Source organism: Pseudomonas sp. RtIB026 (genome assembly GCF_016861355.2).
GTDB lineage: Bacteria > Pseudomonadota > Gammaproteobacteria > Pseudomonadales > Pseudomonadaceae > Aquipseudomonas > Aquipseudomonas peradeniyensis.
Genome location: NZ_AP023348.2, coordinates 4,980,409 through 5,038,079, shown reverse-complemented (window position 1 = coordinate 5,038,079; position 57,671 = coordinate 4,980,409). Strand labels below are relative to the sequence as shown.

Here is a 57,671-nt window from a genome sequence, read left to right as displayed (position 1 = left end):
TCCTGCTGGCCAATGCCATGTTCTGGCAGCCGCTGTGGGCGCAGGCCGCCGAAGGCGTGGTGGTCAGCGGGCCGGGCACCAGCCTCGGCCAGGCGGGCAACGGCGTGCCGATCGTCAACATCGCCGCGCCCAACGGCAGCGGGCTGTCGCACAACCAGTTCAGCGACTACAACGTCGGCCAGCAGGGGCTGATCCTCAACAACGCCACCGAGCGTACCCAGGCCACCCAGCTGGGCGGGATCATCCTTGGCAACCCCAACCTCCACGGCCAGGCGGCCAATGTCATCCTCAACGAGGTCAATGGCGCCAACGCCAGCCAGCTGCGTGGCTATACCGAGGTGGCCGGGCATGCGGCGCATGTCATCGTCGCCAACCCCCACGGCATCACCTGCGATGGCTGCGGTTTCATCAATACGCCACAGGCCACGCTGAGCACCGGCAAGCCGGTGATCGAGAACGGCCAACTGACCCGTTACCAGGTCGACCAGGGCCACATCGCCATCGAAGGCGCGGGGATCAATGCCAGCAACGTCGACAGCTTCGAGCTGATTGCCCGCAGTACCAAGATCAATGCCGAGATCCAGGCCCGCAACCTTGCCATCGTCGCCGGGCGCAACGATGTCGATGCCCGCACCTTGGCGGCCACCGCGCGTGCTGACGACGGCAGCGCCAAGCCGAGCCTGGCGATCGACTCCAGCGCACTGGGCGGCATGTATGCCGGCGCGGTGAGGCTGGTCGGCACCGAGGCCGGTGTCGGTGTGCGCCTCGACGGGCGGATGATCGCCAGCGGTGGCGATATCCAGCTCGATGCCAATGGCCAGCTGAGCATGGCCCAGGCCAGCGCCGGGGGCGATGTGCGCATCCGGGCGACCGGTATCGAAACCCAGGGGCCGGTGCATGCCGGCAAGCAACTGCAGGTGGAAAGCCGTGGTGACCTGGTCAACCGTCAGGGGCTGACTGCGGCAGGTTCGGTGCAACTGGACGCGGCAGGTCAACTGAGCAACCTTGGGGGCATCCAGGCCGGCATCCAGGCCGATGGCAGCCGCGCGGCCGACGCCGACCTGAAGATCAACGCCGGAGCCGTGGACAACCGCAACCAGCGCCTGATCGCCAGCGGTGACCTGACGCTGACCACGGGCGGTCGCCTGGATAACCAGGGCGGCAGCCTCAGCGCCGGGCGCCATGTCGACATCAACGCCGCAACGCTGGACAACCGCCAGCAGGGCAAGGTTGTCGGTGACGGGCGCATGACCCTCACCGGTGGGCAACTGCTCAACAGCGACCGTGGCCAGATCATCAGCCAAGGGGCACTGAAGGCCACCTGGGCGCATCTCGACAACCAGGCCGGCGAGCTGTCCAGCCTCGATGCCCTGGCCCTGAACCTCGGTAGCCTGGACAACCGCAATGGCAAGGTCCTGGCCAACCGGGGCATTACCGTCACCAGCCAGGGCCTGGTCGACAACCGGACCGGCCGGATCGCCAGCCAGACCTCCCTCGACCTGACCGCCCAGGCCCTGAACAACGGCCAGGGTGGCCATATCAGCGGCAACCAGGCGGTCAGCGTCAATGTCGGGCGGCTCGACCAGCAAGGTGGCCATCTGAGCAGCGTCACCGAGCTGACCCTCGACCTGAACCATGGCCGGCTGGACAACCGCGACGGCGAGATCGTCGCCAACCAGCTGCATCTGCGGCAGATGGCCGATATCGACAACCAGCGTGGCGAGATCTCCAGCAAGAGGGCCTTCACCCTGACGGGTCGCAGCCTCGACAACACCGGTGGCAAGTTCTACAGCGAGCAGGCCCTGACCGTGCGCCTCGACCAGTTGCTCGACAACCTGGATGGCCTGGTCTCGGCCGACGGCCTGGATATCCAGGCCCTGGCGTTGCACAACCAGGGCGGCGTGGTCACCAGCAAGTCCGGCCTGGTGTTGACCACCCGCGCAGCCATCGACAACCAGCACGGCGAGATCTCCAGCACCGGCCACGGCCAGGTAAAGGCGGGCAACCTCGACAACCGTGAGGGTACGGTCACGGGTGGGGCGCTGGAACTGGTGGTCGCCCAGGCGCTGGACAATCGCCAAGGTGTGCTGGCTGCCGGCAAGGCACTGACGCTGAACGCCGCCAGCCTCGACAACCGCGAGCAGGGCAAGCTGCTCAGCGATGGCACGCTGACCGCCAAGGTCAGCGGCCTGCTGGACAACCAGGCCAAGGGCCTGGTGAATGGCCAGGGTGCCACGGATATCGACGCGGGGCAGTTGGACAACCGTGGTGGCCGGTTGCAGGGCAAGGACCTGCTGACCCTGCATGGCCAGCATTGGGACAACCGCGGCGGCAAGATCGAGGGTGATGGCGCGATGACGCTGACCATCGACCAGCTCGACAACCGCGACCAGGGCCTGGTCAGCGGCCAGGCCGGGGTGCGCTTCAATGGCACCGAACTGCTCAACCAGCTCGGCATCTTCGGTGCGAAGGGCAACCTGGACCTGGTCGCTGCGCACCTGGACAACAGCGGCGGCAGCCTGACCAGCGGTGGTGATCTCGATGGGCAGGTCACACGCCTGGAACAGCTCGGCGGCAAGCTGTCCGCCGACGGCAAGCTGACCCTCAAGGGCGATTCGCTGGTCAACCGCCAGGGTGCCGTGCTGGGTGCCGGCCAGGACATGCGCTTGACCGTGGACAGCATCGACAACCGTGGCGGTGAACTGTCCGCGGCCAAGGCGCTGAGCCTGACCGGGCAGCGCCTGGACAACACCGGCGGCCAGGTCCTGGCCGACACTGACCTTGCGCTGACGGTGGCCGAGGTCATCAACCAGGCCCAGGGCCTGCTGCGCGGCAAGGGCCAGCTGACCCTCGACGGCCAGACCCTGGACAACCGCGACGGGCGTGTTTCCGGCGAGCAGGGCGCGCGCCTGCGCCTGGGCCAGGCGCTCGATAACGGCAAGGGGCTGCTGACCAGCGAGGGTGACCTCGATATCGGCGCCGCCAGCCTCGACAACACCGACGCCGAGCTGAGCAGCGCCGGCAAGCTCACCCTGGCAACCACCGGCAAGGTAGACAACCAGCGCGGTTCGATCACCGCCGATGGCACCCTCGACCTGCGTAGCGCCAGCCTGGACAACCGTGCCGGCGAGATCGGCGCCCAGGGGGCCGTGGACATCGCCACCGGCACGCTGGACAACCGCGACAGCGGGCATGTGGTCGGCAACGACCGCCTGACCATCAAGGCCGGCCAGGTCAACAATGCAGGCAGCGATAGCCGCATCGACAGCGATGGCGCAATGAGCTTGACCGCCACCGGCTTCGACCAGCAGGCCGGGCGCCTGCTGAGCAAGACTTCGATCACCCTCGACCTGGGCCAGGGCGCATTGGTCAACCATGGCCTGATCAAGGCTCCGCTGCTGGTGCTGAATAACCTCGGCAGCGTCGACAACCAGCGCGGCGAGATAGTGAGTCCGCAAGGCTTCACGCTGGCCGCCGGTACGCTGGACAACCGCCAGGGCAAGCTGATCAGCGACCAGGATCTGACGGTCCGTATCGCCCAGGTACTGGAGAATACCAAGGGCCTGGTCTCGGCCAAGGGCCTGGACCTGCGCGCCACCCGCGTGGATAACCGCCAAGGCATTCTTGTGGGCGACACCGCCCTGAATATCGACGCCGGCACTTTGGACAACCGCCAGGGCAAGGTCTCCGGCAAAGGCCGTGGTGAGATCCAGGCTGGCACATTGCTCAACACTGCGGGTTCGCTGATCAGTCTGGAGCAGTTGCGGATCAAGGGCGGCGAGCTGGACAACCGCGAGGCGGGCCTGCTCGGCAGCAACGGCGCCCTGACCCTGGACGTCGATCGGATCGACAACCGTGGCGGCGAGATCACCGGCAAGGCCGCTGTCGCGGTCACCGGCACCTCGCTGGACAACAGTGACGGTGGCCTGCTGGTCGCTGGCACCGGCATGACCCTCGCCTTGCAGGCACTGCTCAACCACAACAAGGCACGTATCGAGGCCCAGACCGGCCTGACCCTGACCGGCCTGACCCTGGACAACGACGGTGGCCGCCTGACCAGCCAGCGGGACATGACCCTGACCTTGACCGGCGCGGCGCTCAACCGCCTCGGCCTGATCAGCGCCGAGGGCCAGCTGGTGATGGCTGCGCAAAGCCTGGACAACAGCACCGGCAAACTGGACAGTGCCGGCAGCCTGAAACTGACCACGGCAGGCGCGCTGTTCAACAAGGGTGGCGAGTTGCTGAGCGACGGTGACATCACCCTGGCCAGCGCCAGCCTGGACAACACTGACAAGGGTGTTATTGCCAGCAAGGGCGCGCTGACCATTACCACCGGCCACCTGGACAACAGCCGCCAGGGCAGTGTCAGCAGCAACCGCACCCTCGACCTGCACGCCGGCCAGCTGGACAACCGCGACGGCGGCCGCGTGGGCAGCCGCGAAGCTCTCAGTGCGACGGTTACCGGCCTCGACCAGCAGGGCGGCAAGCTGTTCAGCGACACTTCGGTGAAGCTCGACCTGGGCCATGGCCACCTGGACAACCGCGGCGGCTTGATCAACGCGCCGTCGCTGCTGCTGAACAATCTCAAGACCGTGGCCAACCAGGGCGGCGAGATTTCCAGCGCGCAAGCGTTCACCCTCGCTGCCGAGCAACTGGACACCAGCAATGGCCGCTTGCTCAGTGACCAGCGCCTGCTGCTGCGGATCAGCCAGCGCCTGGACAACCTCAAGGGCCTGATCGGTGGCCAGTCGCTGGAGGTTCATGCCGGAATGCTGGACAACAGCGGCGGCACCCTGAGCAGCCAGAGTGGCTTGCAGGTGACCGTAGATGGCTTGCTGAGCAACCGCGACGGTGGCCGAATCGAAGCCAAGGACGCGCTCGCACTCACCAGCAAGGGCCTGGACAACCATGGCGGCAAGCTACTCGGCAGCAGCCTTGCACTGGACCTGCTCGGCGCCGACCTGAACAACGGCGCCGGCCTGATCACCACCGCCGGCCCACTGACCCTCGCCAACCTGGCCAAGCTCGTCAACCAGGGTGGCGAGATCTCCACCGCCCAGGCCCTGCGCCTGGATGTCAGCGAGCTGGACAACCGTGACGGCAAGCTGATCAGCGAGCAGACGCTGAGCATCACCAGCGGCGCCATCGACAACCGCAACGGCCTGGTCTCGGGCTGGCAGGGGCTGACCGTCACCGGCCAGAGCCTGGACAACCGCCAGCAGGGCACCCTGTCGAGCCGTTCCGGCGCCGTGCAGGCGACCGTGGCCGGCGCCCTGCGCAACAGTGACGGCGGCGCCCTGGTCGCCCAGCAGCGCCTGGAGGTCAAGGCCGACAGCCTGGACAACAGCGCCAAGGGCATCCTGTCCAGCGGCAGCGGCCAGCAGCTGACCATCACGGCGGCACTGGACAACCACGAGGGCGGCCTGATTGATGCCGGTGAAAAGCTGGTCATCAGCGCTGGCGCCCTCGACAACCACGGCGGTCGCGTGGCCACCCGGCAGGACCTGGGCCTGAACGCCGCGAGCCTGAACAACAACGACGGCAACCTCGCGTCCCAGGGGGCCCTGACCCTCGACCTGCTCGGCGATTTTCTCAACCGCAAGGGCACGCTGTTCGCCGGCAAGGACCTGCTGATCCAGCGCGCCGGGCTGGTCGACAACCAGGCTGGCCAGATCGCCAGCCAGGGCCTGCTCAAGGTGCTGGCCGGCAGCATCGACAACAGCCAGCGCGGCACCCTGGCCGCCAATGGCGCGCTCGTGCTCAACAGCAGCGGGGCGCTCAGCAACACGGGCGATGGCCTGATCTACAGCCAGCAGGGCGACGTAGGCCTGCAGGCGGCCAGCCTGAACAACACCAAGGGCACCGTGCAGGCCAAGGGCGCGATCAGCGTGCAGGCCAACGGCGTGCTCGACAACCAGGGCGGCAAGCTGATCGCCCAGGACGGCGCGCTGAGCGTGACCGCCGACACCCTCGACAACCGCGGCGGCATCCTTGCCAGCCTCAAGCAGTCGCTGGGCGTGCGCACCACCGGTGTGCTGCGCAACGGCAGCGATGCCAATGGCCAGCGCGGCATCCTCCAGGCCCTGGGCCTCGATGTGCAGAGCGCCAATCTGGACAACCACGGCGGGCGCATCGCGGCGTTGGGTGGTGATGCGCTGATTCGCACCGGGCAGCTGGACAACCGCGACGGCGGCATCTCCGCCAGTGGCCTGCTCAAGGTCACCGGCGCCAGCCTGCTCAACGGTGGTGACGCGCGTGGCGAGATGGTCGGCCAGCGTATCGACATCGGACTGAGCAGCGCCCTGGACAACCGCGGCGGCATCATCGAAAGCGCCAGCACCCTGGCCATCGCAGCCGCCAGCTTGGACAACCAGGCGGGGAAACTGCGTGCCCTGGGCAACAGCGGCACAACGCGATTCCAGATTGGCGGGGTGCTGGATAACCGAAACGGAACCGTAGAAACCGCCAACACCGATCTTGCCCTGGTCATCGGCGATCTGGTGAACACCGGGGGCAGCATCGCACACGTCGGCAATGGCGATTTCGGTGTCAGCAGCCAGCAGGTCATGGCGGCGGGAGGTCGCCTGTTGACGCATGGCACCCTGAATCTCAGTGCCGACAGCTGGGTCAACAGCAGCGTGCTGCAAGCCGGCACGCTCAACCTCAATGTCAACAACTTCAGCCAGACCTCGAGCGGGCAGTTGCTGGCGACCAAGGCGTTGCTGGGCACGGGCGGCAACTGGCTCAATGACGGGTTGATTGCCAGCGATGGCACATTGAACCTGACCTTGGGTGGTGCCTATTCGGGCAACGGCCGATTGACCAGCCTGGGGAACATGACCCTGACTGCGGCGCAGATGAGCCTGGGCACCGCCACAAGCATCGCGGGTGGTGACAGCATTGTGGTCAACGTCGGCAACCAGCTGAGCAACCTTGGGCGCTTGTCGGCGGCCAATGACCTGACGATCAACGCGGGCAGCCTGTCCAACTACGGTGCATTGGCGGCGTCGCGCAACCTGAACTTGATCGCCCAGTCCGTCCACAACGACCAGGCTGCCGACGGGAGTCGAGGCTTGCTGTTCAGTGGGCGGGACATGACGATTAGCACCGCCGATTTCAGCAATCGCTACGCGGATGTGTACAGCCTGGGCAATCTGCTGGTTGCCGGCGTCACCGCGGGCAGCACTGCGGCAACCTTCCTCAACAGCTCCGGGACTGTCGAGGCGGCCGGTGACATCAACCTGCAGGCATCCAGTTTCGTCAACAAACGCGACAAGTTCAGGGCCAGCCACCAGATCACCGATGGCTACATGACCATCTACTGCGTCCAGCATTGCAAGGGATCGCGGTGGGTGAGGGGCCCGGTGCATATCTACAAGACCCTCGAGACCGTGATTCACGAGGACTCGCCCACGGCAACCCTGGTTTCCGGGCGTGACCTGACCATTGGCGCAGGCAGTGTGCTCAATGCTCGAAGCGTCATCTCGGCGGCCAACGATCTCACCATCACTGCCGGCAGCATTGACAACGAGGGCGAGCGTTCCAGGTCGGGAACCGTCGGAAGGGAAGTGGGGCCTGGGGTCAAGGTTCCCACGGGCTATTTCTTCCAATTGATCAACGAAGTAAACGCCTACAACCAGGCCCACCCACGTTCCGGGCCGTTCGACGAAGCCGCCTTCAACACATTGGTCGCGAAGTTCGACCCCGGGGTATTTTACGGCATCGATGCAGAGCCCGTGGTCCAGCCGGATCAGAAGTTCATCGCCCCGGCGGTCATCCAGGCCGCCGGTACGGCCAAGCTCACTGCCGCAGGCAGCATCAGCAATATCGTTGTGAACAGGGCGGCAGCGGCTACCAGCAATCGCTCGTTCGATACCCAGGTATCCAGCGTGACGCAGCCCACGGTGGTCAACCTGAATGCGCAGTTGCCACCTGATCTGGCCCAGCGACAGGTCGATCCCACCACCCTGCCAGGCTTCAGCCTGCCAGCCGGGCAGAACGGCCTGTTCCGCCTGAGTGGCAAAGGCAGCGACGCAGCCATTGGCACCGCCCAGCGCTGGACATTGGGCAACGCCACTGTCACCTCGCATGAGCGTGAGGTGCTGGCCAGTTCCCGACCAGGCTCGATCCAGGCAATGGATGCGTCCGCGTCCAGAGGAAGTGAGCAGGCAATCGATCGCGTTGCCCACCAGCGTGTCGAGTCGGCTGCCAAGGCCAGTGTCATCGGGGTCAATGCGCCTGCGGGCGAGGTCGTGGATACCTACGTTCCCCCACCGAGCGCAGGTGCGCAGTCCGCCGAGCTGGTGGCGCAGGAGCCGGGTATCGGCGTTCGCCCCTGGATTGCGGGCGTCACTCGCCTGCCGGATAACCTGTACACGAGCAAGCCGCACAAGTATCTGATCGAAACCAATCCGGTGCTGACCGACCTCAAGCAGTTCATGAGCTCCGATTACCTGCTTGGCAACCTGGGCTTCGATCCGGACAAGAGCTGGAAGCGTCTGGGTGACGGCTTCTACGAGCAACGCCTGATCCAGCAGGCGGTGGTGGCTCGCACCGGCCAGCAGTTCATCGATGGCCAGACCTCCGGCGAGCAGCTGTACAAGCACCTGATGGACAATGCCATCCGCAGCAAAGACCAGCTCAACCTGAGCCTGGGTGTCGGTTTGACCTCCGCCCAGGTCGCGGCGTTGACCCACGACATCGTCTGGCTCGAAGCACGCGAGATCAATGGTGAGCAGGTACTCGCGCCAGTGCTGTACCTGGCCCATGCCAATGGCCGACTGGCGCCTGACGGTGCGTTGATCGCGGGGCAGGACGTCCAGTTGATCGCCGGGGAGAATCTCGACAACGTAGGCACGCTGCGTGCCACGCGCAACCTCAGCGCCACCGCCGGCAAGGACCTGACCAACACCGGCCTGGTCCAGGCCGGCGAGCGCCTGGACCTGCTGGCCGGCAACAGCCTGGTCAACAGTGCCGGTGGCATCGTCTCCGGTCGTGACGTCAGTCTGACCGCCATCAACGGTGACCTGATCAACCGACGCGACCTCACGCGCACGGACATCGTTTACGGCGGCGTGCGTGAGCAGAAGGATTATCTTGAAAGCGCCGCGCGTATCGAGGCCGGCAACAGCCTCAGCCTCAAGGCCGGGCAGGACATCAAGAACGTCGCCAGCGTGATCCAGAGCGGCGGCGACTTGTCGCTCAGTGCCGGTCGTGATGTGAGCCTGCTGTCGGTCGAGGAACGTCAAGGCTTCTACACCGATCGCCAGCGCAGCAGCACGGTGCAGCAGCACGGCGCCACGGTCAGCGCCGGCCGCGACCTGAGCCTCGGCGCCGGCCGCGACCTCACCGCCGTGGCCAGCCAGATCGACGCGGGCCGCAACCTTACCCTGGCCGCCGGCGAGGACCTGAACCTGACCTCCGCCGCCAACGAAGCGCACAGCTTCAGCCGCAGCAAGAAGGTCACCCAGTCCAATGACCAGGTCACCCAGGTCTCGACCACGGTCAAGGCCGGTGGCGATGTCTCGCTGTCCGCGGGCCAGGACATGGCCATCGTCGCCAGCCAGGTCAAGGGCAAGGGTGCTGTCGACATCGACGCCGAGCGCGACCTGACCATCGCCTCCGAGCAGAACGAAAGCGCTTCGTACTACCTGAAGAAGAGCAAGGGTTCGTTCGGTCGCGGCAGCTCCAAGCAGCAGGAGAGCTACCACAGCACCAACGTCGCCTCGGTGATCGAGGCCGGTGGCGACCTGACCGTCAACGTCAGCAAGAAGGAGGGCGGCGGCATTGCCCTGGACGGTGGTCGCGATGTCTCGGTGATCGGCAGCCAGCTCAAGGCCGGCGGCGATGTCATGCTCGGTGCCACCGGCGATGTGGCGGTGCTGTCCGGCGTCGAGGAGCACGGCGAGTACAGCAAGAAGACCAAGTCCGGCTTCCTGGGCCTGTCGAAGAGCGGCAAGAGCCAGTTGCAGACCCGCGCCACGCAGGTCGGCAGCGAGCTGGATGCGGGTAACGACATCGTCATCGCCGCAGGCAGCGATGTGCGTCTGCGCGCCAGTGAGGCCAATGCCGGCAAGGATGTCGAGCTGCGTGCGGGGTTGATCGACAAGGCGGGTGACATCAACCTGGTGTCGGCCAATGACACGGCCTATAGCCACTCGGAGCAATACAAGAAGAAGACGGGGCTGTCGGTGTCGGGCGGCTTCGTTTCCGTGGCTTCGGCAAAGAAAGCCGGGCAGGAGGCGCAGAGCAGTACCAGCGTCGGCAGCCAGCTTACGGCCAGGCAGGACGCGAGCCTGAGTGCCGAGCGCGACATCAACGTCATCGGCAGCGGTATTTCGGCCGGGCGTAACGTAAGCCTCAACGCCGGGCGCGACGTGAACGTTGCCGCTGCGCAGAACGAGCACAGCGAGCACCAGTGGTCGAGCGAGAAACGCACAGGCTTCGGCGTCTCCGGCGATGACAATGGCGTCAGCGTGTTCCTCGGCAGCGAACAGCAAAAGGCCAAGGACCGCCTCGAGCAGCAATTGGCGGCGGCCAGCCAGGTCAAGGCCGGGCAGGACCTGGGTATTCGTGCTGGACGAGATATCAATCAGACCGGCTCCGACCTCAAGGCTGAGCACGACATCAACCTCGATGCCGGCCGCGATATCAACATCGATGCCGCCCGCGAGCGTTTGCTGGTGGAGCACGAGCGTGAGCAGAAGAGCCAGGGGCTTGGGGTCACGATCAACCATAACCTGGGTAGAACCAAGGATGCGCTCGAAGGCGCCGGCAAAGGTGAGAACGGTGTCAGCCAGACCTCCAGCACCTTGCGTGCAGTCGATGCTGTCAGTCAGTTCTTTGCCGGGCCTACCGCCGATGTGAAGCTTGGCACCACCAAGCAAGGCAGCCGCGAGCGAGTGGTCGAGGAGAGTCAGCGTGGCTCCACCCTGGATGCCGGGCACGACGTCAACGTCAAGGCCGGCAACGATGTCACCATCAAGGGCGGGCAGTTGCAGGCGGGCCGGGATATCAGCATCAGTGGTCGGGATATCAACCTCGATGTGGCCAAGGGCAGCTTCAGCCAGGAGAACCAGCAGACCCAGAGCTGGGGCGGTATCCATGGCGGAACCACTGGCGGGATCAAGCTGGGGGCGGGCGGCAGCTATGGCGTTGCCGACCAGGACAGTGTCCAGGGTACTTCGACAGCGAGCCAGCTGAACGCAGGTCGTGACGTCAAGTTTGATGCCCGCCGTGACGTGAACGTGATCGGCGGTCAGGTCAGTGCCGGGCGCGATATCGATATTGCCGCGGCCAATGACATCAACATCCGTTCGGCGCAGAACGACAGCAACAGCCAGAACACTCGCCATAACGGTGGCGGCGAGGCGGGGTTGGCGTTTGGCGAGGGCAAGGTCGGCTTCTACGCCAGCGTCGATATCGGCAAGGGCGACCTGAAGCGCGAAGCCGAGCAGCAGCAACAGGCGTTCCTGTATGCCGGGGACCAGCTGAAGTTCAGCAGCGGCAAGGACACCACCATCGCCGGCGCGCAGATGCGTGGCGATGAGGTGATCGGCCGTGTGGGAGGCGATCTCAAGGTTGCTTCCGTAGCGGATACCGGCAAGGTCGAGGGCAAGGAGTTCGACCTGAGTGCAACGGTATCCGTGGGTGTCGGCGCCAGTGTCAGCGGTTCGGTGGGCTACGGACAGACGACCGGCAAGACCAACTGGGTCCAGGACCAGACGCGCATCACCGGTGGGAACAAGGTCGACATTCGCACCGAACACCACACCCAGCTCGATGGCGCGTTGATCGCCGCCGACAACGGCAACCTCAAGCTCGATACCGGCACCCTGGGCTACAGCGATATCGCTGGCAAGGACAAGGAGCACGGTTACTACCTCAACGTCGGCGGCAGTTGGTCGCAGCCAAGCGGCGGCAAGTCCGAAACCCACGGCAACCTTAGTGGCTGGGAGTATGAAAAGGACCGCGAGCAGACTGTCCGTGCCACTGTGAGTGCTGGTGAGGTCACCGTGCGCCAGGATGCGGAGACTGGCAAGGACTCGGTAGCCGGGCTGAATCGGGATCTGGACAAGGCTTACGAGATCACCCGGGACAGTGAGTCGCGCACTGATCTGTATGTCTCGGATACTTCTGTCAAGGCGGTACTGAGCCCGAAGAAAACCCTGGAACAGTGGCAGAAGAGTGCGGCCAGGTATGGTGAGAACAGTGAAGAGGCCTTGCAGAAACTGGGTGATCTGTTCCTGACTGTGAAGGCATTGGGCGCAGGGGCTGATGCCGATGCGGTGAGTCTTGCCGTGGGCATGGCTGCATTCACTCGTCAGTTGGGCAGTCGCAACGAAGAAACACGTAGCGCGGTGGTTAATACCGTTCTGGGCAGGATTACCCAGGGCTCATCGGGTAAAGAGTTCGATGCGGTTGCCCAGCGCCTGGTCGACTTGGCAGGTAACGACCCACAAGCGGCACTGAAGGCGCTGGCCGCCCTGGATTCCGCCAATCATCAAAAAGACGGGCGAACGAACTTCGTGCCCGTTGCTGCATTGGGTGCGGCCCTGGTTGCGGGGCTCGGTGTGTCACTGAGCCTGAGTCAGGGCTCGCCAGAGCGTCAGGCGGATATGCGCGCCGCCGCATCAAGCATGTTCGATGCCATCGAGGCATCCACTACGGACATGAGCAAGAGAGCGGAGTTGATGGTAGTGCTCTCCGGTCTTGTCTTTGGGAGTACGGTCTTACCAATCCATGAGCTTGACCCGCGGGCGAAAATATACGAAGGGATGCTGGCTGAGAAAAATCGCCAGAACCCATCGAGCGGAGGATATGCGGAAGGTGGGCAGGTGACTGTGACTCCGCATACCGGAGGCAAACAGCTTGATGGGCAGACGACTAGCGGAAATTACGAGACGCCAGGGCACCAGTTGAACCCAGGGGCAATATTTAATGAGGTTTTACCACCGTCGGGAAATGAGTCAAAAAAATTTGGAGATACTGCGACCCAGCCGTACACAGACGGACAGCTGATCAGTCATGCTGGACGTGCTGTTACAAAGCATCCAGAATATTTTGGGTTTGACTCGACTGAGGCGCTTAGAAAGACGTATAGATCAGATGCTCAACTGAATGAGGTGGGCAGTGCGGCTGTAGACGAAATACTCAAAGGGGGTACTAGGAGTTCGGGGGCGGGAGGTCGCTACCCAGCAGGTTGGGTGACTTATACGTTGCCAGATGGTAGAGCTGCAAGTTGGGAGCCGGGTGGTAAGTTTATTGGGTTTAGAGGAGTGAAGCCATGAGCAGTTTGGTGTTTGAGAAAGTTGGTGATGTAAATAGTAATTTTCCTTATCTGTGCGTATACAAGGAGGGCGGTGGCGAGCCGTTTATGGAGATTTCCGTAAATTCAGACAGAGAGTTGGAGTTTGTATTTTATTCAAGTTCTAATGGTGTTTCACTCACGGCCGAGGAATGGAGGGAGATTTTTGTGCGTGGGGAAAAATTTCATCCGGAGGCATTAGAGAATGGTGATTGAGTTGGTGAAAGCTAAAAAATATGGGGTTATTTGTTGTGCTCAAATTCTGTAGTTTATTTTTAATGTCGAGATGGTTGACGGTGCAGGGGGACGTTATTGGCAAGAATGAAGGGCGCCAGATTTTAGACATTATGGCGAAAAAGGGGGCAGATTTTTTTCCTGCTCTAGTTTCGATCCTGTAGTGGAGAAGGGGTCGAACAGTCATGCAGGGCAGGTCGAAACTAGAGTATAGAAAATAAATCTGTCCCCTTTTGCGTGATATGAAAATCACAACGCCGTAGCAGCTTCCACCTGCGCTGCAACCCGGAAGAACTATTGAATGATGTGGATATGATTGTTCGAGAAATTGGGCGGGCTGAGCCTGTGCAGGTATTTGGGATCTACTGGGTAGGAAATGAGCGCTTTTACTGGGTTATTCCCTATGAAGGTTACGGTGGTCTTATGGCACTTAGTGATCGAGAGGTCAATATTGTGGACTCTACCTTATCAGATGATCTCATCATCTGCAAAGCAGGGGGTGGGGGAGACATGATTCTGCACTGGGCAGCCGAAGATCTGATTGAAGAACTTGCGGAGCGCGAGCCGCAAGCGATGGCCGAGTTTATGAGGCGCATAGAAACCTGATGATGCAAAAGGAGCTATAGAAGTAGATAAGTTCTGGTGTTGCCAGGGGCGGGAAGGGTGTAATTAATGGTGTGAAAGGCAATAATGTCGAGGTCAAGCTGTCGATCTTTATGCGTTGGTCCGGGCCGATGGCGTAAAAATAAATTTGCGCAATGGTTCAAGCTCTACTGCAGAGTCCGGCGCCCAATGGACGATTGATATAGTTGGGCATCCAGGAGTGAAAGCTCCAAAGTTAGAGGTGAGATTCAAATGATTTCATGCTGTCGAGACTCAGAAGAGTTCAGGAAGATTGTGGAGTGGAGTCAAGGTTTAGCCGTTGATGCATTGTGGTTAAGCGTATGCAAGATATACTCGGATGAGGGTTATAATGACCGTAAGCATATTTTCTTAGAAGTGCTGGCTACCCTACTTCTAGAGGGTAGGGTATTTCTCGCTAGTGGGGAACCATTGGTCGGAGCTGTTGCTGAACAAATTGCTGCATTTGATTTGGCTTGGCCTGCAGAAGAAGACATCGACGAAGCGCTATTTTGGGTTACCAAAGATGGAAATAGTTGGGTGCCCGGAGGCCTCGTTTGGATTTACGAGGATGGTACGGAGATATGGACATAATCAGTATGCCTCGCGTCGGTGTGGCTTGAGTAAAGTAGTTGACTTTGTTTTGAGGAAAAGGAGGTGGATCTATTTTTTCTACAATAGTTTCGATTCCTTTAGGCGAAGGTGTCTAGCGGTTACAGAAAATGAAAAAGGGGACAGATTTATTTTTCCTGCTCTAGTTTCGATCCTGTAGTGGAGAAGGGGTCGAACAGTCATGCAGGGCAGGTCGAATCTAGAGCAGGAAAAATAAATCTGTCCCCTTTTGCGTTTTTTTGCGTTACATAGGCAGGCTATTAATAGCTTGTTAGGGAGATAAAATGGCTAAGTTTCTATGTCGTTGCACTCATGTCATTAGCTTGGTTAGTTCTCCTGTTTCAGAGGAGTTCACTCTCGTTCCAAATAAGTTGTTGTATGAGTTGGCGGGGCGAGCTGATAAAGGAAGAATCCCTTTTGATGAGTTTTTTTGATCGTATAGATGTAGTTGGTAAAGAGGCTATTACTTGTCCTGCGTGCGGTCGAGTTTGGATAAGAAGGGATGAAGGGGCAGAATATTGGCCCTATCTTGAAGAAAAGGAATAGTATGCCATCCGGGGCAGATGTATTTTTACTGCTCTAATTTCGGTTCCTGGTGGCGAAAAGCGAAAAAGGGGACAGACTTATTTTTCCTGCTCTAGTTTCGATTCTGTAGTAGAGAAGGGGGCGAACAGTCATGCAGGGAAGGTCGAATCTAGAGTGTAGAAAATAAACCTGTCCCCTTTGCGCTACTTTAGTGATAAAGGTGTTCTCTGATAAAACCGGTAACTTGATAAGTGCCTTCCCGGTTAAGGTGATGAACTAATGAGGTCTCTCCCTGTGCATGTGTGGCGTGAGCTTCAGTTGGCTGTGATGCTGCTTAGTGAAGAGTCATCGTTAAGAGATGTTCTTGGGGTTATTCTTTTGTGGGTCAGAGGTAATTATAAGTATTTTACTGTTGAGCCGTTTTTGAGTTATGGGGTCGATGAGTTTTCGAATGTAAATGAAAGTTTGATGCCTGTTGATTATTCGTCATTTTTACCTAGTGATATAACACGCTTCAAAAAGGTCATTCTGGGACATCAGGCTAAGGACGTTGAGTCTATAGCGCGGTTTCTACGCGATACAATCGAGGCCTTGATAACTGTTGAAGTTGATAAACAATGCCCTAGGTGTGAGTCTACTGGGCTGCGCGTCTTTATAGGTAGGCATAACGGGTTACTGGCTTACCAATGTGACGTTTGTGGTCATTCCCATTACATAGACGGATCCAAGGTGGAAGCTGGTGGGTTAGAATTTGTAAGTGAGGGAGTGTTGCGAAATATTGGCATGATTTAATGGTGTAAAAAGGAAAAAGGGGACGGATTTATTTTTCCTGATTTATTTTTCTTGCTCTAGTTTCGATCCTGTAGTGGAGAAGGGGTCGAACAGTCATGCAGGTAAAATGGGACAGCTTTATTTTCCCTGCTCTAATTTCGGTCCTAGCAGTCATGCAGGGGCGGTAAAAATTAGAGTGGGGAAAATAAATCTGCCCCCTTTACTGGTGCTTTTTTACTGATGGATACTAGGCTTATATGGAAATAGTCTTCTTCTGGAGTGGCGAAGGTAGCGACCGCGAGCCAGGCTGTCGGTCTGATGTGCTCGGTCGTGATGGAATAGATTTCTTAGCGTGCTTGCTGACTGATCATGGCGGACAAAAATATGAAAGCACGATAGCTTGGCTGGATGAAGGGCTATCTAGAGTCGGCTTGGTAAGGTCTGGAACTATTGGTAGTTGCGATTGGAGTCGTGATAGTTGGGGGGTGGAGCTCAAGGGTAAAGTTGCAAAGATATATTCGCTATGTGATGAAGGCTGTTGTTTTGTTTTGAGTATTAATGATTTTGAGAAGGCGCTCTTAGACTGGAAGAAATTTATTATGACTGTCTGAAAGTGAAAGGTCGCAGGTGCCTCGCTGGACAAAGACCGGAAAGTGGTAGGTCTATTTTTTCTACTCTAATTTCGATCCCTTTAGATGAAGGTGTCTAGCGGTCATGCAGGGGGGATAGAAGTTAGAGTAGGGGGGTGAATTTGTCCCCTTTTATCGTACCATTTTATACTTGGCTCAGTTCGTGCGGCAGATACGACCAGCCGTTCTAGCTGGAGAGTCGGTAAACTATTGGGCTATTCTTATCTACTCAGGCAGCAACCTAATGCTGACTGGCGTGACGTTGACCGCTCGAGACTCCATCGGTTTACAATGTGGATATATCCAGCCCTAGCATCAATGGAATCAAGTAATGCTTGCCGACCTAATGAAGCTGTTGCCTCCACCGGCTTCTCCTGCCTACTCGAACCCTGACTGGGCAAGAGTGGAAAATGACCATGGCATCCGATTGCCTGCTGACTACAAGGCTTACATCGAGCGTTTTGGGGCGGGGTGCATAGACGATTTTTTATGGGTAATCGATCCATTCTCCAGCAGTAGTGATCTGAATATCTATAAAGGTGATTACTTTCGTGAATCTTATGCGGTGATGAAAGCTGAGTTCCCTGGTGACTATCCTAGGCCAGCCTACCCAGCTCAGGGGGCGTTTTGGCCTTGGGGATTCACTGAAAATGGCGAGACGCTGGTGTGGATTGTTAACGATGAACCAGACTCTTGGTCCGTTGCGCTTCATAGTGTGGACCAGGGGGAGGAAGATCTAATCGCCTGTGGTTGTGTTGAGTTTTTATGTAAGCTGCTCAGAAGTGAGATCCACTCACGTATCTTACCGGAGGATTTCCCCAGTGGAGGAGGATCTCCTTATCGTTTCGTGCCTTTCAAGTAGTCGCTATATGTTGTGGGGCTGAGTTTGTCCGCTTTTGTACGGCTTCCTGAATGTTTGATAGCAAAAGGTGGTTGGGAGAATTACATTGAATTAACAAGTGGCGGCGGAGAAAATAACGCTGGGCAATTGAAAGGGTTAGATGATGGATGTGAGTGCAACGCATGAAGGGCGCCAGATTTTAGATATTGTTGAGTGTTTGGGAAGGACCGAGTGGCGTAAAGGGTCTACCAGTACGTATGTTGTAAAAACACATGCGGGGTTGTCTCTCAGGAGTCAGATTGAATATCCTCCATCAGTTTGTTTTCGTTTCGTTAAAGAGGATGTTGCGGTTGTTGCTGAGTTGATTAGGTGCGTGGATGTCTATCAGGGGCATTTGAAGTGGGCAATGATCGGCGAGGGCAGGGAGGATGGGCGACATAGTTGGGTTATTGCTCCTCAACGTTTGTTTGATGTGGAGGAGCAGGCGAATCGGGACGATGAAACTGCGAAGCAGTTTCTGGCTAAAAATGATCCTGACTTCGGAAAGCAGGCATATGAAGATATGGCGGGGCTTACTGCACATATGAAAAGTTATTTTGGAATGGGCTAAGGTTTAATGTGGCGGATATATTTTTGCTTCTTTGATTTCTGCTGTTGTGTGGCCAGAGTGACGGCGAAGTCTGGTGCTTAAGTTGCCAGTGAAAGCGTCGAGTGCTGGAAGCGGAGTATCGAAGTGATCGCGTGAAGAATAGATCTGTCTTCCTTTGTACCTGTTTGTTGTGTGGGGTGCTCCGTTAGGTGAATAATGTGCTTGCTCGGTTTTAAGAATGCCGAAGTGATGCCAGATTTCTCGGTTGAGTTCCGTCGTTGGGTAGTATTATGGAAAAGATTGAGTTAATTCGTGCTTTGATTAAAGCGGGCAGGGGCGATGATCTTCTTGCTTTTGTCGAAGGAGAGTCTCCCTATCTGACTGATGCCTCACAGGGGGTGCCGGAATCACCTTGGCTGAGAAGAATCTGGGTGCTTGTTGTAACGCATCTCAGATTTGTCACGCGATATGGAGAGGTGACGAAGCCTCAGATCGCTGACGGCCAAGTGCTGTCACCCTATCCTGCAGAGTTCCAGCTGTGGTTGGCGGCAGGTGCACCGGGTATAGCACTCGAGGATTTGCAGGCCTATGTCAGAGAACATCCATTGGATTGACAAAGCTTTTCTCTTTGATTTTTCTTTGCAATGATATTTCCCAGGGGTATGGGGTCGCTGGGTGGTGCTCCCATCACCGATATGGGTGAGGTCAGAGAGCAGGCTAAGTGAAAAATCAGTTGAAATGGCTAGGCGGGCGACGAAGTGCAAAATGATTGACGGTATTACTAAACAACGGGTCCAGGTTCTCATGGATCCCCGTTATGGGCCTTATATCAGAGTTTTTTCATTTCAGGACAGTGGGGCGCTCCGGGATCTGTTTGATGATGAATTCAATGTGCTCTACTGGTTGGGCCCTTGCCCGGACCTTAGTGTTCATGGGGGGAGCGAGTACTATTTCGGTACCGTCGCCGACCCTGTAAAACTTCAGGCACTGCTCGACAGCATCGAGCTATAGGCGTTCGCCAAGGTTTCAAGAGAGAGGGTAAGTCACTTATGATCGATTCTGTAACCGGTGAGCGGGTTCAGGTTCATCTGGACCCTGAGCAGGGACCTTTCGTTTATATTGTGGGGGACGAGGACTGCAAACGGCTGGAGTATCTGTTGGATGCTGAGTATTTTGTTCCCTATCTGAAGGTGAAATCGCCAGATCTCTCTCTACCAGTAGCGTGGATTTATTCCTTCGGCAGCATTGCTGATCCACGAAAGCTTCAGGCGCTTCTGGATGGTATTTGAACGTATGCTTCGCGGAGTGGGCTTATGGACCCTAAGGCACCCAATGCAGGTGTAGATATTGACACCGTATCAGATTATATTTCATGCCTTTTTAGTGATAGTTTAAGTAGTGCAACCTGGCGGAGGCACGCTTCGATAGACCAGGCAGCGGAAAAAGCAGAATGCCAAAGTTTTTGTGTAGATGTGGGTATGTCATGAATTTGTCGCAGGGATGGTCAGATCATGAAATGACATTGATGCCTGAGTCAGTGATCGAGCGGGTTGCAGAGCGCCTGGAGGTGGGGCCAATGTCTTCGGAGCAATTCTATGAGGCGATTGAAGTGACTGCCATGACAGTTTACCGTTGCCCCCAATGCAAACGATTGTATTTGGAGGAAGGTAAGAATAGTTTCACGGCCTATGCCGTAGAACAGGTAGGGTCTTGAGGGTTGGTGGCGAGTTGTTCGGAAAGTAGAATTGGGTTGAACGTGGCCGGGTTAAGTCTGTTTTTGGAGGCATGGCGATGGGGCTGAATGAAAAATGGGTTCCAGGTTTTGGAGAGGTATTCACTTGGTTCGCCATGGATAAATTCGGTCGAATTGCAGTCATGGTGAATAATTGCTACGGGGCCATTCCCGAGGTACTGCTGAGGCTGGAAGGGGTAGAGCAGGTACTGGACTCGATAAGCGAGTTTGTTTGGCAGGAGTCCCAGGAATATTCTGATTACCCGCCAGCAAAGCAGGGTGGCTTTGCAGTGGATCTTTACTCAGCTTGGCGCTGGCAAGGCAAGTCGAAAGCCAGTGTGGCAAGCACACTGCAAAATGACCTGGAAGAACGGCTGAACTATAGCGAGGCGAACCTTGCCTTTAACAAGGGATTATTCGTGTATCACGCCGTGGAGGGTAGCCGTGCGGGTGAGGACTACCCCGAAGGGTATGCTGGGGATACTGCGATGGGTGATTACTTCAGGTTTTTAGTGCCAGGAGAGTACGCCACGCTTGAGGATTTTCCCGTTGGGCTGAGGCGAGGGCTGGTGGTGTCTGATAGCTTGGACTTTTCTTTGCTCCAGGTGCTGGAGAGTAGGCTTGTCAGCCAGCATTTTTGTTCGTTGTACCAGGCGTAGGCAGCGCAGGTTGTACGCTCAGGCTGTTTCCCAGGCGCTCGCAAAGGTCGCCGGACGCGATAATCATTGGATGGGCCGAGATGATCTCACTGTGCTTTGAAACGGGAGAGTGCAGGGTGTTTGACCAAGACAATTTGCCCGGCGCCAACCTCGATGGACTGTCATTGCACCGGGCGCAGTTCGACGGCCTGGATGCCAGGGCGACTACATTCATAGGTAGCGATCTCAGAAACGCTTCGTTCATCGAGGCGGATCTGACCGCTGCCGACATGCGAGGAGCGACGTTGGCCAATGCCCTGTTCAATGGCGCCCGGCTGTGCAATGCCGATCTTTCTCGGGCGCTGGCCGCCTCTGCCGACTTCAGCGGGGCCGACCTGCGCGCTGCAAACCTGGCAGAGGCGGATATCGGAGGGGCTGTATTCAAGGGCAGCAATCTATGCGGTGCCGATTTACGCGCGCGCAGGATCGAGAAGGCAGAATTCCAGTTGGCCATGTTCAACGACAGTACCCGGTGGCCAGCGGGATTCGATCCTGTCGCTCAAGGCGCAGTCCGGCAAAGCGATGATTCTGCTTTTGAAGTGCCTTCTGAAGAGATCCTATGATCGGCTGACACGGTGATTGGGGGGCGTATGGCGCTCAGTTCAACCCGAATAAATGGGCTTGATGCATCGATGCCCAGAGGCAAGCCTGCGTATCTCCCGTCGAGGGATGCCGGCAAGAAAACCTGTACGCCCCTGATTACTCAAGCCTTCGCCATGACACGGACCGGAGACGGGACAATTTAGACTGGCATCGCCAAGGCCGGTCACCCGATAATCGGGATCCATTCTCACTGCCGAGCCTTGCCATGTCGTTCAACCCGCTGAGGGGCCGCCCATGACTGCGGTCCGCAAGAACCCCGACGCCTTCGCCTTCCAGGTCATGCTGGGGCTGTGCCTGATCTGGGGCTGCCAGCAGGTGCTGATCAAATCCGCTGCCGTGGACATTGCACCGGTCATGCAGGCGGCGTTTCGCAATGGCATCGCCGCGCTGCTGGTGGGGCTGCTGGTCTGCTGGCGAGGTGGCTGGAGCCAGGTGGGCAGCACCTGGCGCGCCGGGTTGCTGGCCGGCGCGCTGTTCGGCCTGGAGTTCCTGTTCATCGCCGAGGGGCTGAAGCTGACCTCGGCGGCGCACATGTCGGTGTTCCTCTACACCGCGCCGATCTTCACCGCCCTGGGGCTGCATTTCATGATGCCCAGCGAACGGCTGCGGCTGTTGCAGTGGCTGGGCATCCTGCTGGCCTTCGGGGGGATTGCCCTGGCCTTTGCCGGTGGCGTTTCCCTCGAACACCTCGATGGGCGCATGTTGCTGGGCGATGCCATGGCGATCCTGGCGGGCCTGGCCTGGGGCGCGACCACGGTGGTGGTGCGCGGCTCGCGCCTGTCCGAGGCGCCGGCGACCCTGACCCTGTTCTACCAGCTGGCGGTGGGGTTTGTCGGGCTGGTGCTGATCGCCCTGGTGAGCGGGCAGATCGCCGATTTCTCGCTGACCCCGCTGGCGGTGGGCAGTGTGCTGTTCCAGGGGATCGTGGTGTCGTTCGTCAGTTACCTGACCTGGTTCTGGTTGCTGCGCAAATACCTGGCCTCGAACCTGGCGGTGTTTTCCTTCATCACGCCGTTGTTCGGGGTGACCTTCGGCGTGCTGCTGCTGGATGAGCCGTTGAGCTTGAACTTCGTGATCGGCGCGGTGATGGTGTTGCTCGGGGTGGTCATGGTCAGCGCCGAGGCGTGGGTGTGGCAGCAGTTGCGCAAGCTGGTGGGATGACAGGACAGAAGCAAATGCCGGCCCTTGAGTGGCATTAGCCGCCAAGGGGCCGGCAAGGTATTTCGTTTGTCGGTCAGCTCACGCCTTGCTGGACCAGGTGAGGTCTGGCAGCCATGTCTATTCCCAGCGCTTTCATCACAGTCAGGAACGACTTGAGCGTTGGATTGCCGTGTTCACTGAATGAGCGGTAAAGCTGTTCGCGAGACAGGCCTGTTTCCTTTGCCAGTTCACTCATGCCCCTGGCGCGAGCCACCACGCCCACAGCTTTTGCCACGTAGGCTGCATCCCCTGTCTCCAATGCATCGGTCATGAACTGCGCGATGGTTTCCGGGGAAGTCAGATAGGCGGCGGCGTCGAACTCATGGAACGTTTCAGTCATTTTGTATCCTCCACGACTGCAGGATCTGTCGGGCTGCCTTGATGTCCCGCTGCTGGCTGCCTTTGTCGCCGCCGCAAAGCAGGATGATCAAGGTATCGCCGCATTGGTGAAAGTACACCCGATAGCCTGGGCCGTAATGGACTCTCAGCTCACTCATACCATGGCCGACCGGTGAAACGTCACCCGCTAGCCCTTCCTTGAGCCGGTTGATACGAGCGACGATTCTGGCCCTTGCCGTGGTATCCCTAAGCCCGATCAGCCAACGCCTGAAACTGCTGGATTCGATGGTTTTCATCGGGTCAATGTAGTTTATAAAATACAATGGGAAAGGCCGCAAATGGTTTCTGCCTTTTGCAGCCAGGGTTTTCCCTGTCAGGCCATTCGGGTTCCCGGTGGGCAGCCCTGCAAGCTGCGGTTTCCCGTGATGACCAACATGCCCGCCACCACTAATCCTGTTGCTGCGAGCATCAATGCTGGCTGCAGGCTGGCGCTGTAGTGGTTGCTCAACGCCGCCAGCAACGGCCCGCTCAACTGCCCCAGGGCAAAGCACGCAGTCAGCAACCCGGCATTGCGCTGTGTGGCATGGGGCGCCAGCTCTCGCGAGCGCTGCATCACCAGTTGCATGCAGGCCAGGAACGGCCCGCCGCACAGCAGCACGCCCAATGCCAGACCGATGCCGCCACCGAGCAGGCAGGCCAGTACGCCGAGCCCTTGCAGCCACAGGGTGGTGGTCAGCCAGGCAGAGGTCCGCCCCGGGCGGCGCAGGCTGACGATGGCCACGCCAAGCGCCGATGCCAATCCGAACGCGGGCCAGAACAGGTCGGCCTGCCACTGTCCGAGGAACTGCTGGCTGGCCATCTGCGACAGGAAGGTGGCCGGCAGGATGTAGCCGATCCCGTAGAGCGCATAGACCAGGCCCAGGCGTCCGATGCCGGTGCCGCGGCCTTGTTCGTTGACGGCCGCAGGCGTGGCGGCGGGTTCCAGCGCTCGTGGCAGCCACGGCAGCACCGCCAGCAGCATGACCAGCGCGGCGACGCCATAGACCAGCCACAGGGCCGCCGAATCCAGCCCCAGCAGGTGCGCGCCCAGGGCCAGCACGCCCGTCACCGCGATGCCGACGCCGGGCCCGGCGAACACCAGCGCGCCGAGGCGCTGGCGGCCATGGGCGCTGGCCAGTTGCTGGCTGAGGCTGGCAATCATCACCAGCACCCAGGCGCTGGCCACGCCGGTGCCGAAACGCAGCAGCAGGTGGCTCCAGAAACCGTCGGCAGCCCACGAGGCCAGGGTCAGCAGCACGCACAGCCACAGGCCTCCATGCAGGCGCAGGCGCACCTGGGCGGGCTGACGGGCGAACATGGCGTCCACCGCGCCGAGGAAGTAGCCCAGGTAGTTGGCGGCGGCGACCAGGCCGCCGGCGGTGAGGTCGAACTGGCCCTCGGCGATCAGTCGGGGCAGTTGCGGCGTGAGGGCAAAGCGGCCGATGCCCATGGCCATCATCAGCGCCACGGCGCTGGCCAGCAGTTGCACGATGGGTGACATGGAAAGTCTCCTGCACGAAGGGATGCGATGGATGGCAGGTTAGGGTTCATTGACTTTCAATAAAATTGAATAATGATGATCAAGTTGTTCTGTTTTGGAGAATAAGATGGAGTTCAGCCAACTGCGCATCTTCCAGGCCGTGGCCGAGGAGGGCTCGGTGACCCGCGCCGCCGAGCGATTGCACCGGGTGCCGTCGAACCTGTCGACGCGCCTGCGCCAGCTTGAGGAGCAACTGGGGGTGGAGTTGTTCCTGCGCGAGCGCCAGCGCTTGCAGCTGTCGCCGGCCGGCAAGGTGCTGCTGGACTATGCACATAGGCTGTCCAACCTGCGTGACGAGGCGTTGGCCGCGGTGCAGGGCGGCCAGCCGGCGGGGGACTTCGTGCTGGGCACCATGTACAGCACGGCGGCTATCCACTTGCCGGCGTTGCTGGCGCGCTACCACCAGGCCTACCCGGCGGTGAACCTGCAGGTGCAGGCGGCGCCCAGTGCCGAGCTGCTGGAAGGGGTGCTCAGCCATCGGCTGGACGCGGCGCTGGTGGACGGCCCGCTCAATCTGGCAGGGCTGGATGGCGTGCCGTTGTGCGAGGAGACCCTGGTGCTGATCACCAGCCCCGAGCACCCGGCGGTGCACAGCGCCAGGGATGTCGCCGGCAAGGCGGTGTTCACCTTCCGCCAGGGCTGCTCGTACCGCATGCGCCTGGAAGCCTGGTACGCCCATGCCCACACGCCCATGGGGCGGGTCATGGAGATCGAGTCGTACCAGAGCATGCTGGCCTGCGTGATCGCCGGGGCCGGGGTGGCGTTGATGGCGCAGTCCATGCTCGACAGCCTGCCGGGCCGCGAGCAGGTGCGGGCGCATCGGCTGCAGGCACCGTTCGACCAGGCGATGACCTGGCTGATGTGGCGCCAGGGCAAACGCGGGGCGAATCTGCAGGCCTGGATCGACTTGCAACAAAGCGAAACGATTGACCGACTGTCGGAAGCTGCCGTCTGCGCTTGATCCGGGTCAGAATCGGCCCTATGTGTAGGAACAGAGGCATGCGCAATACAGGACATCGGGCTATGATCTGTATGACGCACCGCAGGATCGATTGACCAAGAGGCTGACCCGTCAAGGGGGCATTATGAACGAACGCATGTATAACTGGCTCCACGACCTCGCCGTCGCCTTGGGCTTGCTCCCGCCACCGTTGCAGCCGGTGCCGATCCCGACCGACGAAGAACAGCGCAAGCGCCAGCCGCGTCGGCGCTGACAACTGACAAAAAGGCCGCTGCATCCGAGTGATGCGGCGGCCTTTTGCGTTTTACCGGCTTGAACCTCTCATCCCTGTAGGAGCGGCCTTGTGCCGCGAAAGGGCCGCAAAGCGGCCCCGTCGGATTCAGCGCTTAGCCGAGACAGGGGCCGCTACGCAGCCCTTTCGCGGCACAAGGCCGCTCCTACAGGGGATGGTGTGGAAGTGGCCTCAGGCCAGGTTCACCGTCGCCACCGGCTTGCGCGAAGCCAGGCTGACTACCACGAAGCTCACCAGGCCGACGGCCAGGCTGTAGTAGATCGGCGTGTTGGCCTCCAGGCCGTCCTTGAACATGAACAACAGCGCGGTGCTAAAGCCCAGCGACATGCTGGCGATGGCCCCCGCGGTGGTCGCGCGCTTCCAGAAGATCGCGCCGATCAGCGGGATCAGCATGCCGCCCACCAACAGGTTGTAGGCCAGGGTCAGGGCGCTGATCACATCGTTCACCGCCAGGGCGATACCCAGCACCACCAGGCCGGTGAGCAGGGTGAACAGGCGGTTGATGCCCAGGCTCGACTGCTTGCCGCCGCGCAGCTTGGGCAGCAGGTCTTCGGTCAGGGTGGTCGAGGCGGCCAGCAGGCCCGCGCTGGCGGTGGACATCATCGCGGCCAGGGCGGCGGCCATCAGCAGGCCACGGATGCCCTCGGGCAGCTGGCCCTTGATCATCTCGGCGAAGGCGTTGTTCGGGTTGGCCAGGTCCGGCATCAGCACATGGGCGGCCATGCCGATCAGGGCGCAGGCCAGGCCGTACAGCACGCAGTAGACACCGGCGGTGGTGCCGGCGCGCTGGCAGACCTTCTCGTCACGGGCGGTGAACACCCGCTGCCAGATGTCCTGGCCGATCAGGATGCCGAAGAAGTAGATCAGGAAGTAGGTGATGATGGTGTCCCAGCCGATGGTGGTCCAGCTGAAGCTGGCCGCCGGCAGCTTGGCCACCAGGGCGTCCCAGCCGCCGGCCTTGTACAGGCACACCGGCAGCAGGATGAACATCAGGCCCACGGTCTTGATGACGAACTGGACGATGTCGGTCAGGGTCAGCGACCACATGCCGCCGATGGTCGAGTACACCACCACCACGCCGCCGCCGAACAGCAGGGCCATCCAGAACGGCACGTCGAGCAGCACCTGCAGCACGGTGCCCATGGCCAGGGTTGAGGTCACCGCGATCATCAGCGCGTAGGCGAGCATGATCGCCGCGCTGGCCTGGCGGGCCATCGGGTTGTAGCGGCGTTCCAGCACCTGGGTGACAGTGAAGATCTTCAGGCGCAGCAGCGGCTTGGCCAGGAACAGGTTGAGGGCGATGATCCCCAGGCCCAGGGCGGCGCACAGCCAGAAGCCGGAAATGCCATGGACGTAACCCAGGCGCACGGTGCCGACGGTGGAGGCGCCGCCGAGCACGGTGGTGGCCATGGTGCCCATGTACAGGGTCGGGCCGAGGTTGCGCCCGGCCACCAGGTAGTCTTCGTGGGTCTTCGCGCGCCGCATGCCGTACCAGCCGAGGGCGAGCATGCCGGCGGCATAGATCAGTACAACGATGATGTCCAAGGCCATTGGGGGTCTCCCGATTATCTTTATTATGGCGAGATCGGCCGTCTGGACGCTGCAAGGCGCCCGGCGGTCCTGTCATGTGTTGGCGGGCCTCTATGGCCCTCCCGAATGGCTCCTGCCGGGGTCAAGCAATCGCTTGCAGCGCAACGCCCTGTGTGTAGGAGCGGCCTTGTGCCGCGAAAGGGCTGCAAGGCAGCCCCGGCGTTCTCTGCGAAAACGCTGAAAACCGGGGGCGCTGTGCGCGCCTTTCGCGGCGCAAGGCCGCTCCTACAAACAGGCGGTGCTTGACGGCTAGCGACGTACCACGCCCGGCAGCACGCAGAGCATTTCGAACAGCAGGTTGGCGCCCAGCAGCGAGGTGTTGCCGGTGGTGTCGTACGGTGGGGAGACTTCGACCAGGTCGCAGCCGATCAAGTCCAGGCCGTGGCAGCCGCGGATGATCTCCATCGCCTGGATGGTGGTCAAACCGCCGATTTCCGGGGTGCCGGTGCCGGGCGCCCAGGCCGGATCGATGCCGTCGATGTCGAACGACAGGTACACCGGGCCGCCACCGACTTTCTCGCGCACTTCGGCCATCAGCGGCTCCAGCGACTTGTGCCAGCACTCTTCGGCCTGGACCACACGGAAGCCCTGGCGACGGCTCCAGTTGAAGTCGTCGGCGGTGTAGCCCTGGGCGCGCAGGCCGATCTGCACCACGCGATCGCAATCGAGCAGGCCCTCTTCCACGGCGCGGCGGAAGGTGGTGCCGTGGGCGATTTTCTCGCCGAACATGTGGTCGTTGACGTCGGCGTGGGCGTCGATGTGCACCAGGCCGATCTTGCCGTGCTTCTTGTGCAGGGCGCGCAGGATCGGCAGGGTGATGGTGTGGTCGCCACCGAGGGTCAGCGGGATGACATTGTGCTCGACGATCTCGTCGTAGGCTTCTTCGATGATGCGCACGGCGTCCAGCAGGTTGAAGGTGTTGATAGCCACGTCACCGATGTCGGCCACCGACAACGAGTCGAACGGGGCGGCGCCGGTGGCCATGTTGTACGGGCGGATCATCACCGACTCGGCGCGGATCTGCCGTGGGCCGAAGCGGGTACCGGAGCGCAGCGAGGTGCCGATGTCCAGGGGCACTCCGATGAACGCGGCGTCGAGCCCTTCGGCGCTTTGCAGGTGGGGGAGACGGAGCATGGTGGCGATGCCGCCGAAACGCGGCATTTCGTTGCCGCCCAGTGGTTGGTGGAGAATCTTGTCCACGGTGGGCCTCATCAGTCGGTCGATTGTTCTGTTTGTTCGAACCTGTGCCGCCGCGCGCCTCGTTGCTATGGTCATGTCGGCGGGCAGGGACATTTCGCCGCAGTCTGCGCAAAGTAGTGCCCGGGAAGAATCGCTACCGACAAAAACTTACTTCAGGAATTTCTGAACTATCGGTGTGCGGCCGGGTTAGACTCTGGCCATTTCCAGCCCACGGACCCGTTGCCCCATGGCCTCATCGCTGCCCGACCTGAAACTGCTGCGCATCTTCGCCAGCGTGGTGCGTCACCAGGGCTTCGCCAATGCCCAGCGCGACCTCAACCTGTCGACCTCGGCCATCAGCACCTACATGAGCCAGCTGGAAAGCGCCCTGGGCATCGTGCTCTGCCACCGTGGCCGTGGCGGTTTCAGCCTGACCAGCAAGGGCGAGCTGTTCCACCAGGAGACCTTGCGCCTGCTGGGGGAGCTGGATGGCTTCGAGCAGTATGCGGCGGCACTCAAGGGCGAGTTGCGCGGCACCCTCAACCTGGGGGTGATCGACTCCACCGTGGGCGACCGCGCCTTGCCGCTGGCCGAGGCCATCGGTGCCTACAGTCAGGAACACCCGGCGGTGCACCTGCACCTGTCGGTGTCCAGTCCGTACGAACTGCAACTGGGCGTGCAGGACAACCGCCTGGACCTGGCCATCGGTGCGTTTTCGTCGCGCATGAGCGGCCTGGTCTACCAGCCGCTGTACCGCGAGCAGCACTGGCTGTATTGCAGCAGCCGCCATGCGCTGTTCGGCGAGCGACGGATCCCGGAGCCGGTGATTACCCAGCAGCGCATGGTCGGGCGTGGCTACTGGAGCCAGGCGGAGCTGGCCCGGCACGGTTTCAAGCACAGCGCCGCCACCGTGGAAAGCATGGAGGCGCAGCTGATTCTGATTCTCTCCGGCGCCTACATTGGCTACCTGCCCGAGCACTATGCCCAGGCCTGGGTCGACAAGGGTGATCTGCGCGTGCTGTCGCCGGCGACCTTCGGCTATCAGGCGCCGTTTTCCCTGATCATCCGCCGTGGTCGGAGCCGGGAACCCTTGATCCAGACGTTCCGCGACCTGCTCAAGAGCCAGCTCAACGTGGGCTGAGCTGGGCCGTGTTCAGCACATTCCGTCAGGTCGAGTAAATTTCCTACAAAACTTGACCGCTGACGTGATGGCCTTCTGCTAAATATCTACTTGCTTTGATGATTTTCCCACTCATCTGGATAAGCAAGGGATCGCCAACGATGCGCATGAATTTGCCCGTCACCGAGCATGAAAGAACCTTTCCCCAAGACCAGCGGCTGATCTCCACCACCGACCTGAACAGCCGCATCACTTACTGCAACGACGCATTCGTGGCCATCAGCGGTTTCACCTACGACGAACTGGTCGGCCAGCCCCATAACCTGGTGCGGCATCCCGACATGCCACCGGCGGTCTTCGGGCATATGTGGGACACCATCAAACAAGGCAAGCCCTGGATGGGCGTGGTCAAGAACCGCGCCAAGAACGGCGACTTCTACTGGGTCAGCGCCTACGTCACGGCGGTGTACGAGAACGGCCGCATCAGCGGCTACGAGTCGGTGCGCTCGGTACCGACCCGGGAGCAGATCCGCCGGGCCGAGAACTTGTACGCCCGCTTGCGGGCAGGGCGCTCGCCGGTACCGCTGGCGGCGCGACTCGGTTATGGAGTCGGCCATGGCTGGCCGTTGATCGGTGCGGGATTGCTGTCGGCCGCCGCCTATCTGTTGCTGCCCCCCTATGCGGCACTGGGTGTGCTGATGGCCAGCCTGCTGGCGGCCTGGTACGTGGTCGAGCACCGGCAGAACCAGTCGATCCGGCGCACCCTGCAGGAGCACCCCAAGGCCTTCACCAGCCCGCTGGTAGCGCTGACCTACAGCGACAATCCCGGGCTGCAGGGCCAGCTCGACCTGGCGATCATCAGCGAGGAGGCGCGCCTGCAGACCGCCCTGACCCGTCTGGTGGACGCCGGTGTCGGGGTCAAGTCGCGGGCTGCGCAGTCCGCCGACCTGTCCGATGCCCAGGCGCAGATGCTCGACCGCCAACGCAGCGAGACCGACCAGTCGGCCACCGCCATCGCGCAGATGGCGGCGACCATCCAGCAGGTCACCCACAACGTGCAGAGCACCGCCCACGCCGCCAGCGACGCCGACCAGCTGGCCCAGCAGGGCAGCGACCTGGCGCAGCAGAGCCTGCGCGCGATGGGCAGCATGAGCGAGGCGGTGAGCGACATCGGCCAGGCGGTCAATGCCCTGGCCGAGCAAACCCAGTCGATCGGCAGCGTGGTGGATGTGATCACCTCGATCGCCGAGCAGACCAACCTGCTGGCGCTCAATGCCGCCATCGAGGCGGCGCGGGCCGGCGAGCAGGGCAGAGGCTTCGCCGTGGTGGCGGACGAAGTGCGTTCGCTGGCGCAGCGCACCCGCGCCTCGACCGAGGAGATCCACCACATCATCTCCACCCTGCGCTCCGGTGCCGACCGCGCGGTGGCCAGCGCCAGTCGCGGCCAGCAGATCTCCAGCGACAGCGTGCACAGCGTCGAGGCGGTGCAGGCGGCGTTGTCGGGGATCGCCCAGGCGGTTAGTCGCATCACTGGCATGAGTCAGCAGATGGCCACGGCGTCCGAGCAGCAGAGCCATGTCGCCGAGGACATCAACCAGCAGATCGTGCGCATTGCCCATCTGTGCGACGAGAGCGCGGGACAGGCCAGGCAGGGGGCAGAGATCAGCCAGGACCTGGAGCGCATGGCGGAGTACCTGCACAGCCTGGCGGAGCGGTTCAACCGCTGAAGCTGTAGCGGGTAACAGTGGGGGCGTGGGAGCAACCCGGGAATGGCAACCCTGTGGCAAACTACCCGCCCCAAGGAGCCCCCCATGCCCAGACCCCGCTGCGAGCGTTGCCAGCGCCCGCTCACCCATTGCCTTTGCCCACTGATCCCGCACCTCGGCAGCCGCACCCGCGTGGTCGTGCTGCAGCACCCCAGCGAGACCGCCCACGCCCTGAACACCGCACGCCTGGCGGCCCTTGGGCTGGTCAACGCCGAGTTGCGGATCGGCGAGGTGTTCGACGACCTGGACGCGCTGCTGGCAACGCCAGGTTACCGACCGGCGCTGCTGTTCCCCGGTGACGAGGCCGAGGTCCTGCAAGGCTATGGTCAAGACGTCGACCTGCCGCTGCTGCTGATCGTGCCGGATGGCACCTGGCGCAAGGCGCGCAAGTTGCTGTACCTGAACCCGCTGCTGGAGAGTCTGCCACGGGTGACGCTCGGCCATGTCCAGCCCTCGCGCTATCGGTTGCGCAAGGCACCGGAACCGGGTGCCCTGTCGACGCTCGAGGCGGTGGTGCAGGCGTTGAATGTGCTGGAGGCTCCGGCAGCGTTCGATGAGTTACTGCGCCCGTTCGAGGCGCTGATCGAAGGGCAGATCGAGGCCATGGGAGCGCAGACATATCAACGCAATCATGGGCAGGTTTGAATCGGAGCCCGCCCCTTCAAGGTGTGATAGTAGGCGCCCGGCCTGGAGTTGCCGGGGCTGCTTTGCAGCCCTTTCGCGGCACAAGGCCGCTCCTACTGGGCACGCGTTCTCCTGTAGGAGCGGCCTTGTGCCGCGAAAGGGTTGCAAAGCGACCCCGGCAATCTTGAATTGGAGCGGCCCTTTCAAGGGGTGAGCCTGATCGCGTAACAAGCCCACCATGCGACGGGCTAATGATCAGTGGGAGCGGGCTTGCCCCGCGATTGCACTGCCATGCTGGCGATCACCGCTCGCGCAACGCCTCCGTCCGCGCCTTCAGCACCGGTTTCAACAGATAGTCCAGCACGCTCTTCTGCCCGGTGATGATATCCACCGTGGCCACCATCCCAGGGATGATCAGCAGCGGTTTGTTGTCCCCACCCAGGTGGTTCTTGTCGGTGCGCACCTGGATCAGGTAGAACGCGTTGCCCTTGTCGTCGGTGACGGTATCCGCGCCAATCAGCTCCAGCTTGGCCTTGAGCCCGCCGTAGATGGTGTAGTCGTAGGCGCTGAACTTGACCATCGCCGTCTGTCCCGGGTGCAGGAACGCCACGTCCTGGGGCCTTACCTTGGCCTCGATCAGCAGGTTGTCCTCGATCGGCACGATCTCCACCAGGTCGCTGCCGGGCTGGACCACGCCGCCGATGGTGTTGACCTTGAGCAGCTTGACGATGCCGCGCACCGGCGACACCACGGTGGTGCGGTTGACCCGGTCGTCGATGGCGATGCTGGTGGCGGTGATCTTCGACAGCTCCGTGCGCTTGTCGTTGAGCTCCTTGGCGGCGTCGGAGCGGAAGCTGGCGTCGGATTCCTGGATCTTGCTGCGGATCTCCGCGATCGCCGCCTCGGCGCGGGGGATCGCCAGGTTGGTGGCATTGAGCTGGCCGCGCGCCTCGACGCTGCGCTGCTTGAGGCGCAGGATCTCCACGGGGGAGATGGCGCCCTTGCTCACCAGTGGCGAGGACATGTCCAGTTCCTGTTGCAGCAGGCCCACGGCCGAGCGGTATTGATCGACCTTGGAGCGGAACTCGGCCAGCTCCTGGGTCTTCTGCCGCAGTTGTTCGTTGAGGGTCTGTTTCTCGCTGGCCAGACGGCGCTGGCGCGAGTCATACAGCGCGGCTTCGTCCTCGGCCACCTGTGGTGCCTTGGCGCGGACTTCGTTCGACAACACGAAGGGCCTGCCCTCGGACTCGGCCGACAGGCGCTCGACCTGGGCGGTGAGCGCGTAACGGTCGGCTTCACTCTCGCCCTTGTTCGACTTGAAGCGGGTGTCGTCCAGGCGCAGCAGGGTCGCGCCCTTGTCGACCATTTGCCCTTCACGCACGAAGATCTCGGTGACGATGCCGCCCTCGAGGTTCTGCACCACCTGCACCTTGCTCGACGGAATGGCCTTGCCCTCGCCGACGGTGACCTCGTCGAGCACCGCGAAGTTGGCCCAGACCAGGGCCACCAGCAGCAGGATCGCCGCCAGCCACACGGTCAGGCGTGACAGGCTGGGCGACTCCTGCAAGGTGGCGCCGGCCAGCTCCGGCATGTAGTCGCGTTCGGCGCGCTTGTCGGCGCCCTGGAGGTAGCTGCGCACGCTGTGGCTGAAGGGCATACATTACCTCCTAGAAAACTGGCCCCCTGTAGGAGCGGGCTTGTCCCGCGATCACGGGCATAGCCCGTGCCAGGCACCGCGTTGCCTTGATCGCGGGACAAGCCCGCTCCTACAGGGGTGGTGGTCGTGTCACAGCGCCGCGCCGATACGACCCTTGCGCAGCGCGTCGATGACCGCGTCCTTCGGCCCGTCGGCGACGATCTTGCCGTTGTCCAGCACCAGCAGCCGATCCACCAGGCTGAGCATCGAGGTGCGGTGGGTGACCAGCAGCAGGGTCTTGCCCGGCACCCAGTTCAGCAGGCGCTGGCGCAGTTGCTCCTCGCTGCTGTTGTCCATGTGGCTGGTGGGTTCGTCGAGGATCAGGATCGGCGGTTCCAGCAGCAGCGCCCGGGCCAGCAGCACGGCCTGGCGCTGGCCACCGGACAACAGCTGGCCGCGTTCGCCCACCGGGCGGTCGAAGCCTTGCGGGTGCTGGCGGGCCAGTTCGCTGACCCCGGTCAGCTCGGCCACTTCGAGCATGCGCGCATCGCTGACATGACGGGCGCCGAGGGTGAGGTTGTCGCGCAGGCTGCCGGCCAGCAGGGGCAGGTCGTGGGCCACGTAGCCAACCTGGCTGCGCAGGTCGGCGATGTCCAGCTGGCGCAGGTCGAGGTTGTCCAGCAACACCTGGCCTTCGTCAGGGTGATGAAAGCCCATCAGCAGGCGGGCGAGGGTGCTCTTGCCCGAGCCGCTGCGGCCGATGATGCCGATGCGCTCGCCTGGCTTGAGCGTGGCACTCACATCGTTGAGTGCCGGGGCCGCTTGCCCGGCATAGCGGAAGGTAGCGTGGTTGATGCTGATGCCACCCAGCAGCGCGGTGTGCTCCAGGGCCTGGTGCTCGGCTTCGCGTTCCTGGGGCAGGCTCATCAGCGCATCGGTGCTGCGCATGGTCAACTGCGCCTGCTGGTAGCGGGTGATCAGCCCGGCAATCTGGCCCAGCGGCGCGAGGACCCGGCTGCCGAGCATGTAGCTGGCCACCAGCGCGCCGACGCTGAGGTTGCCGGCGATGATGCTGTACACCCCGGCGACGATGGTGGCCATGCCGCAGAACTGCTGGATGAACAGCGTGCCGTTGCTGGCCAGCGAGGACAGGTTGCGGGCATGGGCGTCGAGGCGGGCGATGGCGCCGTTGGTGTGTTCCCACTGGTATTGACGCTCGCTTTCGGCGCCGCAGGCCTTGAGGGTCTCCAGGCCGCCGAGGGTCTCGATCAGCAATGCCTGGCGCACCGCGCCGAGGCTCAGGCTCTTCTGCACCGTGTCACGCAGGCGTACCTGGATGAACAGCGCCAGGCCCACCGCCAGCGGAAAGGCGATCAGCGGGATCACCACCAGCCAGCCGCCGAGCAGGCCGATCACCAGCAGCATCAGCGCCACGAACGGCAGGTCGATGATGCTGGTCAGGGTGACCGCGGTGAGAAATTCGCGCAGTCCCTGGAAGTCATGGATGCTCTGGGCGAAGCCGCCGATGGTGGCGGGCCGGGCCTTCATGCTCATGCCGGTGATGCGTTCGAACAGGGTGGCCGAGAGAATCAGGTCGGTCTTTTTACCGGCCTGGTCCAGCAGGTGGGCGCGGACCATGCGCAGCACCAGCTCGAAGGCGGTGCCGATGAACAGTCCGGCCACCAGCACCCACAAGGTGGACAGCGCCTGGTTGGGCACCACGCGGTCGTAGGTCTGCATGACGAACAGCGGCACCATCAACCCCAGCAGGTTGATCAGCAGGCTGGCCAGCAGGGCATCGCCATACAGCCAGCGGGAATGCCGCAGGGTGTCGCGGAACCAGGCATTGACCCGTGGGATCAGCGGGGCACGCACGTCCTCCAGGGTATGGCGAGGACGGGCGAACAGGACCTGGCCGCTGTAGGCCTCGGCCAGGACTTCGCGTTCGACCCACTGCTCGCCGCCTTCGGCTTCGCACGGCAGCAACAGGGCCCGGCCATTGTCCCCCCAGCGTTGCAGCACGGCGCTGCGGCCGTCATTGAGGATCAGCAGAACCGGCAGGTTGAGTGGCGAGATGGCGTCCAGGTCACGCTGCAGGACCCGCGCCTGCAACCCCGCACGCGCCGCGGCGCGGGGCAGCAGGGCCAGGGGCAGGCGCTGCTCGGCCAGCGGCAGGCCGCTGCCCAGGCTGGCACGGCTGGCAGGGCAGCCGTGCAGCTTGCACAGGATCAGCAGGCCATCGAGCAACGGATCATCAACATCCAGGCGCGGTTGCGCGCTTTGCATACTGGTCACGATGGCCTACTCCTGCCGCGGTGGACGGGAAATGGGCGCTGGCGAAAAGTCCCTTGTCTCGTCAGAACCTAACGCATGTCGGGCAGTTTCGCCTCGTTGCGCACTTCGGTCTTGGCGATGGCCTCGGGCGGCAGCGAGATGTGCTGCTTGCTCAGCAACTCACCCATGGTCGCCAGGACCCGGTACATGGAGAACTCTTCGGTGTAGCGCACTTCGGTATAGCGCCGGTTGGCGTTGTACAGCTCGTTCTCGCTGTCGAGCACGTCGAGCAGGGTACGCTGGCCCAGGCCGAACTGGTCCTGGTAGGCGGCGCGCACGCGCTGGGTGGTTTCGGCGTACTCGCGGGCGCTCGGGGTTTGCTTGCGGGCGTTGTTCATCGCGTTCCAGGCCAGGCTGAGGTTTTCGTTCAGCTCGCGCAGGGCGTTGTTGCGGATGTCCATCGCCTGGTTGATCTTGTGCGCGTCGGACTGCAGGCGGGCCTTGTCGCTGCCGCCGCGGAACAGGTTGTAGCTGAGCTCGACGCCGGCCTGCCAGTCGTTGTTGTCGTGGCCCTTCTGGCCGCCGATGTTGTTGTTGGCACCGGTGGCCAGCACCGCGTCCAGGCGCGGGTAGAAGGGCGACTTGGCCACTTCGTATTGCTGCTCGGCGGAGCGCACGTCAGCCTGCGCCGACTTCAGGTAGGGGTTGTTCTCCAGCATGCCCTGGCGGGCATTGAGCAGGTCACCCGGTACTTCGCCCTTGATCGTGACCGGTGTTTCCAGCTCGTCCGGCATGCGCCCGACTACGCTGTAGAAGTTGGCCTCGGCGTCGGCCAGGTCGACCTCGGCGGTGTCCAGGTTGTTCTCGGCCAGGGCGCGACGGGCGCGGGACTGGTCGAGGTCGGCGGTGCTGCCCACGCCACGTTCGCTGCGCAGGCCGATCTGGTCGTTGACTCGCAGGTGGGCCTGCAGGTTGTTCTTGGCCAGGGTCACCAGTTCGCGGCGCTTGAGTACCTCGAGGTAGACCTCGATGGCACGCAGGGCGATGCTCTCGGCGGTGGCCTGGGTGTAGTAGGCGCGCGAGGTGGCCACCGCTTCGGTGCGGGCGACCTCGTTGGAGGTGTTGAAGCCATCGAACAGCATCTGCCGCAGGCGCAGTTCCGACTGGGTGTAGTTGAGGGTTTCCTTGTTGTGGTTACGCGTGCCGTCGGGGTTGAAGCCGCGGGTATTGGTGTTGTCCGAGCGTTGCCGGCCGTAGCCTGCGACCAGATCGACGGTTGGGTAGTACCCCCCGCGGGCGAACTTCACATCCTCGTCGGCCGACAGCCTGCTGTTGCGGCTGGCGCTGATCTCGGGATGCTGGTCCACGGCGTTCTGGACAGCCTCGGTGATCGACATCGCCTGACTGTTGGCACACGCCATGGCCAACAAAATCGCACTGGTGATGGGGGTTAAAGCGCGCATGGGGTACATCTCCCTGGTCTTGAATAATGTCCTGCTAATCGCCAAAAAAATGACGAAAAATTAGAATCAAACCGTTTCAGGTTTGTAACAACAGAGCTAAGAACATTTATCGGGCGAGCTAAGAAGATTTTTTCATAAGATATATGCGAAAAAAAACTTATGCGGTCTAAGGAATCCGCGACATTGTTTCATTCAGGCGGTTACGGGAATTGGCTGGGACAGGCGATTTTCGGGCCTTGGTGAAAGTTCCAGATTTTTTGCAGCTAAGGAGACAGGGGAGGAAGGCGAAAGCGGAATTTGGCGACAGAAAAATGGCACTCGATAATGGCCATTCGCCCTCTTCGCTATCGTGGCAGTCGTCACAAGGAGCGTGGTTTCTCACGAACGTGACAGCAACGATCCACCAGCCATGGCACTCGGAACGTTGCGCACATTACCCGGCACGCCTTGATCTGCGAAAAGCCCATCGGCAGGGGAGGCGTACGCTCATGGCTAAATTAGTCGGTGTAGTCGGCAAGGTGATCGGCCAGGTATTCGCGGTGGGCGACGATGGTCATCGCCGCCTGTTGGTGGAAGGCGACCGGTTGTTCGTCGGCGAACAGCTCGAGACCGGCAACGAGGGCGCCGTGGCGGTGCGGCTGCAAAATGGTGCGCAGCTGACCCTGGGCCGCGGTAGCAGCCTGGAGATGACCACCGACCTGCTGGCCAATCGCGCGCCCCACGTGCAGGCGCCGGACGCGCAGCCCAGCGACGCCCAGCTCAGTGATGTCGAGCAACTGCAAAAAGCCATTGCCGCTGGCGCCGACCCCACGCAGGAAGCCGAAGCGACGGCGGCGGGCGGCAACCCGTCAGGCGTGTCGGGGGCGCTCGGCGGGGGTCACAGTTTCGTGATTCTGACCGAGGTGGCCGCCCGGGTGGATCCCACCATCGGCTTCCCCACTGCAGGATTCAATGGTTTCCCACTGCTGGCCAATCTCGAACTCGGTGGCCTCGACGGCAACGATGACGGGCCGGTGTTGGCCGATACACCAGCGATCGACAATCCGGTCAGCCTCAATGGCCTGGATATCAGCCCCGCCGAATTGACCCTGGACGAGGCCAACCTGCCCCAGGGCTCGGCCAGCAATCCGGCGGCCCTGACCCAGTCCGGCAGTTTCACGGTGGTGGCCGCCGACGGCGTGTTCAACCTCAGTGTCGGCGGCATCAATGTGGTCACGGCGGGCGTGGTCACCGGCGTCGGGCAGTCCATCGTCACCGGGCTCGGCAATGTGTTGACCATCACCGGCTACAACCCGGCCACGGGTGTGGTGAGCTACAGCTACACCCTGACCGGTGCCGAGCATCACCCGGACGGTGCGGGCAGCAATACCCTGGGCGAACAGTTCCCGGTGCTGGTCAGCGACACGGATGGCGACGTGGCCAGTGGTACGCTCGACGTGATCATCCGTGACGATGTGCCACGGGCGGTGAACGACACCAATGCCACCGCCGCCACCGAGCAGCATGTGGAACTCAGCGGCAATGTGCTGGGCAACGACATCCAGGGGGCAGACCGCATCCCCAGCGGCCCGGTGGTAGCCGGTACCTTCGTCGGCACCTACGGCACCCTGGTCCTGGCGGCGGACGGCTCCTACACCTACACCCTCAACACCAACGACCCCGACTTCAAGAACCTGCAAGGCGGTGGAAATGGGGTGGAGACCTTCACCTACACCCTGAAGGACGCCGACGGCGACTCCAGCACCGCGACCCTGACCCTGAACGTCAGCAACCTCGACGACCCGGTGACCCTGGGCGGTCTGGACGTGAACGGTGGCGAGCTGACGGTCTACGAGAAAAACCTGGCCGACGGCAGCGCGCCGAACCCGGGCGCCCTGACCCAGAGCGGCACGTTCACGGTCAGTGCACCGGATGGCCTGCAATCCTTGAGCGTCGGCGGTATCAGCGTGGTCAGCGGTGGCGTGGCGGCAAGCTTCCCGCAGTCGATCACCACGGCGTTGGGCAGTACCCTGACCATCACCGGCTACAATCCGGCCACGGGCGTGATCAGCTATAGCTACACCTTGCTGGACAATGAGAGCCACGCCAACGGCGACGGCGCCAACAGCCTGTCCGAGCACTTCACCGTCACGGCCACGGACACCGATGGCAGCACGGCCAGCGGCTCGCTGGATGTGAACATCGTTGATGACCTGCCCAAGGCCAATCCCGATTCGGCCAGTGTCGTCGAAGGCGGCACGGTCAGCGGCAACGTGCTCGACAACGACACCTCAGGCGCCGACGTGCGCGCCGATGGCAAGTACGTGGTCGGCGTGCGGGCCGGCTCCGATACCTCGACCTCGGCCAGCGGCCAGTTGGGCACTCAGGTCCAGGGCCAGTACGGCTACCTGACCCTGGACGCCCAGGGCAACGCCACCTATCACGCCAATCCCAACGCCGTGGCACCTGCCGGGGCCACAGACGTGTTCGTCTACACCGTGCGAGACAGTGACGGCGACGAAAGCACCACCACCATCACCATCGACGTACGTGATTGCTCGCTGATCGCCGGCGCCGACAGCGAGGTCACGGTCTACGAGAAAGCGCTCGACCTGACCAAGGATGGCAACGACCTGGCTGCGGGGAACGTGGTCGGCAGCCAGCCAGGTTCGACCGCCGAGACGGCCAGCGGCTCGCTGGTCAGCTCCATCAGTGGCGGAACAGGGGCGCTGACCTTCACCCTGGTCGGCAATGCCACCGGCCAGTACGGCCAGATCCAGCTGAACGCCGATGGCTCCTACACCTATACCCTGACCTCGGCGCCGAATTCGCCGAATCACGTCAACGACGGGCCGAACGTGCTGACGGAAACCTTCACCTACCAGGTGAAGGACTCGCTCGGCAACTCGACCACCAGCACCATCGTGATCAGCATCGTCGACGACGTGCCCAAGGCTCACAGCGATTTCGCCAATGTCTACGAAGGTGGCACCGTCAGCGGCAACGTGCTGGTCAACGACGTGATCGGCGCTGACGTGCCGGCTGATGGCAAGTATGTGGTCGGCGTGCGCGCAGGCAGCGACACCTCGACCTCGGCCATCGGCCAGCTGGGCAGCAATGTCGTTGGGCAATATGGCTACCTGACCCTAGACGCCCAGGGCAACGCCACCTACCACGCCAACCCCGACAGCGTGGCGCCGGCCGGTGCCACGGACGTCTTCGTCTACACCATCCGCGACGCCGATGGCGACGAGAGCACCACCACCATCACCATCGACGTGCACGATATCTCGCTGGTCGCCTGCCCCGACGACACGGCCAAGGTCTACGAGAAAGCCCTGGACCTGACCAAGGACGGCAACGACCTGGCCGCAGGCACCGTCACCGGGAGCGATCCGCACGCCACCACGGAAACCACCAGCGGCTCGCTGGCCGGTTCGGTCAGTGGCGGCATCGGTGCCCTGACCTTCACCCTGGTCGGCAATGCCGCCGGGCAGTATGGCCAGATCCAGCTGAACAGCGATGGCACCTATACCTACACCCTGACCTCGGCGCCGAACTCGCCCAACCACGCCAACGACGGCCCGAATGTGGTCACCGAGAGCTTCACCTACCAGGTGAAGGATTCGCTCGGCAATACCACTACCAGTACCATCGTGGTCAGCATCGTCGACGACGTGCCCAAGGCCCATTGCGACGTGGCCTCGGTCAAGGAGGGCGCCAGTGTCAGCGGCAACGTGCTGGACAACGATGTGGTCGGCGCCGATGTACGTGCCGACGGACAATACGTGGTGGGCGTGCGCGCAGGTTCCGACACCTCGACTTCTGCCATTGGCCATGTGGGCGACACGATCATTGGCCAGTACGGCTACCTGACCCTGGACAGCCAGGGCAACGCCACCTACCACGCCAACCCCGACAGCGTGCCGCCCGCCGGGGCGACCGACAGCTTCGTCTACACCATTCGCGACGCCGATGGCGACGAAAGCACCACGACCATCCGCATCAACGTTCAGGACAGCAAACTGGTGGCGTGCGAGGACAACGACGTCACCGTCTACGAAAAGGCCCTGGACCTGCACAAGGATGGCAACGACCTGGCCGCCGGCAACGTGACCGGCAGCGATCCTGGCTCCACCGGCGAGACCGCCTCCGGCAGCCTGGTCGGCTCGGTGCATGGCGGCGTCGGTGCACTGACCTACAGCCTGGTCGGCAACGCCGTGGGCCAGTACGGACAGATCCAGCTCAACGCCGACGGCTCCTATACCTACACCCTGACCTCGGCGCCGAAGACCGCGGGTGGCGCCAACGATGGGGCCAACACCGTCAACGAGTACTTCACCTACAAGGCCACAGACGCCCTGGGCAACAGCGTCACCAGCACCATCGCCATCAACATCGTCGACGATGTGCCGACGGTGCAGTGCGCGGTGCGCAGCATCACGCCCGGCCAGGTGGACTCCAACATCCTGCTGGTGGTGGACGTTTCCAGCAGCATGGCCGCAAGCTCCGGCGTGCCGGGGCTGACCCGCCTTGAACTGGCCAAGCAGGCCATCAATGCCTTGCTCGACAAGTACGACGAGATGGGCGACATCAAGGTGCAGATCGTCACCTTCGGCACCGGCGCCGAGATCAAGACGCCGGTGTGGGTCTCGATCAGCGAGGCCAAGAGCCTGATCGCCGGGCTCAATCCCGGCGGCTCGACCTATTACGACTCGGCGGCCACCAAGGCCCAGGAAGCCTTCGCCACCACCGGCAAGCTGGTGGGGGCGCAGAACATCAGCTACTTCTTCTCCGACGGCGAACCCACCAACGGCCACGCGATGACGGCGCCGCGCGAGACCGCCTGGGAAACCTTCCTCGACAACAACGGCATCAAGTCCTACGCCATCGGCATGGGCAGCGGCGTCAACGAGGGCAACCTCAACCCGCTGGCCTACGACGGCAGCAGTCATACCGACACCAACTCGGTGGTGGTCACCGACCTCAGCCAGCTGAGTGCGGTGCTCTCCGGCACGGTGCAGGGCGCGCCGATCACCGGCAGCCTGATGAGCGGCGGCGACTTCGGGGCCGACGGCGGCTTCATCAAGGCGCTGCTGGTGGACGGCACCACCTACACCTACGATCCAAAGGCCAATGGCGGGCAGGGCGGCTATGCGGTCAGTGGCGGGGCGGACAAGGCTTCGTTCGACACCGTGAGCAACAGCCTGAACATCAAGACCGGCTTGGGCGGCACCCTGGTGGTGAACATGGACAGCGGCGAGTTCACCTACACGCCGCCGAAGGACAATGGCAGCGGCCAGGCGGAGAAGTTCGGCTTCACCGCCAGCGACAACGACGGCGATACCCGCAGCGCCAGCCTGACGGTGAACATCAACAGCAACGGCGCGCCGGTCGCCGGCGCCGACCACATCATCACCAACATCAAGGGCGCCACCCTGAGCGTGCCGGCAGAGGCCTTGCTGGCCAATGACAGCGATCCGGATCACGACACCCTGAGCGCCGCGCCGACCACCTTCAATACCAACTTCGCCGACAAAGGCGCGGGCTTCACGGCGGGCACGCAGGCACAGACCATTACCTTCAACGCCACCGCCAACAAGGCCGAGAACCAGCTGCGCGAGCTGGCCCGCAGCGAGTTCACCAGCCTCAACGGCAGCATGACCGCCGCCCTGGTGGTGGCTGGTTACCTGGGCTCGATCAGCACCGGCAATGCCAACGACGAGGACACCCTGACGGTCACTCTGCGCAAGGGCGAGACCCTGACCCTCGATCATGACCGGCCCGCCGGCAACCTGCTGATGGAGCGGAAGGATGCCAGCGGCAGCTACCAGACCATCGCCGATGGCGGCAGCTTCACGGCCACCCATGACGGGGTGTACAGCATCCACGTGATCAATACCGAGAACGCCTCGGGCAACAGCAAGGCCGCCGAGAACTACAAGCTGAGCCTGGTGGTGGACTACAGCAACGCCAGCAACGACGACTACCACGGCAGCTACACCGTCAGCGACAACCATGGCGGCACGGCGAACGGGGCGGTGGACATCACCTACCAGGCCGGCAATACCCTCACCGGTACTTCAGGGGACGATGTACTGCTGGCCGGAGCGGGCGACACCCTCCTGCACGGTGGTGCCGGCAACGATGTACTGGTGGCCGGCGCAGGCAACAACAGTCTGTACGGTGGCGACGGCAACGACTTGCTGATTGGCGGTCCGGGCAATGACCTGCTCGACGGTGGCGCCGGCAACGACACCGCCAGCTATGCCAAGGCAAGCAGTGGAGTGACCGTCGACCTGGGTCATGTCGGCCAGCAGAATACCGTCGGCGCGGGGCTGGACACCCTCACCGGCATCGAGAACCTGGTCGGCTCGGACTACAACGACACCCTGACCGGCAACGACGGCGACAACCTGCTCAACGGCGGCGCGGGCAACGATGTGCTCAGGGGCGGTGGCGGCAACGACATCCTGATCGGCGGACGCGGCGATGACACCCTCACCGGTGGCAGCGGCAACGACACCTTCGTCTGGCAGAAGGGCGACACCGGCCACGACACCGTGACCGACTTCACCCCGGGCAGCGATCGGCTGGACCTGTCGCAATTGCTGCAGGGCGAGAACGCCACCAGTGCGTCGCTGGACGACTATCTGCACTTCAAGGTCAGTGGCAGCGGCGGCAATGTGGTGTCGACCATCGAAGTCAGCAGCGTCGCCGGCGCGGCACCGACCCAGACCATCGACCTGGCCGGGGTGGACCTGGCGCAGCACTACGGGGTCGCGGCCGGGGCGGGCGGGTTGATTGCGGCGGGGCATGACACCGCGACCATCATCACCGGCATGCTCAATGACCATTCGTTGAAGGTGGATACGGTGTAAGCCGAGGCTTGCATTCCCCTGTAGGAGCGGCCTTGTGCCGCGAAAGGGGCGCAAGGCCCCAGGATTTCAGCATTGATGCAAAAATTGCAGGGGCCGCTGCGCGCCCCTTTCGCGGCACAAGGCCGCTCCTACACGGGGGTTGCGCTTGGCCATCTGGCTCAATTCGGTCGCTGCAAGGTCTTCTGTTTGAGGATGTAGAGACTGACCAGCACCGCGCTGGTCAGCATGAACACCCGTGCCCAGAACAACGGCACCAGGTAGCAGGACAGGCCGATGCTGGCCCACATCAGGCCGATCGCATAGACCTTGCCCCGCAGCGGAATCCCCTCGCCGCTGAGGTAGTCGCGGATCCATGGCCCGAGTTTCGGGTGATTCACCAGCCAGTGGTGAAAGCGCGGTGAGCTGCGGGCGAAGCAGGCCGCCGCCAGCAGCAGGAACGGGGTGGTGGGTAGCACCGGCAGGAAGATCCCCGCCACCCCGAGCGCGACACTGAGCCAGCCGGCGGCCAGCAGCAGGTAGCGCACCACGTCGATCAGTGGTGGCGCGGCTTGAGCAGGGCAGGCTTCTCTTCAGGGGCGTGCAGCAGCAGGAACAGCGCGCTCAGTGCCTCGGGGATCTGCACGATCATGTCGTCCTGCAGGTTGGCGTTGCCGGCGATGTCGGCGAACTCCGGCTGCTCGTCGAACAGGCCCGAGCCGACCATGATCGGCAGCAGCATTTCGCTGACTTCTTCCTCGGCGTTCTCGAACCAGGCCTCTTCACGCAGGAACACGCCTTCCATGAAGCCGATGCACCAGCCGCGCAGGTCGGAATCGTCCGGCTCTTCGGTCAGGTCCAGCTCGCAGGGTAGGTCGAATTCCTCGTCGCTGGCCAACTGGCGAGCGATGTGGCCCTTGAGCCCGATCAGGGTGGCCTCGATCTCTTCGCGCTGTGCTTCGCTGGCGTAGTGGGGCTCCTCGGCGAACAGCGCGTCGATCCACTCACGGTCTTGAACTTGCTCCGAGCAGATCGACAGCGCGGTCAGGTAGCCGTGTGCGGCGACGTAGTCCAGCGCTTCTTCGTGCAGCTCATCGGCGTCGAGGAAGGCTTGCAGGCGGGTCAGTTGCTCGGCGAAGGACATTACAGGGCTACCTTGGGGAATAAACGATAGTGAATTCTAGCACCTTGCGGCGGCTGCGGGGCAAAGGGAACGTCTGTCCGCGGGGCATGCCGGGGGTGGGGCAGTCGGGTATACTCCGCAGTTTTTCGTGCTCCGGTGGCGTTTTCCCGTCATCTGGCAAAAACCGCTTACGCATTCGATGTGTGCGCGGCGGATTTATCGTCCAGCCTGAGTCCAGGATGGTACGGCGATTTTGGAGTGGCAAATGCTCGAACAGGCTCAGCGCGTCCTCAAGGATGTCTTCGGTTACGACAGTTTCCGTGGGCGCCAGGCAGCGATCATCGAATGTGTGGCAGGCGGAGGCGACGCCCTGGTGCTGATGCCAACCGGTGGCGGCAAGTCCCTGTGCTTCCAGGTGCCTGGCCTGCTGCGCCCGGGCCTGACCGTGGTGGTGTCGCCGCTGATCGCGTTGATGGACGACCAGGTCGCCACCCTCGACGAGCTGGGCGTGGCCGCCGCGGCGCTGAACTCCACGCTCAGCGCCGAGCAGCAGCGCGACCTGGCCGGGCGCCTGCGCCGCGGCGAGGTGAAGATGCTCTACCTGGCCCCCGAGCGCCTGGTGCAGCCGCGCATGCTGGACTTCCTGCGCGGCCTCGACGTTTCCCTGTTCGCCATCGACGAGGCCCACTGCGTGTCGCAATGGGGCCACGACTTCCGCCCCGAGTACCTGCAACTGGGCCAGCTCGCCGAGCTGTTCCCGCATGTGCCGCGTATCGCCCTGACCGCCACCGCCGACATGCGTACCCGCGAGGAGATCGTCCAGCGCCTGCACCTGCAGGGCGCCGAGCGTTTCCTCTCGAGCTTCGACCGGCCGAACATCTTCTACCGCATCGTGCCCAAGGAGTCGCCGCGCAAGCAGCTGATGGCGTTCCTCGGCGAGCGTCGCGGCAACGCCGGCATCGTCTATTGCCTGTCGCGCAAGAAGGTCGACGAGACCGCTGCCTTCCTTTGCGAGCAGGGCTTCCCGGCGTTGCCGTATCACGCAGGCCTGGCCGCCGAGACCCGCGCCGCCAACCAGCACCGCTTCCTCAACGAGGAAGGGCTGATCATGGTCGCCACCATCGCCTTCGGCATGGGCATCGACAAGCCCAACGTGCGCTTCGTCGCCCACCTCGACCTGCCCAAGTCGCTCGAGGCCTATTACCAGGAGACCGGCCGCGCCGGCCGTGACGGCCTGCCGTCTGATGCCTGGATGGCCTACGGCCTGCAGGACATGGTGATGCTCAAGCAGATGCTGCAGAACTCCGAGGGCGACGAGCGCCACAAACGCATCGAGCAGCACAAGCTCGACGCCATGCTGGCCCTGTGCGAGGAGACCCGCTGCCGCCGCCAGTCGCTGCTGGCCTACTTCGACGAAGTGCTCGAACAGCCGTGCGGGCATTGCGACAACTGCGTCGACCAGGTGCAGACCTGGGACGCCACCGAACCTGCCCGTCAGGCACTATCGGCGGTATTCCGCACCGGCCAGCGCTACGGCGTCGGCCACCTGGTCGACGTGCTGTTGGGCAAGGACACCGAGAAGGTGCGCAATTTCGGCCACGAGAAGCTCTCGGTGTTCGGCGTCGGCAAGTCGCTGGCCGAAGCCGAGTGGCGCTCGCTGTTCCGCCAGTTGGTGGCGCGCGGCCTGGTGGACATCGACCTGGAAGGCTACGGCGGCCTGCGTCTGTCCGACAGCTGCCGGCCGTTGCTGCGCGGCGAGGTGAACCTGCAGCTGCGCCGCGACCTCAAGCCGCAGACCGTGGCCAAGTCCTCCTCCAGCGGTGGCGGTAGCCCGGCCAGCCAGCTGGTGCGGGCCGAGGAGCGCGAGCTGTGGGAGGCGCTGCGCACCCTGCGGCGCAAGCTGGCCGAGGAGCACAGCGTGCCGCCCTATGTCATCTTCCCCGACTCCACCTTGCTGGAGATGCTGCGCAGCATGCCCACCAGCCTCAGCGACATGGCCCAGGTCAGCGGCGTCGGTGCGCGCAAGCTGGAGCGCTACGGCCAGGCCTTCCTCGAAGTGCTCAACGGCGCCGGTGGCACCGAGGAGGCGCCGAAGGTGGTGCTCGACTTGCGCCACGAACTGGTCAGCCTGGCCCGCGCCGGCATGACCCCGGCGCAGATCGCCGGGCAGCTGAACTGCACCGAGAAGAACGTCTACAGCCTGCTGGCCGAGGCCATTGGCCGCCAGGAACTGAGCCTGGAGCAGGCGCTGGACCTGCCGGAAGAGCTGATGATGGAAGTGCAGGATGCCTTCCTCGACGGCGAGGGCGAGTTGCCGCCGGTGTCCGGCGTGGCGCCGCTGTTCGGCCAGCGGGTGCCGGAAGGCGTCCTGCATTGCGTACGGGCGGCGCTGGCGCTGGAGTTCGGCCTGTGATCGCCGGCATTTGCGCCAATTGCTGACCTTTGTCATACCCTTACATGATTATCAGCCATTTGCGCGGCATCGAACCTTGCCTGATTGGCCGGGCCATGATTAGCTGGCTAATAATTAGTTCTATTCATTGAGTTGCTTATGCCCCTGACCGACAACCAACACCGCTTCGGCATGCAGCTGGCCCAGATGTCCCGGGGCTGGCGTGCCGAACTGGACCGCCGCCTGGCCGGGCTCAACCTGTCGCAAGCCCGTTGGCTGGTGCTGTTGCACCTGGCCAGGTTCGACGAGGCGCCGACCCAGCGTGAGCTGGCCCAGAGCGTGGGCGTCGAGGGCCCGACCCTGGCGCGCCTGCTCGACAGCCTCGAGAGCCAGGGGCTGGTGCGCCGCCAGGCGGTGATGGAAGATCGCCGGGCCAAGAAGATCCTGCTGTGCCCGCCGGCCAAGCCGCTGATCGACCAGATCGAGACCATCGCCAATGCCCTGCGCCTCGAGCTGTTCACCGGCATAGACGAGGCCGACATGGAAGTGTGCATGCGCGTGCATGCGAAGATTCTCGATAATCTTGAGAAGTCCTGAACCCTTCATCAATCGCGGGGCAAGCCCGCTCCCACGAGTCTGATCCCACAATTGGCTGCATGACTTGTGGGAGCGGGCTTGCCCCGCGATCATTTCTAGAAGGTATGCCCCAGGTTCAGGTACACCGCCTTCTCATGGGCATCGTTGGCCCCATAGCTCAGGTTCAACGGCCCCAGCGGCGTTTCCAGCCCCAGGAAGATGCTCGCCGCATTGATATAGCCACTGTCGAACTCATTGTCATTGTTCCATGCCCGGCCGCGCTCCAGCGAGCCGCCCAGGTACAGCGGGAAGTCCAGGGGCAGGTAGGCCCGAGGCGTCAGGCGACGGTAGTAGACCATGCGCAGCAGGCTCATGTTTTGCCCGGAGATCGAATCCTGGCGGAAACCTGACAGCTGCCGGGCGCCACCGAACACGAAGCTCGAAGTGACTACCTCGGCGTCATCCAGCGTTCGTCCATACCTGCCACCCAGCACCAGGGTGTTCGGCCCGCTGCTGAAGGCCTTGTCCAGGTTGAACAGCCACTGCCGGTAGTTCTGGTCCGAGTCCAGTGACTTGTCGTACTTGCGCACGGTCAGGCCGATATCCTCGCCGCTATGGGGGAAGTAGACGTTGTCGAAGGTATCGAACGAGTACTTGAGCTCGTAGAACCCCTCGTTGAAGCTGACCTTGGGCAGGTCCTGGTCGCCGATGCGCACCTCGGCGTTGCCCCAGGCCTTGCCCACGCCCAGGCGCACTTCGCCATAGGTGCCGATCTGCCGGCCGACGTTGAGCCCGAAGCCATAGCGCTCCAGGCGGTATTCGGCCACCGGGTCGTTGTCCAGGGTCGCCTCGACGTTCTGCGAGCCCAGCGCCAGGTAGGGCGCGATGAAGTAGCGCGAGCCCACGTCCAGCGGCTGGTAGAACTCGCTGTACAGTTCCTGCTCGTCGCCGATCTGCGCGCGGGTCAGCCATTCGCCGCCAAGCCGGTTGATGCCGTTGACCCGGTAGCTGGCGCCGAGGTTGAAAGCGCTGTCGCCGCGCAGGTCGTCCGACAGGTTCAGGCCCAGGCGCAGGTAGTCGGTGCCGCCACGCCGACCACGGGCGTTGATCACCAGGGTATGCTCGTCGCCCTTGTGCGCCACGCGGTACTGCACCTGGTCGAAGTAGTCCAGGCCGTAGAGGGTGCCCATGTCGGTCTGCAGGCGGCCGAGATCCAGCGGTTCGCCGACAGGCTGGCGAATGTAGTAGCGGATCACGTCGTCGCTGACCTTGGAGTCGTTCTCCACGCGGATGGCAGTGATGATCGGCGTGCGCTGTTTCGGTGAGCGCGCCACCGCCAGGTTGCTGTCGCCCTCGGGCTGGCGCAGCGCCGCCAGGCGCGGGTCGAGGGCGCGGGTGGCGCGGTAGCCGGCGTCGATCATGTCCTGGGCGCGGCCGAAATCGGTGACGCCGAAGGCCGACAGCGGCGGCTGGACGAGGATGTCCTCGCGACGCAGGCTGGCCAGTTGCTCCTCGGAGTTGCGCCGGGTCATCAGGGTGATCGACTGGTTGAGCACATCCACCACGGTGGCCAGCTGCTTGCGGTTGCGCAGCGGGGTGCCGATGTCGACGACAATGGCCAGGTCCACGCCCATCTCGCGCACCACGTCCACCGGGATGTTGTCGGTCATGCCGCCGTCCACCAGCAGCCGGCCGTCCAGCTCCACCGGGGCGAACACCGCCGGGATCGACATGCTGGCGCGGATCACCTGGGGCAGGTGGCCGCGGCGGAAGATCACCTTCTCGCCGCTGGTGATGTCGGTGGCCACGGCGCGGAAGGGAATCGGCAGCTTGTCGAAGTCGCGGATGTCAGCGGTGTGGGCCAGCTTGCTTTCCAGCAGCAGGGCCAGGTTCTGGCCCTGGATCACCCCCAGCGGCAGGCCCAGGCTGCCGTCGTCGCGAAAGCTCAGCCTCTGCTTGACCAGGAAGTCGCGGTCGTCCTGCTTGCGCCGAAACGGCACATCCTTGCGCGGCGGCGCATCGGACAGCGCCTGTTGCCAGTCCAGCGTGGTGGCCAGTTTTTCCAGTTCGGCGATGCTGTAGCCCGAGGCGTACAACCCGCCGACCACCGCGCCCATGCTGGTGCCGGCGATGGCGTCGATGCGCACGCCCTGTTCCTCCAGGGCCTTGAGCACGCCGATATGGGCCAGGCCGCGGGCGGCGCCGCCCGACAACACCAGGCCGATCTTTGGCCGTGCCGCTTCGGCGGCCAGCACGGTGAAGGAGGTGAGCATCAGCAGGAGGCAGTACAGCAGGCGGCGCATCGTGAGTCTCAAACCAGAGGATAAAGACCGCTAGTATAAGCGGCCCTTCCTACGGAGTTTCCCTACATGGCAGACAGCAAGCCACAAATCGTCATCACTTATTGCACCCAGTGCCAGTGGCTGCTGCGCGCTGCCTGGCTGGCCCAGGAACTGCTCAGCACCTTCGCCGATGATATCGGCCAGGTAGCGCTGGAGCCTGGCACCGGTGGGGTGTTCCGCATCACCTGCGACGGCGTGCAGATCTGGGAGCGCAAGGCCGACGGCGGCTTCCCCGAGGCCAAGGTGCTCAAGCAGCGGGTGCGCGACCAGATCGATCCGCAGCGCGACCTGGGCCACAACGATCGCTGATCAGGCGCTTTCGGGCTGTGGCTGGCGGGCCGGTTGCTCGGCGGCCAGGCGGCTGGACAGCACGATGGCGAAGATGATCAAGGCGCCACCGGCGAGCATGCGCAGGGTCGGCTGTTCGGCGAACACCACCCAGGCCACGGCGATGCCGTAGACCGGTTCCATGCCGAACACCACCGCGGCGGTGCGCGCCTTGATCACCGCCAGGCTGGCGACGAACAGGCTGTGGGCGACGCCGGTGCAGAAGACGCCGAGCAGGGCGATCCACAACCAGTCCAGCGGCGCCACCGCGCCCAGGCCGGGGGCCGCGAACGGCAGCAGGCACAGGCTCACCACCAGGTTCTGCCACAGCGCCGCCTGCACGGCGGGCAGGCGCCCGGAACCGGCGCGGTTGGTCAGCGACAGCAGCGAGAACAGCAAGCCCGAGAGCAGCGCCCAAAGCAACCCGCCGGTGGCCTCGCTGGCCAGGTCGAATGCCGGGGTGACCAGCACCAGGCCGATGCTCACCAGCAGCACCAGCAGCGCTTCGTTGCGGCGGATGCGTTCGCGGAACAGCAGGCCCTCGAGGATCACGGTGAAGGCCGGGAAGCTGGCGAAACCGAGGGTGGCGATGGCCACGCCGGCGACCTTGACCGCAATGAAGAAGCTCACCCAGTGCCCGGCCAGCAGCGCGCCGCCCAGCAGCAGGCGGCGCAGGTCCTGGCCGCGTAGCGGTTGCCAGGCCTGGCGCGCCAGGCTGGCGAACAGGGCCAGGGCCAGCACCGCGAACAGGGCGCGGCCGAAGACGATGATCGAGGGGCTGGCGCTGGCGGCCAGCTTGCCGAAGACGCCGGTCAGGCCGAAGAACAGCGCGCCGATGTGCAGGGCGCCGAGGGCGGTGCGGTGGTTCATGGTGGTCCTTTGCATTCGCAGGTTCCTGTGCCGGCCTCTTCGCGGGTAAACCCGCTCCCATAGGTCAGTGCGAATCCTGTGGGAGCGGGTTTACCCGCGAAGAGGCCAGCACAGGGAGAGAAGATCTAGGCGCTCAGTGTAAGAGCCCGGTCTGCCCGTGTCTGTCGCGCATCTCGCGTCAGTTGTCGCCAGACTCGCGCCGCAACGCCAGCGGCGTACAGCCGAACGCCCGCATCACCGCCGCGCTGAAGGCGCTCTGCGAGCCATACCCCACCCGCGCCGCGACCTCTCCCACCGGCAACAGCGTCTCACGCAACAATCGTCGCGCCATCGACAGCCGCCGCTGGCGGATGTAGTCCATCGGCGTCATGCCGCACTCGCTGGCAAAACGCGCGTGCAGTCGCGCGCTGGACAGCCCGGCCAGGCGTGCCAGGTCGGCGACCTGCAATGGATAGGCGGCGTGCTGCTCGATATGCCGGTCGAAGGCGGCATAGGGCAGGCGCCTGCTGGCCAGTAGCGGAGCGCCGGCCTGCGGGTTGAGGCTGGCCAGCAGCAGCACCGCGCCCTGGCGGGCAATCAGCGGGTCGTCCACCGGGCTTGCCGCCAGCCAGTCGACCAACTGCTGCTGGCGGCTGTTCAGGCCCAGGGGGCCGGGGCGGTCGAGCAGGCGGCGGCTGTTATCGGCGTGTTCGCCCAGATGGTCACCGAGCCAGTGCCCGCCCGGCACGTCCAGCACCAGGCAGTGGCTGCCCTCAGGGCTGCCGCAGGTGTGGTGGGCACCGGCAGGCACCACCATCAGGTCCTGGCGACCGACCCGGCCGCCGTGGCCATTCACCTCGAAGTCCAGGCGCCCGCCCAGGCCGAACACCAGCTGCGGGTGGTCGTGACTGTGGGCGATCAGGTCGTGGCGATAATGGCGCAGCGAAAGCAGGGGGCCGGCGGTCATGGTGAGTCCTCACGAAGCAGGTGAAGAGTGTACACCTCAAGGCGGGCGCAGGATGGTCATGTGCCTGCCACCAATCTGTCACCTGTGCCTGCCAGTCTCCAGCAAACAGCGCCGGAGCCTGCCCATGACCCACGCCGAACCTCTCCGCCCGTCACGCAAGCAGCGTGTCCGTACCCTGTGGATTTCCGATGTGCACCTGGGCACCCGGGATTGCCAGGCCGAACACCTCGCGCACTTTCTCAAGGGCTACCAGGCCGAGCGCATCTACCTGGTCGGCGATATCATCGACGGCTGGAAACTGCGCGGCGGCATCTACTGGCCCCAGGCCCACACCAACGTCATCCGCCGCCTGCTGACCCTGAGCAAGCGCGGTACCGAAGTGATCTATGTCACCGGCAACCACGACGAGTTCCTGCGCCGCTATTCGAAACTGATCCTGGGCAATATCCAGCTGGTGGACGAGGCCGAGCACCTTACCGTCGATGGTCGGCGGCTGCTGGTGATCCACGGCGACCAGTTCGACGTGATTACCCGCTACCACCGCTGGCTGGCGTTTCTCGGCGACCGGGCCTACGAGTTCACCCTGGTGCTCAACCGTTGGCTCAACCACTGGCGCGCCCGTTATGGCTATGGCTACTGGTCGCTGTCGGCGTACCTCAAGCACAAGGTCAAGGGCGCGGTGAACTTCATCAGCGATTTCGAGGACGCCATCGCCCACGAGTGCACCCGGCGTGGCTTCCAGGGCGTGGTGTGCGGTCATATCCACCATGCCGAGATACGCCGGGTGGGCGAGGTGGAGTACCTCAACTGCGGCGACTGGGTGGAGTCGTGCACGGCGCTGATCGAGCACTGGGACGGGAGGATCGAACTGTACCGGTTCGCCGATGCTCAGGCGCGCGAGGCGGCGTCGCGGTTGGCGGAGCTGGGTGAGCCGGCCTAGGTCGCCTTCAGCCCTGTAGGAGCGGCCTTGTGCCGCGAAAGGGGCGCGCAGCGGCCCCAGGATCTCGGGTATGTCTCAAGATCGTCGGGGCTGCTGCGCAGCCCCTTTCGCGGCACAAGGCCGCTCCTACAGGTGGCGGGTAGCTGGAATCAGGCCGACGCCTTCAAGGCCGCCTTGTAGATCGACTGCCTGGGCTGGGCGAACAGCCGCTCCATCATCGGTTCGAAGAACGACAGCGGCAGGCTCGGGTACTCGGGGTCGAACGCCGCCGCGTCGTAGCGTGCGCAGAATTCGATGGTCCGCTGGTACTGCGGGTGATCGCTGAACTGCTCGCGCAGGTGGCGATCCATGCCCAGGTGGTGGAAGAAGTAGTAGCCCTGGAAGATCCCGTGCTTTTCGATCATCCACAGGTTCTCGGTGCTGACGAAGGGCTTGAGGATCGCCGCGGCGATATCCGGGTGGTTGTAGCTGCCGAGGGTGTCGCCGATGTCGTGCAGCAGGGCGCAGACCACGTATTCCTCGTCGCGGCCGTCACGGTAGGCGCGGGTGGCGGTCTGCAGCGAGTGGCTCAGGCGATCGATGGGAAAGCCGCCGAAGTCGCCATCGAGCAGGCGCAGGTGGGCGACGATGCGTTGGGGCAACTGCCGGGCATAGGCGCGAAAGTCGTCGGCGATGATCGCCCAGTCCTGGGCGGTGCCGTCGCGCATGTGGCTGAAGTTCGCTTGCTTGTTCATCGCCGCGGGCCACTCGTGTCGGGGACATGTCTGGCAGTGTTGGCCAGGACACGGGCTTTGGCAGTGGCCGGCCGGGACGCGAACCTGGCCTTGCGGGCCGATTCAGAGGCTGAGGCGGCCCAGCAGGATGTCGCGGAACATGGCGAAGTCGCCGACCAGGCTGTACCAGGGGTGGGTGAAGGTGGCCGGTCGGTTCTTCTCGAAGAAGAAATGCCCGGCCCAGGCAAAGCCGTAGCCGGCCAGCGGCACGGCCAGCAGCAACAGCCACTGGCCGCTGCCGATGCTGTAGGCGAGCAGGGCGATCACCAGGCTGGTGCCGACGAAGTGCAGGCGGCGGCAGGTGGCGTTGCTGTGCTCGCCCAGGTAGTAGGGATAGAACTCGGCAAAACTGCGGAACTGCGCTGTGCGGGTCATGGCGGGTTTCCGGATCTGCGGGTCGTGCTTACAGGATACACGGCGTGGAGCCTGAATCGAGTCTAGAGTCACTGGGTGCAGTGGCCAGTGACAATAGGCGCCAATTGAGTATCCTTTCGGTTCACCGCAGGAGCGGTCAGCACAAGAGCCTGTCATGAGTGAGAGAACCACGTCAGCCAGCTGGGCATCAGGGATCGTCAAGGCACTCGAGCTGGAAGGGCTCGATTGCCCGGCCATGTTCAAGCAGCTCGGGCTCGACTTTTCCGCCCTCGACGACCCCGATGCGCGATTCACCCAGGATTCGATGACCCGGCTGTGGCAGCTGGCGGTCGAGTTGTCGGGCAACGAGGCCATCGGCCTGAACATGGCCCGGGTGGTGCGACCGGCGTCGTTCCATGTGGTGGGCTATGCGCTGATGTCCAGTCGCACCCTGGCCGAGGGTTTCGAACGCCTGGTGCGCTACCAGCGGATCATCGCCGAGAGCTCGGACCTGAGCTTTCGCCGCGAGCCCGACGGCTACGCCCTGGTGCTGACCGTGCATGGCGACCACCTGCCGCCGACCCGGCACAGCGCCGAGGCGTCCCTGGCCTGCGCCCTGGCCCTGTGCACCTGGCTCAGCGGGCGGCCGATCCAGCCGCGGCGGGTGCTGATCCAGGGCGGCCAGCCGAAGAATGTCGAGCCGTACAAGGTGGCCTTCCATGCGCCGCTGGTATTTGGCGCGCCCCATGACGCGCTGGTGCTCGAGCGTGCCGACATGGAGGCGCCGCTGCCGACCGCCAACGAGGCGATGGCGGTGCTGCATGATCGCTTTGCCGGGGAATACCTGGCGCGCTTCTCGGAAAGCCGCGTGACCCACCGGGTGCGCCAGGTGCTGTGCCGCATCCTGCCCCAGGGCGAGCCCAAGCGCGAGACCGTGGCCCAGGCCCTGCACCTGTCGCAGCGCACCTTGCAAAGGCGTCTGCAGGACGAGGGCACCAGCTTCCAGACCCTGCTCGACGACACCCGCCGCGAACTGGCCGAGCAGTACCTGGCGCAGCCCGGCACCACCTTGCTGGAGACCGCCTACCTTTTGGGTTTCGCCGATCCGAGCAACTTCTACCGGGCGTTCCGCCGCTGGTTCGACACCACGCCGAGCGAGTACCGCACGCGGCTGTCGGTCAGTGACGCCAGAACGCCGGCATGCACAACACCAGCACCGTGATGATCTCCAGGCGGCCCAGCAGCATGCCGCCAGCGAGGATCCACTTGGCCGCGTCCGGCAGGCTGGCGTAGTTGCCGGCCGGGCCGATCACCTCGCCCAGCCCGGGGCCTACGCCCGACACCGTGCCGGCGGCGCCGGTCAGCGCGGTCATCCAGTCCACGCCCAGCAGCGACAGCAGCAGGGCGATGATGCAGATGGTGATGGCGAAGAAGAACGAGAAGGTCAGGATCGAACGCACGATCTCTTCGTCGAGGCGATGGCCGTTGTACTTCTGCTTGATCACCGCCCGTGGGTGGATCAGCTGGTTGAGGTTGGCCTTGAGCAGGATGTAGGCGACCTGGAAGCGGAAGATCTTGATACCGCCGGCGGTGGAGCCGGAGCAGCCGCCGACGAAGCCCAGGTAGAAGAACAGCATCAGCGAGAAGTTGCCCCACATGCTGTAGTCGCCCAGGGCGAAACCGGTGGTGGTGACCACCGAGGTGACGTTCAGCGCCACGTGACGCAGGGCGTCGAGCCAATGCAGGTCAGTGGTGGCCCAATACCAGGTGCCGAGCACCAGCCAGGTGGCCACCAGCATGGCCAGCAGTCCCTGCACCTGCTGGTCCTTGATCAGCGCCTTGCGGTGGCCGCGCAGGGTGGCCACGTACAAGGTGAATGGCACGCTGCCCATGATCATCACCACCACCGCGACCCAGTGCACCGCGGGGATGTCCCATTTGGCCAGGGACTGGTCGGACGTGGAGAAACCGCCGGTGGAGATCGCCGACATGGCATGGTTGATCGCGTCGAACGGGCTCATCCCCGCCCACCAGAACGCCAGGCTGCCGAGCACGGTAATGCCCACATACACCGCGACGATCGACTTGGCGACCATGTGCGAGCGCGGCATGACCTTTTCCGAGCGGTCGGAGGACTCGGTCTGGAACAGGCGCATGCCACCAATGCGCAGCAGTGGCAGGATCGCCACCGCCATGCCGATGAAGCCGATGCCGCCCAGCCAGTGCAGCATCGAGCGCCACATCAGGATGCCCGGCGACATGTTGTCCAGGCCGCTGAGCACGGTGGCGCCGGTGGCGGTGATGCCGGACATGCTTTCGAAGAAGGCGTCGGTGTAGCTGATGTGCTGCGTCAGCAGGAACGGCAGGGCGGCGAACACGCAGACCACCAGCCAGCTGCTGACGGTCAGCAGGTACATGTCGCGTGGGCGCAGGTGCACGTGCTCGGGGCGGCCGGGGATGACCAGGCCGAGCCCGGCGAGGAAGGTGATCAGGCTCGACCAGAGGAACGACGGCATGTCGCCGGTGCGCTCGAAGACCACCAGGGTCGCCATGGGCACCACCATGCTCACCGCCAGGGTGATCAGGAAGATGCCGATGATGAAACCAATGATCCTTAAGGTCGGCAACGCCATGTGATCTGCTCTGACTCGCTACGGAAAGGGCGCCATTCTACCTGTGCACCGGGGCTTGTAAACGAACGATTGGCTGGGGCATGGTAGCGGGCTTGCACCGCGATACCTACCGGGTCGATGCCATCGCGGGACAAGCCCACTCACATGTTGCCTTCTGGTTAGTGCAGAATGGCCGCACTTTCAATCTGCCAGGAGGTAAGCCCATGGAGGCTCTCGACGCATTGCTCAACCGTGTTTCCGTGCCACGCCTGACCGAACCGGCGCCCAATGCCGCCCAGCGCGAGGCGCTGTTCCAGGCCGCGCTGCGTGCGCCGGACCATGGCCAGCTGCGTCCCTGGCGCTTCCTGACCATCGAGGGACAGGGCCGCGAGAAGC

Annotated in this window: 39 protein-coding genes and 2 pseudogenes (2 of these 41 only partly in view); 25 read left to right on the top strand and 16 right to left on the bottom strand. The window is 63.0% G+C overall.

Annotated elements, in window-relative coordinates:
- The 12 genes from PRtIB026_RS22455 to PRtIB026_RS22400 form a co-directional block, all read left to right on the top strand.
- A protein-coding gene (locus PRtIB026_RS22455) for a hemagglutinin repeat-containing protein (protein WP_267812989.1) crosses the window boundary here: on the top strand, positions 1–13,289 show its 3' portion. It extends 97 nt beyond the left edge of the window; only the last 13,289 of its 13,386 coding nucleotides appear in the window; its start codon lies beyond the left edge, outside the window; its stop codon occupies positions 13,287–13,289.
- Positions 13,286–13,522, top strand: a complete 237-nt coding sequence (locus PRtIB026_RS22450) for a hypothetical protein (RefSeq protein WP_203651466.1) — start codon at positions 13,286–13,288, stop codon at positions 13,520–13,522. Before PRtIB026_RS22455 ends, PRtIB026_RS22450 begins: the two co-directional genes overlap by 4 nt.
- A gap of 324 nt (positions 13,523–13,846) precedes the next feature.
- A complete protein-coding gene (locus PRtIB026_RS22445; protein WP_244670998.1) occupies positions 13,847–14,146 on the top strand; it encodes a hypothetical protein in 300 nt (99 codons plus the stop codon).
- A gap of 1,431 nt (positions 14,147–15,577) precedes the next feature.
- Entirely contained in the window at positions 15,578–16,090 is a 513-nt protein-coding gene (locus PRtIB026_RS22440; RefSeq protein ID WP_203651471.1) for a hypothetical protein, read from the top strand.
- A 236-nt stretch (positions 16,091–16,326) separates the two neighbouring features.
- Entirely contained in the window at positions 16,327–16,680 is a 354-nt protein-coding gene (locus PRtIB026_RS22435) for a hypothetical protein (protein WP_244670969.1), read from the top strand.
- 349 nt (positions 16,681–17,029) lie between these two features.
- Positions 17,030–17,560 carry an SMI1/KNR4 family protein gene (locus tag PRtIB026_RS22430; protein ID WP_203651473.1) on the top strand — a complete coding sequence of 177 codons (531 nt, stop codon included), beginning with the start codon at positions 17,030–17,032 and terminating at the stop codon, positions 17,558–17,560.
- A gap of 139 nt (positions 17,561–17,699) precedes the next feature.
- On the top strand, positions 17,700–18,149 hold the full coding sequence (locus tag PRtIB026_RS22425) for a hypothetical protein (protein ID WP_203651477.1): 450 nt from the start codon (positions 17,700–17,702) through the stop codon (positions 18,147–18,149).
- 269 nt (positions 18,150–18,418) lie between these two features.
- Positions 18,419–18,742: a hypothetical protein gene (locus PRtIB026_RS22420; RefSeq protein ID WP_186600151.1), complete on the top strand. Its 324-nt coding sequence runs from the start codon at positions 18,419–18,421 to the stop codon at positions 18,740–18,742.
- Positions 18,743–19,177: 435 nt separating this feature from the next.
- Positions 19,178–19,417, top strand: a complete 240-nt coding sequence (locus PRtIB026_RS22415) for a hypothetical protein (RefSeq protein ID WP_203651478.1) — start codon at positions 19,178–19,180, stop codon at positions 19,415–19,417.
- 502 nt (positions 19,418–19,919) lie between these two features.
- Positions 19,920–20,519 (top strand): hypothetical protein, encoded by a 600-nt coding sequence (locus tag PRtIB026_RS22410; protein ID WP_203651479.1) that lies wholly within the window; start codon positions 19,920–19,922, stop codon positions 20,517–20,519.
- A 116-nt stretch (positions 20,520–20,635) separates the two neighbouring features.
- Complete coding sequence (locus PRtIB026_RS22405) at positions 20,636–21,121, top strand: pentapeptide repeat-containing protein (protein WP_244670970.1); 486 nt, start codon at positions 20,636–20,638, stop codon at positions 21,119–21,121.
- A 274-nt stretch (positions 21,122–21,395) separates the two neighbouring features.
- Positions 21,396–22,322: a DMT family transporter gene (locus PRtIB026_RS22400; protein WP_267812982.1), complete on the top strand. Its 927-nt coding sequence runs from the start codon at positions 21,396–21,398 to the stop codon at positions 22,320–22,322.
- Between the two features lie 73 nt (positions 22,323–22,395).
- Here PRtIB026_RS22400 and PRtIB026_RS22395 read toward each other — a convergent pair whose 3' ends face one another.
- From PRtIB026_RS22395 to PRtIB026_RS22385, 3 genes are all read right to left on the bottom strand, one after another.
- Positions 22,396–22,701, bottom strand: coding sequence for an addiction module antidote protein (locus PRtIB026_RS22395; RefSeq protein ID WP_203651483.1), 306 nt, complete (start codon positions 22,699–22,701; stop codon positions 22,396–22,398).
- Positions 22,694–22,996 carry a type II toxin-antitoxin system RelE/ParE family toxin gene (locus tag PRtIB026_RS22390; RefSeq protein ID WP_203651484.1) on the bottom strand — a complete coding sequence of 101 codons (303 nt, stop codon included), beginning with the start codon at positions 22,994–22,996 and terminating at the stop codon, positions 22,694–22,696. The genes PRtIB026_RS22395 and PRtIB026_RS22390 overlap by 8 nt, the downstream gene beginning before the upstream one ends.
- Before the next feature lie 77 nt (positions 22,997–23,073).
- On the bottom strand, positions 23,074–24,240 hold the full coding sequence (locus tag PRtIB026_RS22385; RefSeq protein WP_203651485.1) for an MFS transporter: 1,167 nt from the start codon (positions 24,238–24,240) through the stop codon (positions 23,074–23,076).
- A gap of 106 nt (positions 24,241–24,346) precedes the next feature.
- Between PRtIB026_RS22385 and ptrR the strand changes: the two genes are divergently transcribed.
- Together ptrR and PRtIB026_RS26505 are read left to right on the top strand one after the other, a co-directional pair.
- Positions 24,347–25,240, top strand: a complete 894-nt coding sequence (ptrR, locus tag PRtIB026_RS22380) for a putrescine utilization regulator PtrR (protein WP_203651486.1) — start codon at positions 24,347–24,349, stop codon at positions 25,238–25,240.
- Between the two features lie 124 nt (positions 25,241–25,364).
- Positions 25,365–25,493 (top strand): PA1414 family protein, encoded by a 129-nt coding sequence (locus tag PRtIB026_RS26505; RefSeq protein WP_256206021.1) that lies wholly within the window; start codon positions 25,365–25,367, stop codon positions 25,491–25,493.
- 210 nt (positions 25,494–25,703) lie between these two features.
- On the opposite strand, the gene PRtIB026_RS22375 is transcribed toward PRtIB026_RS26505, so the two are convergent.
- Complete coding sequence (locus PRtIB026_RS22375) at positions 25,704–27,083, bottom strand: sodium:solute symporter (protein WP_203651487.1); 1,380 nt, start codon at positions 27,081–27,083, stop codon at positions 25,704–25,706.
- Positions 27,084–27,371: 288 nt separating this feature from the next.
- Positions 27,372–28,322 (bottom strand): agmatinase, encoded by a 951-nt coding sequence (gene speB / locus PRtIB026_RS22370; protein ID WP_062574808.1) that lies wholly within the window; start codon positions 28,320–28,322, stop codon positions 27,372–27,374.
- A 226-nt stretch (positions 28,323–28,548) separates the two neighbouring features.
- Between speB and PRtIB026_RS22365 the strand changes: the two genes are divergently transcribed.
- The 4 genes and pseudogenes from PRtIB026_RS22365 to PRtIB026_RS22355 all read left to right on the top strand — a co-directional run bounded on the left by PRtIB026_RS22365 (position 28,549) and on the right by PRtIB026_RS22355 (position 31,832).
- Complete coding sequence (locus PRtIB026_RS22365; RefSeq protein ID WP_028691117.1) at positions 28,549–29,442, top strand: LysR family transcriptional regulator; 894 nt, start codon at positions 28,549–28,551, stop codon at positions 29,440–29,442.
- A 98-nt stretch (positions 29,443–29,540) separates the two neighbouring features.
- Positions 29,541–29,885: pseudogene (locus PRtIB026_RS26745) on the top strand (PAS domain-containing protein); the annotation flags it as partial.
- A 282-nt stretch (positions 29,886–30,167) separates the two neighbouring features.
- Positions 30,168–31,148, top strand: a pseudogene (locus PRtIB026_RS26740) (methyl-accepting chemotaxis protein); the annotation flags it as partial.
- A gap of 84 nt (positions 31,149–31,232) precedes the next feature.
- A complete protein-coding gene (locus PRtIB026_RS22355) occupies positions 31,233–31,832 on the top strand; it encodes a tRNA-uridine aminocarboxypropyltransferase (protein WP_203651488.1) in 600 nt (199 codons plus the stop codon).
- Positions 31,833–32,112: 280 nt separating this feature from the next.
- Here the strand turns inward: PRtIB026_RS22355 and PRtIB026_RS22350 are convergent, their stop codons facing one another.
- From PRtIB026_RS22350 to PRtIB026_RS22340, 3 genes are all read right to left on the bottom strand, one after another.
- On the bottom strand, positions 32,113–33,468 hold the full coding sequence (locus PRtIB026_RS22350) for an HlyD family type I secretion periplasmic adaptor subunit (protein WP_203651489.1): 1,356 nt from the start codon (positions 33,466–33,468) through the stop codon (positions 32,113–32,115).
- 129 nt (positions 33,469–33,597) lie between these two features.
- A complete protein-coding gene (locus PRtIB026_RS22345; protein WP_267813929.1) occupies positions 33,598–35,733 on the bottom strand; it encodes a type I secretion system permease/ATPase in 2,136 nt (711 codons plus the stop codon).
- A gap of 77 nt (positions 35,734–35,810) precedes the next feature.
- Positions 35,811–37,184, bottom strand: coding sequence for a TolC family outer membrane protein (locus PRtIB026_RS22340; protein WP_186714529.1), 1,374 nt, complete (start codon positions 37,182–37,184; stop codon positions 35,811–35,813).
- A 488-nt stretch (positions 37,185–37,672) separates the two neighbouring features.
- Here PRtIB026_RS22340 and PRtIB026_RS22335 point away from each other — a divergent pair, with 488 nt between their 5' ends.
- Positions 37,673–44,044 carry a retention module-containing protein gene (locus tag PRtIB026_RS22335; protein WP_203651492.1) on the top strand — a complete coding sequence of 2,124 codons (6,372 nt, stop codon included), beginning with the start codon at positions 37,673–37,675 and terminating at the stop codon, positions 44,042–44,044.
- A gap of 158 nt (positions 44,045–44,202) precedes the next feature.
- Here PRtIB026_RS22335 and PRtIB026_RS22330 read toward each other — a convergent pair whose 3' ends face one another.
- Together PRtIB026_RS22330 and PRtIB026_RS22325 are read right to left on the bottom strand one after the other, a co-directional pair.
- Positions 44,203–44,568, bottom strand: a complete 366-nt coding sequence (locus PRtIB026_RS22330; RefSeq protein WP_203651494.1) for a YbaN family protein — start codon at positions 44,566–44,568, stop codon at positions 44,203–44,205.
- 8 nt (positions 44,569–44,576) lie between these two features.
- On the bottom strand, positions 44,577–45,164 hold the full coding sequence (locus PRtIB026_RS22325; RefSeq protein ID WP_203651496.1) for a UPF0149 family protein: 588 nt from the start codon (positions 45,162–45,164) through the stop codon (positions 44,577–44,579).
- Positions 45,165–45,408: 244 nt separating this feature from the next.
- On the opposite strand from PRtIB026_RS22325, the gene recQ reads away from it, so the two are divergent.
- Positions 45,409–47,556 (top strand): DNA helicase RecQ, encoded by a 2,148-nt coding sequence (gene recQ, locus PRtIB026_RS22320; RefSeq protein ID WP_203651498.1) that lies wholly within the window; start codon positions 45,409–45,411, stop codon positions 47,554–47,556.
- Between the two features lie 138 nt (positions 47,557–47,694).
- The gene (locus PRtIB026_RS22315; RefSeq protein ID WP_028691103.1) at positions 47,695–48,132 is read left to right on the top strand and encodes a MarR family transcriptional regulator; all 438 of its coding nucleotides are present in this window, start codon (positions 47,695–47,697) and stop codon (positions 48,130–48,132) included.
- A 95-nt stretch (positions 48,133–48,227) separates the two neighbouring features.
- Here PRtIB026_RS22315 and PRtIB026_RS22310 read toward each other — a convergent pair whose 3' ends face one another.
- Positions 48,228–50,414, bottom strand: coding sequence for a patatin-like phospholipase family protein (locus PRtIB026_RS22310; protein ID WP_232857332.1), 2,187 nt, complete (start codon positions 50,412–50,414; stop codon positions 48,228–48,230).
- Positions 50,415–50,480: 66 nt separating this feature from the next.
- On the opposite strand from PRtIB026_RS22310, the gene PRtIB026_RS22305 reads away from it, so the two are divergent.
- On the top strand, positions 50,481–50,762 hold the full coding sequence (locus PRtIB026_RS22305) for a SelT/SelW/SelH family protein (protein WP_203651500.1): 282 nt from the start codon (positions 50,481–50,483) through the stop codon (positions 50,760–50,762).
- On the opposite strand, the gene PRtIB026_RS22300 is transcribed toward PRtIB026_RS22305, so the two are convergent.
- Together PRtIB026_RS22300 and PRtIB026_RS22295 are read right to left on the bottom strand one after the other, a co-directional pair.
- Positions 50,763–51,650 carry a DMT family transporter gene (locus PRtIB026_RS22300; RefSeq protein WP_203652614.1) on the bottom strand — a complete coding sequence of 296 codons (888 nt, stop codon included), beginning with the start codon at positions 51,648–51,650 and terminating at the stop codon, positions 50,763–50,765.
- A 178-nt stretch (positions 51,651–51,828) separates the two neighbouring features.
- Positions 51,829–52,596 (bottom strand): helix-turn-helix transcriptional regulator, encoded by a 768-nt coding sequence (locus PRtIB026_RS22295; protein ID WP_203651502.1) that lies wholly within the window; start codon positions 52,594–52,596, stop codon positions 51,829–51,831.
- A 124-nt stretch (positions 52,597–52,720) separates the two neighbouring features.
- Between PRtIB026_RS22295 and PRtIB026_RS22290 the strand changes: the two genes are divergently transcribed.
- Positions 52,721–53,536 (top strand): UDP-2,3-diacylglucosamine diphosphatase, encoded by an 816-nt coding sequence (locus PRtIB026_RS22290; protein ID WP_203651503.1) that lies wholly within the window; start codon positions 52,721–52,723, stop codon positions 53,534–53,536.
- A gap of 149 nt (positions 53,537–53,685) precedes the next feature.
- Here PRtIB026_RS22290 and PRtIB026_RS22285 read toward each other — a convergent pair whose 3' ends face one another.
- Both PRtIB026_RS22285 and PRtIB026_RS22280 read right to left on the bottom strand, forming a co-directional pair.
- Positions 53,686–54,270 (bottom strand): HD domain-containing protein, encoded by a 585-nt coding sequence (locus PRtIB026_RS22285; protein ID WP_203651504.1) that lies wholly within the window; start codon positions 54,268–54,270, stop codon positions 53,686–53,688.
- 102 nt (positions 54,271–54,372) lie between these two features.
- Positions 54,373–54,684 carry a DUF962 domain-containing protein gene (locus tag PRtIB026_RS22280; protein WP_186714521.1) on the bottom strand — a complete coding sequence of 104 codons (312 nt, stop codon included), beginning with the start codon at positions 54,682–54,684 and terminating at the stop codon, positions 54,373–54,375.
- 154 nt (positions 54,685–54,838) lie between these two features.
- Between PRtIB026_RS22280 and PRtIB026_RS22275 the strand changes: the two genes are divergently transcribed.
- Positions 54,839–55,885 carry an AraC family transcriptional regulator gene (locus PRtIB026_RS22275; RefSeq protein ID WP_050706761.1) on the top strand — a complete coding sequence of 349 codons (1,047 nt, stop codon included), beginning with the start codon at positions 54,839–54,841 and terminating at the stop codon, positions 55,883–55,885.
- On the opposite strand, the gene PRtIB026_RS22270 is transcribed toward PRtIB026_RS22275, so the two are convergent.
- Positions 55,842–57,296, bottom strand: a complete 1,455-nt coding sequence (locus PRtIB026_RS22270; protein ID WP_110739850.1) for a TrkH family potassium uptake protein — start codon at positions 57,294–57,296, stop codon at positions 55,842–55,844. The two genes, PRtIB026_RS22275 and PRtIB026_RS22270, sit on opposite strands and share 44 nt — an antisense overlap.
- Before the next feature lie 203 nt (positions 57,297–57,499).
- Here PRtIB026_RS22270 and PRtIB026_RS22265 point away from each other — a divergent pair, with 203 nt between their 5' ends.
- On the top strand, positions 57,500–57,671 hold the start of the coding sequence (locus PRtIB026_RS22265) for a nitroreductase family protein (protein WP_203651505.1). The gene runs 386 nt beyond the window's last position; 172 of the gene's 558 nt are visible here — the first part of the coding sequence; the start codon lies at positions 57,500–57,502; its stop codon lies off the right edge, out of view.

Coding starts and splice junctions, on each gene's coding strand:
- PRtIB026_RS22270 (WP_110739850.1), bottom strand. CDS start 57,296: ATGGCGTTGCCGACCTTAAGGATCATTGGTTTCATCATCGGCATCTTC.
- ptrR (WP_203651486.1), top strand. CDS start 24,347: ATGGAGTTCAGCCAACTGCGCATCTTCCAGGCCGTGGCCGAGGAGGGC.
- PRtIB026_RS22285 (WP_203651504.1), bottom strand. CDS start 54,270: ATGAACAAGCAAGCGAACTTCAGCCACATGCGCGACGGCACCGCCCAG.
- PRtIB026_RS22440 (WP_203651471.1), top strand. CDS start 15,578: ATGAGGTCTCTCCCTGTGCATGTGTGGCGTGAGCTTCAGTTGGCTGTG.
- PRtIB026_RS22295 (WP_203651502.1), bottom strand. CDS start 52,596: ATGACCGCCGGCCCCCTGCTTTCGCTGCGCCATTATCGCCACGACCTG.
- PRtIB026_RS22325 (WP_203651496.1), bottom strand. CDS start 45,164: ATGTCCTTCGCCGAGCAACTGACCCGCCTGCAAGCCTTCCTCGACGCC.
- PRtIB026_RS22310 (WP_232857332.1), bottom strand. CDS start 50,414: ATGCGCCGCCTGCTGTACTGCCTCCTGCTGATGCTCACCTCCTTCACC.
- PRtIB026_RS22280 (WP_186714521.1), bottom strand. CDS start 54,684: ATGACCCGCACAGCGCAGTTCCGCAGTTTTGCCGAGTTCTATCCCTAC.
- PRtIB026_RS22425 (WP_203651477.1), top strand. CDS start 17,700: ATGATGGATGTGAGTGCAACGCATGAAGGGCGCCAGATTTTAGATATT.
- PRtIB026_RS22430 (WP_203651473.1), top strand. CDS start 17,030: ATGCTTGCCGACCTAATGAAGCTGTTGCCTCCACCGGCTTCTCCTGCC.
- PRtIB026_RS22410 (WP_203651479.1), top strand. CDS start 19,920: ATGGGGCTGAATGAAAAATGGGTTCCAGGTTTTGGAGAGGTATTCACT.
- PRtIB026_RS22420 (WP_186600151.1), top strand. CDS start 18,419: ATGGAAAAGATTGAGTTAATTCGTGCTTTGATTAAAGCGGGCAGGGGC.
- PRtIB026_RS22350 (WP_203651489.1), bottom strand. CDS start 33,468: ATGCCCTTCAGCCACAGCGTGCGCAGCTACCTCCAGGGCGCCGACAAG.
- PRtIB026_RS22305 (WP_203651500.1), top strand. CDS start 50,481: ATGGCAGACAGCAAGCCACAAATCGTCATCACTTATTGCACCCAGTGC.
- PRtIB026_RS22400 (WP_267812982.1), top strand. CDS start 21,396: ATGACTGCGGTCCGCAAGAACCCCGACGCCTTCGCCTTCCAGGTCATG.
- PRtIB026_RS22290 (WP_203651503.1), top strand. CDS start 52,721: ATGACCCACGCCGAACCTCTCCGCCCGTCACGCAAGCAGCGTGTCCGT.
- PRtIB026_RS22385 (WP_203651485.1), bottom strand. CDS start 24,240: ATGTCACCCATCGTGCAACTGCTGGCCAGCGCCGTGGCGCTGATGATG.
- PRtIB026_RS22450 (WP_203651466.1), top strand. CDS start 13,286: ATGAGCAGTTTGGTGTTTGAGAAAGTTGGTGATGTAAATAGTAATTTT.
- PRtIB026_RS22395 (WP_203651483.1), bottom strand. CDS start 22,701: ATGACTGAAACGTTCCATGAGTTCGACGCCGCCGCCTATCTGACTTCC.
- PRtIB026_RS22300 (WP_203652614.1), bottom strand. CDS start 51,650: ATGAACCACCGCACCGCCCTCGGCGCCCTGCACATCGGCGCGCTGTTC.
- PRtIB026_RS22355 (WP_203651488.1), top strand. CDS start 31,233: ATGCCCAGACCCCGCTGCGAGCGTTGCCAGCGCCCGCTCACCCATTGC.
- PRtIB026_RS22345 (WP_267813929.1), bottom strand. CDS start 35,733: ATGCAAAGCGCGCAACCGCGCCTGGATGTTGATGATCCGTTGCTCGAT.
- PRtIB026_RS22365 (WP_028691117.1), top strand. CDS start 28,549: ATGGCCTCATCGCTGCCCGACCTGAAACTGCTGCGCATCTTCGCCAGC.
- PRtIB026_RS26505 (WP_256206021.1), top strand. CDS start 25,365: ATGAACGAACGCATGTATAACTGGCTCCACGACCTCGCCGTCGCCTTG.
- PRtIB026_RS22415 (WP_203651478.1), top strand. CDS start 19,178: ATGATCGATTCTGTAACCGGTGAGCGGGTTCAGGTTCATCTGGACCCT.
- PRtIB026_RS22335 (WP_203651492.1), top strand. CDS start 37,673: ATGGCTAAATTAGTCGGTGTAGTCGGCAAGGTGATCGGCCAGGTATTC.
- PRtIB026_RS22375 (WP_203651487.1), bottom strand. CDS start 27,083: ATGGCCTTGGACATCATCGTTGTACTGATCTATGCCGCCGGCATGCTC.
- PRtIB026_RS22435 (WP_244670969.1), top strand. CDS start 16,327: ATGGAAATAGTCTTCTTCTGGAGTGGCGAAGGTAGCGACCGCGAGCCA.
- recQ (WP_203651498.1), top strand. CDS start 45,409: ATGCTCGAACAGGCTCAGCGCGTCCTCAAGGATGTCTTCGGTTACGAC.
- PRtIB026_RS22315 (WP_028691103.1), top strand. CDS start 47,695: ATGCCCCTGACCGACAACCAACACCGCTTCGGCATGCAGCTGGCCCAG.
- PRtIB026_RS22340 (WP_186714529.1), bottom strand. CDS start 37,184: ATGCGCGCTTTAACCCCCATCACCAGTGCGATTTTGTTGGCCATGGCG.
- PRtIB026_RS22275 (WP_050706761.1), top strand. CDS start 54,839: ATGAGTGAGAGAACCACGTCAGCCAGCTGGGCATCAGGGATCGTCAAG.
- PRtIB026_RS22390 (WP_203651484.1), bottom strand. CDS start 22,996: ATGAAAACCATCGAATCCAGCAGTTTCAGGCGTTGGCTGATCGGGCTT.